The sequence below is a fragment of the Pseudofrankia coriaricola genome (genome assembly GCF_001854805.1).
Classification (GTDB): domain Bacteria; phylum Actinomycetota; class Actinomycetes; order Frankiales; family Frankiaceae; genus Pseudofrankia.
Map to the genome: position 1 here is coordinate 1 of NZ_MBLO01000050.1, position 43,072 is coordinate 43,072.

At 69.9% G+C, this 43,072-nt stretch carries 32 protein-coding genes and 2 pseudogenes; 18 read left to right on the plus strand and 16 right to left on the minus strand.

The window, feature by feature from the left end:
* On the plus strand, positions 1 to 308 hold a 308-nt coding region (locus tag BCD48_RS09875; protein ID WP_131803886.1), incomplete at its 5' end, for a GGDEF domain-containing protein.
* Positions 309 to 768: 460 nt separating this feature from the next.
* On the opposite strand, the gene BCD48_RS09880 is transcribed toward BCD48_RS09875, so the two are convergent.
* Entirely contained in the window at positions 769 to 1,638 is an 870-nt protein-coding gene (locus tag BCD48_RS09880; protein ID WP_312627067.1) for an ABC transporter permease, read from the minus strand.
* On the minus strand, positions 1,635 to 2,414 hold the full coding sequence (locus BCD48_RS09885) for an ABC transporter ATP-binding protein (protein WP_071048073.1): 780 nt from the start codon (positions 2,412 to 2,414) through the stop codon (positions 1,635 to 1,637). Before BCD48_RS09885 ends, BCD48_RS09880 begins: the two co-directional genes overlap by 4 nt.
* Before the next feature lie 1,450 nt (positions 2,415 to 3,864).
* Between BCD48_RS09885 and BCD48_RS09890 the strand changes: the two genes are divergently transcribed.
* On the plus strand, positions 3,865 to 4,911 hold the full coding sequence (locus BCD48_RS09890) for a hypothetical protein (RefSeq protein ID WP_349308007.1): 1,047 nt from the start codon (positions 3,865 to 3,867) through the stop codon (positions 4,909 to 4,911).
* Positions 4,912 to 5,174: 263 nt separating this feature from the next.
* A complete protein-coding gene (locus tag BCD48_RS09895) occupies positions 5,175 to 5,969 on the plus strand; it encodes an SAM-dependent methyltransferase (protein ID WP_071048075.1) in 795 nt (264 codons plus the stop codon).
* A gap of 144 nt (positions 5,970 to 6,113) precedes the next feature.
* Here the strand turns inward: BCD48_RS09895 and BCD48_RS09900 are convergent, their stop codons facing one another.
* Positions 6,114 to 6,974, minus strand: a complete 861-nt coding sequence (locus BCD48_RS09900) for a Sco1979 family transcriptional regulator (RefSeq protein WP_083418418.1) — start codon at positions 6,972 to 6,974, stop codon at positions 6,114 to 6,116.
* Between the two features lie 570 nt (positions 6,975 to 7,544).
* A complete protein-coding gene (locus BCD48_RS09905; protein ID WP_312627060.1) occupies positions 7,545 to 8,771 on the minus strand; it encodes a sensor domain-containing phosphodiesterase in 1,227 nt (408 codons plus the stop codon).
* Between the two features lie 158 nt (positions 8,772 to 8,929).
* On the opposite strand from BCD48_RS09905, the gene BCD48_RS09910 reads away from it, so the two are divergent.
* Together BCD48_RS09910 and BCD48_RS09915 are read left to right on the plus strand one after the other, a co-directional pair.
* The gene (locus BCD48_RS09910) at positions 8,930 to 9,253 is read left to right on the plus strand and encodes a helicase associated domain-containing protein (protein ID WP_071048053.1); all 324 of its coding nucleotides are present in this window, start codon (positions 8,930 to 8,932) and stop codon (positions 9,251 to 9,253) included.
* A gap of 10 nt (positions 9,254 to 9,263) precedes the next feature.
* Positions 9,264 to 9,899, plus strand: coding sequence for a carbonic anhydrase (locus tag BCD48_RS09915; protein WP_071048076.1), 636 nt, complete (start codon positions 9,264 to 9,266; stop codon positions 9,897 to 9,899).
* Between the two features lie 117 nt (positions 9,900 to 10,016).
* Here BCD48_RS09915 and BCD48_RS56470 read toward each other — a convergent pair.
* From BCD48_RS56470 to BCD48_RS09930, 4 genes and pseudogenes are all read right to left on the minus strand, one after another.
* A pseudogene (locus tag BCD48_RS56470) lies at positions 10,017 to 10,112 on the minus strand (IS6 family transposase); the annotation flags it as partial.
* Between the two features lie 75 nt (positions 10,113 to 10,187).
* Positions 10,188 to 10,541 carry a Rieske (2Fe-2S) protein gene (locus BCD48_RS09920; protein WP_071048054.1) on the minus strand — a complete coding sequence of 118 codons (354 nt, stop codon included), beginning with the start codon at positions 10,539 to 10,541 and terminating at the stop codon, positions 10,188 to 10,190.
* A complete protein-coding gene (gene nirB, locus BCD48_RS09925) occupies positions 10,538 to 13,048 on the minus strand; it encodes a nitrite reductase large subunit NirB (protein WP_198543183.1) in 2,511 nt (836 codons plus the stop codon). Before nirB ends, BCD48_RS09920 begins: the two co-directional genes overlap by 4 nt.
* A gap of 5 nt (positions 13,049 to 13,053) precedes the next feature.
* Complete coding sequence (locus BCD48_RS09930) at positions 13,054 to 15,600, minus strand: molybdopterin oxidoreductase family protein (protein WP_071048055.1); 2,547 nt, start codon at positions 15,598 to 15,600, stop codon at positions 13,054 to 13,056.
* 287 nt (positions 15,601 to 15,887) lie between these two features.
* On the opposite strand from BCD48_RS09930, the gene BCD48_RS09935 reads away from it, so the two are divergent.
* Both BCD48_RS09935 and BCD48_RS55510 read left to right on the plus strand, forming a co-directional pair.
* Positions 15,888 to 17,270 carry a nitrate/nitrite transporter gene (locus tag BCD48_RS09935; protein ID WP_071048056.1) on the plus strand — a complete coding sequence of 461 codons (1,383 nt, stop codon included), beginning with the start codon at positions 15,888 to 15,890 and terminating at the stop codon, positions 17,268 to 17,270.
* A 36-nt stretch (positions 17,271 to 17,306) separates the two neighbouring features.
* On the plus strand, positions 17,307 to 17,477 hold the full coding sequence (locus tag BCD48_RS55510; RefSeq protein WP_083418421.1) for a winged helix-turn-helix transcriptional regulator: 171 nt from the start codon (positions 17,307 to 17,309) through the stop codon (positions 17,475 to 17,477).
* Between the two features lie 275 nt (positions 17,478 to 17,752).
* On the opposite strand, the gene BCD48_RS09940 is transcribed toward BCD48_RS55510, so the two are convergent.
* The gene (locus BCD48_RS09940) at positions 17,753 to 18,637 is read right to left on the minus strand and encodes an NAD(P)-dependent oxidoreductase (RefSeq protein ID WP_071048057.1); all 885 of its coding nucleotides are present in this window, start codon (positions 18,635 to 18,637) and stop codon (positions 17,753 to 17,755) included.
* 49 nt (positions 18,638 to 18,686) lie between these two features.
* On the opposite strand from BCD48_RS09940, the gene BCD48_RS09945 reads away from it, so the two are divergent.
* On the plus strand, positions 18,687 to 19,094 hold the full coding sequence (locus BCD48_RS09945) for a MerR family transcriptional regulator (protein ID WP_071048058.1): 408 nt from the start codon (positions 18,687 to 18,689) through the stop codon (positions 19,092 to 19,094).
* Between the two features lie 780 nt (positions 19,095 to 19,874).
* Positions 19,875 to 20,383 (plus strand): annotated as a pseudogene (locus BCD48_RS56475) (DUF5753 domain-containing protein).
* Positions 20,384 to 20,410: 27 nt separating this feature from the next.
* On the opposite strand, the gene BCD48_RS09950 reads toward BCD48_RS56475, so the two are convergent.
* The 3 genes from BCD48_RS09950 to BCD48_RS09960 all read right to left on the minus strand — a co-directional run bounded on the left by BCD48_RS09950 (position 20,411) and on the right by BCD48_RS09960 (position 23,571).
* Positions 20,411 to 21,208 carry an SAM-dependent methyltransferase gene (locus tag BCD48_RS09950; protein ID WP_071048059.1) on the minus strand — a complete coding sequence of 266 codons (798 nt, stop codon included), beginning with the start codon at positions 21,206 to 21,208 and terminating at the stop codon, positions 20,411 to 20,413.
* A 211-nt stretch (positions 21,209 to 21,419) separates the two neighbouring features.
* The gene (locus tag BCD48_RS09955; RefSeq protein WP_241841624.1) at positions 21,420 to 22,571 is read right to left on the minus strand and encodes a substrate-binding domain-containing protein; all 1,152 of its coding nucleotides are present in this window, start codon (positions 22,569 to 22,571) and stop codon (positions 21,420 to 21,422) included.
* A gap of 463 nt (positions 22,572 to 23,034) precedes the next feature.
* Positions 23,035 to 23,571: a MarR family winged helix-turn-helix transcriptional regulator gene (locus tag BCD48_RS09960; protein WP_198543184.1), complete on the minus strand. Its 537-nt coding sequence runs from the start codon at positions 23,569 to 23,571 to the stop codon at positions 23,035 to 23,037.
* A 61-nt stretch (positions 23,572 to 23,632) separates the two neighbouring features.
* Between BCD48_RS09960 and BCD48_RS09965 the strand changes: the two genes are divergently transcribed.
* The 4 genes from BCD48_RS09965 (at position 23,633) to BCD48_RS09980 (ending at position 30,885) form a co-directional block, all read left to right on the plus strand.
* On the plus strand, positions 23,633 to 25,156 hold the full coding sequence (locus BCD48_RS09965) for an MFS transporter (protein WP_071048061.1): 1,524 nt from the start codon (positions 23,633 to 23,635) through the stop codon (positions 25,154 to 25,156).
* Between the two features lie 97 nt (positions 25,157 to 25,253).
* Complete coding sequence (locus BCD48_RS09970; RefSeq protein WP_071048062.1) at positions 25,254 to 28,136, plus strand: ATP-binding protein; 2,883 nt, start codon at positions 25,254 to 25,256, stop codon at positions 28,134 to 28,136.
* A gap of 115 nt (positions 28,137 to 28,251) precedes the next feature.
* A complete protein-coding gene (locus BCD48_RS09975; RefSeq protein WP_071048063.1) occupies positions 28,252 to 28,797 on the plus strand; it encodes a VOC family protein in 546 nt (181 codons plus the stop codon).
* A 435-nt stretch (positions 28,798 to 29,232) separates the two neighbouring features.
* Positions 29,233 to 30,885 carry an MFS transporter gene (locus BCD48_RS09980; protein WP_071048064.1) on the plus strand — a complete coding sequence of 551 codons (1,653 nt, stop codon included), beginning with the start codon at positions 29,233 to 29,235 and terminating at the stop codon, positions 30,883 to 30,885.
* 58 nt (positions 30,886 to 30,943) lie between these two features.
* Here the strand turns inward: BCD48_RS09980 and BCD48_RS09985 are convergent, their stop codons facing one another.
* Entirely contained in the window at positions 30,944 to 32,407 is a 1,464-nt protein-coding gene (locus tag BCD48_RS09985; protein WP_071048065.1) for an alpha/beta hydrolase, read from the minus strand.
* A gap of 1,003 nt (positions 32,408 to 33,410) precedes the next feature.
* Between BCD48_RS09985 and BCD48_RS09990 the strand changes: the two genes are divergently transcribed.
* Positions 33,411 to 34,205, plus strand: a complete 795-nt coding sequence (locus BCD48_RS09990; RefSeq protein ID WP_071048066.1) for an SDR family NAD(P)-dependent oxidoreductase — start codon at positions 33,411 to 33,413, stop codon at positions 34,203 to 34,205.
* Positions 34,202 to 35,272, plus strand: a complete 1,071-nt coding sequence (locus BCD48_RS09995) for a phosphatidylethanolamine N-methyltransferase family domain-containing protein (RefSeq protein WP_071048067.1) — start codon at positions 34,202 to 34,204, stop codon at positions 35,270 to 35,272. Before BCD48_RS09990 ends, BCD48_RS09995 begins: the two co-directional genes overlap by 4 nt.
* Positions 35,273 to 35,649: 377 nt before the next feature.
* On the opposite strand, the gene BCD48_RS10000 is transcribed toward BCD48_RS09995, so the two are convergent.
* Entirely contained in the window at positions 35,650 to 38,391 is a 2,742-nt protein-coding gene (locus tag BCD48_RS10000) for a helix-turn-helix transcriptional regulator (RefSeq protein WP_071048068.1), read from the minus strand.
* A gap of 199 nt (positions 38,392 to 38,590) precedes the next feature.
* On the opposite strand from BCD48_RS10000, the gene BCD48_RS10005 reads away from it, so the two are divergent.
* Positions 38,591 to 39,016 carry a hypothetical protein gene (locus tag BCD48_RS10005; protein ID WP_071048069.1) on the plus strand — a complete coding sequence of 142 codons (426 nt, stop codon included), beginning with the start codon at positions 38,591 to 38,593 and terminating at the stop codon, positions 39,014 to 39,016.
* A gap of 204 nt (positions 39,017 to 39,220) precedes the next feature.
* On the opposite strand, the gene BCD48_RS10010 is transcribed toward BCD48_RS10005, so the two are convergent.
* Entirely contained in the window at positions 39,221 to 39,691 is a 471-nt protein-coding gene (locus BCD48_RS10010; RefSeq protein WP_071048070.1) for a hypothetical protein, read from the minus strand.
* A 292-nt stretch (positions 39,692 to 39,983) separates the two neighbouring features.
* Positions 39,984 to 41,234, minus strand: coding sequence for a cytochrome P450 (locus tag BCD48_RS10015; RefSeq protein ID WP_071048071.1), 1,251 nt, complete (start codon positions 41,232 to 41,234; stop codon positions 39,984 to 39,986).
* Between BCD48_RS10015 and BCD48_RS50565 the strand changes: the two genes are divergently transcribed.
* On the plus strand, positions 41,233 to 41,445 hold the full coding sequence (locus BCD48_RS50565) for a ubiquitin family protein (protein WP_131803888.1): 213 nt from the start codon (positions 41,233 to 41,235) through the stop codon (positions 41,443 to 41,445). The genes BCD48_RS10015 and BCD48_RS50565 overlap by 2 nt on opposite strands.
* A gap of 31 nt (positions 41,446 to 41,476) precedes the next feature.
* On the plus strand, positions 41,477 to 42,886 hold the full coding sequence (locus BCD48_RS10020) for an NAD(P)/FAD-dependent oxidoreductase (protein WP_071048072.1): 1,410 nt from the start codon (positions 41,477 to 41,479) through the stop codon (positions 42,884 to 42,886).
* Positions 42,887 to 43,072: the final 186 nt, after the last annotated feature.

Genomic DNA, 43,072 nt, shown 5'->3' on the forward strand with positions numbered 1-43,072 from the left:
TGCTGCGCGCGGTCGCCGGGCGGCTGCGCGGCGCCGTCCGCCAGGAGGACCTCACCGCCCGCCTCGGTGGCGACGAGTTCGCCGTCCTGATGCATGACCCGTCCGACGATCCGCGCGCGACCGGCGAGAGCACCGCGTGGCGCATCCAGGAGGCGATGCGCCCGGGGTTCCAGGTGCACGGGCGGCGACGCGACGTCCAGGCCAGCATCGGCGTCGCCGTCGCCGAGGCCGGCTCCCCGGCCACCAGCACCGAGGAGCTGCTCCACCGCGCCGACCAGGCCATGTACGCCGCCAAGAACCGCCGCTGACAGGTTCAGCCAGACCCGGCGACAGCCATCGATCTGGCCCCGTTGCGACCCACTGGTCGGGCGGCTCCGGCGCACCGGCGCACCGGCGCACCGGAGCCGCCCAGCCCGAGCCTCGCCGGCGGGATTCGATCGCGCCCCGGGCCACGGGCTCGAACCGCCAGTCCGACCCGCCAACCTGCCGTTCACCGCCGTGTGACCACTCCGATGGGACAGTCCCGCAGGCGACGAAGGCGAAGGCGGTGACCGGGAATGTCTGACCGGGGGCGCTTCGGAAGGCAACGAGCGGTCGAGCCGATACCCTCGGGCCAGTCATGGAGACCAGGTCAGCCGGCGGGTTCGCCGCGCGGCGGGCCTGAACGCGAGGTACAGGCAAGATGCGTGAGTGGGCGGGTCCCGGCGAGCTGCTTCCGTGCCCGATTCGCCTCGTTGACGGATGAGGGAGCCGCCTGACGATCGGTTGTCATGGTGGCGGGCGCTGTCCGGTTTCGTGCCACGGCCCGGTGATCAGTGTCGCGAGTAGGCCGAAAAACCAGAATACGACGAGGCCGAAGAGGGAGGCGATGATGACCGTGGCGAACAGCGGTCCGGAGTCCAGGCTATGTGTGTAGTCGTCGATGAGTCGGCCGATTCCTGGGTCGCCCTGACGGAAGAAGAAGTCCCCGACAATGGCGCCGATCACTGAGAGGCCGGCGGAGATGCGTAGCCCCGCAAAGACGGCAGGAAGGGCGCTGGGGAGTTCCAGCCGGACGAGTCGTCGCCATCTTCTGGCGTGGCGGAGGGTGAAAAGATCATGGTGGCTGGAGTCGACGGACTGGAGACCGAAAAGCGTGTTTGTAGTGATGGGGAAGATGGCGATCAGGATGCACACGACGGTCCTGGACCAGAATCCGTAGCCGAGCCAGAATCCGATCAGTGGGACGATCGCCAGGATGGGGATGGTCTGGAGTACCACGGCCCACGGGTAAAACGAACGTTCGACCCAGCGCGCCCAATTCATTAGGATAGCGAAGGCTACGCCCAGTGCCGCCGCTACACCCAGGCCAACGAGCGCGACCTTTGCGGTCCCACCCAGCGCGGAAAGGATCTCGTCGCGGATGGTTCGGTCCAGGAAGCCATCGGTCACCACTTGATGCGGGGGCGGTAGCAGAAACCGTCGGCGGGGGGCGAGGAAGGCGTAGGTGACCAGGTACCAGACACCGATCACGGCTACGAAGACAGCGAACGGGGGTAGCACCATACTGCCGACCCGGGCCAGCCGGGGGAGCGCCCGCGGGGAGGGCTTCACGGGGGGCGCTATCTCTACTGGGCTTGAACCGTCGACGGCGGTCACGTGAACGACTCTCGCAACGCGTCGGAGACGGACCGCGCGACGCGGCCGAACGCCGTGTCGAACTGCAACCCGCCGCCCCGCGGGTAGTCGAACGGCACCTCGATCTCGGCGAGGACCCGGCCCGGCCGGGCAGAAAGAACGGTGACTCGGCGGGCGAGTCGAACCGCTTCCACGACGGAGTGCGTGACGAACAACCCGGCGAACTGCTCCCGCAGGTACAGCCGTAGCAACTCGTTCCCGAGGCGTTCCCGGGTAATCTCATCGAGTGCGCCGAACGGCTCGTCGAACAGGAACAACGACGGGCGTACAGTAAGCGCGCGAGCAAGCGAAACCCGCATGCGCATGCCACCGGAAAGCGCCCTCGGTCGGTGCCGTTCGAATCCTGTCAACCCGGCCAGCAATATCGCGTCGGCCACCAGTCGGCGCCGTTCCTCCTTCGGCACACCGTCGAGTTCGGCGAGCAGGCCGACGTTCGCCTCGACGGTCCGCCATGGCAGCAGTGTCGGGTCCTGGAAGACGTATCCCGGAAGCTCCGATCCCACCGCCACCGACCCGGCGGACGGTTCGGTCAGACCGGAGGCAATCCGTAACAGCGTCGACTTTCCCGAGCCTGAGGGCCCGACCACCGCCACGAACTCACCATCACCGACGGTCAGAGACACATCATGCAGTGCCTGCGTCCCATCCGGGAAGGTTTTTCCGATGCGGTGGAACGACAGTGCGGTACCTGTCGGGGCGGGTCTCACGGATGAGTCCGGCTTCTTCCAGGTAGTCACGCCGGGTTCCGGTCGGGTCTGTCCGTTGAGGCTCGGCTCCCGGAACCGGCCGCCACCGGACTTCTCATCGTCGCCAAGCGAGCGACCATGGGGCGCGCTGACCCACCCTGTGCCCGGACCGGGGTGGGCGGGCAACCCGCCATCGTTACCACCGCGGTCCTTCCGGCCGAAACCTGGAGCGATCTAGCGCTGTGCCACATCTGATCGGCATGGTAGCCCTGTCCTGCTCGTCTCAAGAAATCTCGCCACTGAGTAGCAGTTCCGCACACCAGCGCGTTGCCAGCCCTAGTGCCGCCTCTCCGCGGTCCGCGCCACGTACGAACGCCGCCTCGCCACGAACAACCAGCCTATCGCGGGCCTCGGCACCGGATCGTCAGAGGTTCACGCCGGCCTCATTACCGCCGGCTGACGTGACCACGGCTGTACTTCTCCGCCTACTGCGTGGCCTACTGCGTGGCGTAGCGCAGCTCCCCGGGAGCTCGCGGTCGGGTTCCTGGAGACACCGCCGCGGGTCAACCAGCGCCCGACGGAACCGCACGACCTTGGCGTGTCCAGCAAGATCGATGTCACGTCCGATCACCTTGGCCGCCACTACGCCCGGACTTCAGCGCCTTTGGCAGCTTCGCTCGGTCGTGGCGGGCTCGGGCCGCGTTCGGCAACGCTTCGTCCGACGCTCTTCGGCTGTGAGCTCGTGCACGGCGGCCCGCTCCTCGTGCGAGCTTGGGGTCGACCAGCAGGTCGGCGATCAGGGACGGGTGCTGGCGCTACCGCCGTTGGCGGAGGTCGAGGTGTGGTGCTGGCCGGCGGCACCACCCGGGGCAGCAGCGTCCGCTGTGCCCTGATGGGAGCCCGCGATGCCCACTGACCGGACTGCTTCGGCGCGTCCTTCGGCTCCCAACTGTCCTCGCTGGCGGAACGGGTCGAGCCTCTCTCATTCCATGTGGGCCTAGCGCCTCCCCTCGTAGCCCGCATCCCGGGCATGGAATCCTGAAGCGGGACGAGATGCTCGGACTGGACAGCAGGCCGTTCCCGCCGAGGGAGACGGGAGGGATCCGGTGTGGTGAAGCGGTACAGAACGCTCGCTGCCGCCGCCTGGATGTGCTGCACGCCGGCCCGGGGGCATCGGCGTCTGTTTTTCGCCGGTGTGGCTGACCCAATCCCCGCGGCTGGGACCTCGGCCCGCCGCGGTCGTCGTCCCGTCGCTCTCGCTCGGCCGTGTTCTGGCTGCCCCGTCATCGCACCTGTTTGTCGCGGCGGCCTGTGAATCGACGCCGCGGCCGCCCACAGGACCTGCTTTGTTGCCCGTGAAGGAGAGCTAGTGCGCGCGTCCCGTGTTCGCCGTCCTAGGCTGGCCGCCGGTGCGTGCGCCGCCGCGTTGGCCTTGGGCGTGGCTGCATGCTCCGATTCCGGAGGCGCGTCGGGTGACGTGCCCTCGACCGGCGCGGGGCATGTGCCTTCCTCCAGGTACACGACGCCGCTGAAGGGGATCTGCCCAGACCAGGTCATCGTCCAGGCGGGCTGGTGGCCCGAGATCGACGACGGGTTCCTCTATCAGCTCCTTGGGCCGAACCCGACGATCGACAAGGGCAAGAACCGGGTTTTCGGGCAACTCGGCGGCACGGGTGTCACGCTCGAGATCCGGGCCGGGGGCCCGGCCGTGGGCTTCCAACCGGTCTCCTCGCTGATGGCCCAGGACGACGACATCCTGGCCGGCGTGGTGGGCATGGACGAGGCGGTCCAGCACTCCGGCAGCCAGCCGACGGTCGCGGTCTTCGCGTCGTACGAGAAGTCCCCGCTGGCGTTCATCTGGGGTGACCCGGCATGGAACTTCACCAGCATCGCCGACATCGGCCGGGCGGACGCCCCTGTGCTGGCCAGCACAGGGGCCGCCTACCTGGACGTCTTTGAACGGGAGGGGCTGCTGAACTCCTCGCGGATCGACACCTCCTACCAGGGCGACCCTGCTCGTTTCGTCGCCGCGGACGGGAAGATCGTGCAGCAGGCGTTCATCACCAACGAGCCCTACCGGCTCCAACATGACGTGAAGGCGTGGGGCAAGCCGGTGAAGTACCTTCTCCTGGGCGACGAGTACCCGGTGTACCTGCCCTCGCTCGCCGTCCCAGCGGACAAGCTGACAGCCAACCGCTCCTGCCTCGGCAAGCTCGTGCCCCTGTTCCAACAGGCACAGCGTGATTACGTCACCGACCCCGGCCCCACCAACCAGCTCCTGCTGCGGGCCGTCGCGACATTGAACACGAGCGGGTTCACCTTGTCCCCAGGTCTGCTCGCGGACGGCAACGCCAAGCAGAAGAGCCTCGGCCTGATCGCCAACGGAAAAGACGGGGTACTGGGCAGCTTCGACACCGCCCGAGTACAGAAGCTGATCGGCCAGCTGACACCGGTCTTCGAGGCCAAGGGCACCGAGCCGAAACCAGGGCTGGCGCCGTCGGACTTGGCGACCAACGAGTTCCTCGACAAGTCGATCTCCCTGGGCTGACAGGACCGTGACGACCCCGGAGGCGGGGAGGTGAGGGCGTGGCCACCGTTTGTCGCGCCCTCCGGTTCCGCTGCAAGGCGGTGCACACATCGGCGGACACACAGCGTACACGCCGAGTTGCTGCGAGCTGCCCGAAGGGAGATCAATGATACCCAGCGCGGCCGGGCACATGTGATCTTGTAGTGTGATGCCTAGGACAGCCACCATGACAACGCTGGCCACCGCCTGCGAGGAGTGACCCGGTGAACGACGGCCCGCCACCCATGCTGGACATCGCCAAGCCACACTCGGCGCGGGTCTGGAACTATTTTCTTGGCGGCAAGGACTACTATCCCGCCGACCGCGAGTTCGCTGAGCAGGTTTACGAGTCCTACCCCGAAATAATTGAGGTGGCCCGCGCGGCCCGAGCCTTTCTCGGCCGCGCTGTCCGGTATCTGGCCGGCGAGGCGGGCATCCGACAGTTCCTGGACATCGGCACCGGTCTGCCGACCGCTGACAACACACACGAGGTCGCGCAGCGGATCGCACCTGGGTCCCGCATTGTCTACATCGACAATGATCCCCTCGTACTGGTACACGCCCGCGCGTTGCTGACCAGCACCCCGGAGGGCGCCACCGCCTATATCGAGGCCGACGTACGCGACCCCGACAAGATTCTTGCGGGTGCAGCCGATGTCCTGGACTTCACCAAGCCGGTTGCGCTCATGCTGCTGGGGGTCATGGGGAACGTCGCTGACCTCGACGAGGCATACCGCATTGTGGGCCGACTCCGGGACGCATTGCCCTCTGGCAGCTACCTCGCCGTTCAGGACGGTACCCGCGTCGTCATGAGCGAACAGGAAGCAAAGACCCAGCAGGCCCTCAGCGAAGACATCGGGTACGGCTACCAGCTCCGCACCCCCGAGCAGATCGCCGGTTTCCTCGCCGGCCTCGAACTCGTCGAGCCCGGCGTGGTCTCGAGCCCACTGTGGCGGCCCGACCCCAACCCCGCTGGTCCGCCCGCGGAGGTGGACGAGTACTGCGGCGTCGGACGCATACTGGGTTCGAGCGTGCCGTAGATCGTCGCGGTCGCAAGCCGGGGGTTAGCCCGCTCACTCGCGCGGGCTCGGACTCCTCGGCGCGCACCGCATCGTCCACCTCCCGAGAGAACACGAGCGCGCCGTTCGGGCAATGCGAGCGTGACTCGGGACCGGCCCCGCGGTCTACAGGGCGGCGGCAATCTTGCGGAGTATGACGGCTGTCTTGTCTGGAGTGCTGCTGTAGATGCACAGCTGGTCCATGGCGATCGTGTACTGATGCACGTCCTCGGGCTTGTCCAGGTAGGCAGCCCCGGTCAGCCGTTCAAGGTAGACAATGTCCGTCAGGCCGGGGTCGGGAAAACGCAGAATGCTGAACGCCCCGCCGTCGGCCGCGTGGCTACCGACGTCGAACGGTACCACCTGCACGACCAGCCGCGGCTGGTCGATCAGCTCGAGGAGATGCCTGATCTGCGCCCGCGCGATCCTTGGCCCGCCGATCCGCCGGCGTAGCGCGGCCTCGTCGATCACCATCCACAGGCGCGGGGCGTCCGGCCGTGCCAGCAGCTTCTGCCGGCGCATCCGGACGTCGACCCGACCGTCGATGACGTCCTGGGACATCCCCGGCCTGCCCGACATGACCGCGCGGGCGTAGTCCTCGGTCTGGAGAAGTCCAGGAATGAACTGGAGCTCGTAGCTCCGGATTTGCGAGGCTGACTCCTCCAGGTCGATATACGGCTGGAACCAGTGGGGAAGGACGTCGGAGTAGGGCTGCCACCAGCCCTGCTGGTTGGCCTCGCGGGCCAGTGTCAGCACCTGCTCCAGTTCGGCCCGGTCGGTCACGCCGTACAGCGTGAGCAGGTCCTCGACGTCGCGATTCTTGAAACTGACCCGACCCAGCTCGAGCCGGCTGATCTTCGACTCGGAGGCGCGGATGTGGTAACCGGCGTCCTCACGGCTGATCCCGCTACGTTCCCGGAGCCGCCGTAGCCGGGAACCGAGCAGGATACGACGCACGGTCGGCCCACTACCAGCCGAAACAGTCACGCCTGGCTCCCTCGATCCCATTCGCTAGCAGTAGGTCAGCCTATTGGAGCGTCATCGTTCCTCTGTCACCACCAGCACCACCGGAAGCGCCGGAAGCGCCGGGCTGGTCACAGGATAGGCGGCTGTGACCACCAATGGCCAACCCGGTCGCGCGAACGCGCATCCGGCCCGCGGCTGAAAGCGGTCGGGCACACCGGCACGGTCAGTGCCGTCTCGCAGGTGCTCGGGTCCTCTCCGATCGAGGACTGAACGATCGAGCGCTGAACCAGAGGACGGCCCCGGCGCGCGTCTGCCTGCCGACTAGTGCTCGTCTTCAGCGCCACATACTCACCGGCATCCGGTGCGGTGGCTGCGCGGCCGAGTAGTCCCGGCATCCGGGAGGCGAACAGATGCCGCGGCACTCGGCCTATCTGGGATCGCCGCCGTGCGGTCAGCGAATGGGCGCCCGGGGCCTGTTCGCCGCGGCCGTGTCACGCTCGCGGACATCAGGCACGAGGTCACCCCGCCCGTATGGCTCGGTCAAGCCGGTCGCCCTGGAATCGGCGCCATGAATCGGACGCCGGGCTACGGTCATGCCTTCAGGGTCTCTGTCCTGTGCAGGGTGGGGGCGAGCAGGGGTGGGTTGGCGGGCGTCTGGCAGGCGGTTGCCAGGTTGGGGGTGGGGCGGCCGAGGAGGTAGCCCTGGCCGTAGCGGATGCCGGCGTTGCGGGCGGCGGTGAGGTCGGCGGTGGTTTCGATGCCTTCGGCGACGACCCAACTTCCGATCTCGCCTGCGATGGTGGTGATCCCGGCGGCGACGGCGCGGTGGGCTAGGTCCCTGCTCATGGTCTGGATGATGAACCTGTCGATTTTGATGACGTCGGGGCGTAGGTAGAGCAGGAGTTCCAGGCCGGAGTAGCAGGTACCGAGATCGTCGACGGCGATGAGGACGCCGTGGCGGCGGAGCATGCCGACGGCTGCGAGCAGGCGCGGGTTGTCGCGGGCCTGCTCGTATTCGGTGATCTCGACCGCGAGCTGTTCGGGGTGGCCGGTGTCAACGAGGAGGTCGACGAGCCCATCGGTGACCGTGGAGGGCGCCGCGTTGACAGCGAGGCGGACATCGGCGGGCAGGTCGGGCAGGGCCGCCAGTGCTCGCTGGATCGTGGCGGTTTCCAGCTCTGGGCCCAGGCCGGCCGCCGCCGCGTCCCTGAACAGGGCAGCCGGTGATCGTGCCGGGTCGGGGAGGCGAGTCAGCGCCTCGAGGGCGGCGGTCCGCCCGGCGACGAGGTCGACGATGGGCTGATAGAAGATCCATAGCCCGTCGGAGTCGATCAGGTCGTGCACGCGGTGCCAGACCCGGCTACGGACTTCCCACATCCTGTGCAGGTCGGAGACGTAGTCGGTGAGGAATCCTGCGAGTAGATGCAGGAATCTCAGGTCACGTCGGCCGAGTGACGGCTGTGGTCTTCGGTGGAGGCAGCCAATCAGACCGTAGATGTCGCCGTCGGTGTCGAGGATGGGTGTCGCCACGTAGGCGCCGATACCGAGGTCGCGCACCGAGGAGGTGCCAGCGGTGCGTGGGTCGCGTCGGGTGTCGGGGATGAGTTCGGGCAGCTCACCGGTCAGGACCCGTCCGAACAGCCCGTTCTCGCGGCGGATGCTGCACCCGGGAGTCAGGCCGAACGGGTGGACGTTCCCGCAGAGTGTCTGAAGGATCAGCAGGTTGCCGTCGAGCCGGCCAAGCCAGGCGACCTCCATCCGCAGTCGCCGTCGTAGCAGGTCAACCAGGTCCAGCAGGGCGTAGCTGGATGCGCACACCTCGCTTCGCGGTCCCAGACAGGCCGGGCATCCGGACATTCCTCTCCCCCCGACTCCGGGCTACCCAAGCGGCCATCGCGCACACCTGGCTGAAGGGCCCCGGCGGCGTGCTCACAGCCCGGTGACCGGACACGTCGGAGCGACCGCATGATCACGCGGTGTCGGCGCCTCCCGACCCCGCTGCCGAGGCTGAGGCCGCCGAGTTCGAGCGCGGCCTGCACGCGATCAGGGTTCATGCGGCTGGCCATGGCACCACCGAGGTGCCCCATGGCTACGTCGACGAGTCCGGGTTCCCGCTCGCCGTCTGGGTCGCGGTCCAACGTGAGGCGCACCTGGAGCAGCGGCTCGGGGACGCTCGACGGGCGGCACTTGTGCGGCTTCCGGGGTGGCGGTGGCTGTGGCGGTTGTCTGCCCGACTCGATCGCTGTGACCTTTTGCGTCCCCACTCCGAACTGGAAAACGACTCATCGCAGGCCAGGTAGGTTGCTGCGCATGCCCGACCTCGCACCCGCCTCGCCCGCCGACGCGTATGCGGCCCTGCTGGAGGGCAACGCGCGGTTTGTGCATGGGGAACGGCTTCATCCCAATCAGGACGCCGACCGCCGATCAGCGGTGGTGCCGCGGCAGCGCCCGTTCGCGGTGCTGTTCGGATGTTCCGACTCCAGGCTCGCCGCCGAGATCATCTTTGACCGGGGGCTGGGCGACCTGTTCGTGGTCCGTACCGCTGGCCATGTCGCGGGCCCCGAGGTGCTGGGCAGTATCGAGTACGGCGTCCATGTGCTGGGGGCGCCACTGGTCGTCGTCCTTGGTCATGACTCGTGCGGCGCCGTCACCGCCGCATCCGAGGCTGACCGCGACGGGGTGGCGCCGGCTGGCTATATCGGAGACGTGGTGGAACGGGTCATGCCCAGCATCCTGTGGGCGCGCGCGGCGGGATGCACCGACATCGACCAGTTCGTCCTGGCCCACATCCGCCGGACGGTCGACGGGCTGGTGGGACGGTCGGCCCTGCTGGCGACCGAGGTCGCGGCAGGCCGGTGCGCGATCGTCGGACTGTCCTACCGTCTGGCGGACGGCACCGTCAGCGCCGTATCCCGTAAGGGGCCTCTCCCCGAGGTGGTCCGATGATCCACGCGAGCGCCCCGATCTGCGCGAACGATCGAGCGCCCGGCCGGCGGGAGCGGTGTCCGCTGGCCGCGCCGGGGGGCAGACCGGACAGCCTTGGATGCTGTGAACAGGGTCTGACCGGGCATGCCGACGATCGCGGTTGTCATCGATGACCTGGCCGAACTGATCGATCGCCCGGTAGAGATGGGTCCACCGGCCGGCGACCCTCAGATGCAGGATGCGTTGCCGGGTGTGCATGTGGTGCAGACTGATCGGTGGATGGTCGGGGATGTAGCGCTCGACGGAGGGTCAGTATTGACCGACGGCGACCTCGATGATTCCGTCGTCGCTGACCCGGATTGGGTAGCAGGTCAGGGGCGGCGCTCCGCTGGGTGATGTGCCGGTGGCCAGGTCGAAGGTGTTGCTGTGCAGGGGGCAGATGACGATCGTTTCGTCGGTTTGGCCGTCGGCGAGTGGGCCGCCGGCGTGTGGGCAGGACGCGTCGGTCGCCTGTAGCCGGCCGGAGCGCAGCCGGAAGACGGCGATCTGCTGGCCGGCCGCCGCGTAGGCTCGGGCCTCACCGATCGGGATCTCGGACAGTGGGCCGAGGCGGTGGAAGACGCCGTCCGGGCTGGTGTGGGTTGTTTCGGTGGTCGGGTTCATCGCATTGGCACTTTCGGCAGTTCGACCAGTGGCAGGGAGGTCTGGAACTGGCCCGGTGTGGCCGGGTCGCGGCCCTCCAGCCACGGGTCGGTGTAGGCGTCGATCGCCTGCTGCATGCGGGCGTCGAGATCGGCGGCGATGCCGTCGCTGTCCCCGACGACGATGGCGCGGATCTTGTCGATTCCGAGGCGGGGGACGAAGCTGTAGGTCCGTTCCAGCCATTTCGCGTTTTCGCGGTAGTACTGCAGGAACCGTCCGGTGAGCGTGATGACTTGCTCGGGGGTGTCGACGGTGGCGAGCAGGTCGCCTTTGCGGACGTGCGCTCCGGCGGCGCCGCCGACGTAGATCTGCCACTGGCCGCCCTCGATCGCGACCGCGCCGAGGTCCTTGACCAGGGCCTCGGCGCAGTTACGGGGGCAGCCGGTGACGGCGAGTTTCAGCTTTGCCGGACTTTCCAATCCCTGGAAGCGTTTTTCGATGGCGATGCCCAGCGCGGTGGAGTCACCTAGCCCGTAGCGGCAGAACTCCAGCCCGACGCAGGTTTTCACGGTGCGGAAGCTCTTGCCGTAGGCGTAGCCCGAGGGCATGTCCAGGTCGGACCACACCTTCGGGAGGTCTTCCTTGCGGACGCCGAGCAGGTCGATACGCTGCCCGCCGGTGATTTTGACCATGGGGATGTTGTACTTGTCGGCTACGTCGGCGATCCGTCGCAGCTGGGCCGGGGTGGTGACGCCGCCGGCGATCTGCGGGACGACGGAGAACGTGCCGTCTTTCTGGATGTTGGCGTGGACCCGGTCGTTGATGAACCGGGCATCGCGTTCGTCGATGTAGTCGCGGCCCCACACGGTACGCAGCAGGGAAGTCAGCGCCATCTTGCTGCCCGCGTCCTCCTGGCCGCCGGGGGCGAGCGCGTCGAATACCGCGGACACCGAACGCAGCTCGCGTTCCCGCAGCGCGGTGATGAGCGTCGGCTTGTCCATGGGGATGGCCGGCACGTACCAGTCCGCCGACTCGTCCCGTTCGACGGCGCCGCCGGCGGCCCATTCCACGATTTGCGCGACCAGGGTCTTGCAGGAGCCGCAGCCTTTGCCGGCTCGGGTGGTGGCCATCACCCCGCTCACGGTCTTCTGACCGGAGGTGACGCAGGCGACGAGGGAGGCTTTGGTCACCCCGTTGCAGTTGCAGACCTGGGTGTCGTCGGCGAGTTCGGCGGCCCCGACCGCCTCTGGCGGGGTACCGAGATCGAACAGCATCTCGAGGCGGGCTTCGGGCAGCGGTAGGCCCCGGTCGAACGCCTGGATGAGGAAGGCGGCCTTGCGGACGTCGCCGAGCAGGGTGGCGCCGACGAGTTTCCCGTCCCGGATGACGATGCTCTTGTACACGCCGTGTTTCGGTTCGACGAACCGGACGATCTCGTCGTCGGCGTGTTCGGGTTCCTTCAGTCCCATGGACGTGACGTCGACGCCCGCGACCTTGAGCTTTGTAGCGATCTTCGACCCGTGGTAGGTGGCGGCCGGATTCGTGCCGGTGACGTGGTCGGCGAGCACGATTGCCTGTTCCCACAGCGGGGCGACCAGCCCGTACACCTCGCCGCGGTGCTGGGCGCACTCGCCGACGACGTAGATGTCGGGGTCGTCGACGGCGCGCATCTGGTCGTCGACGACGATCGCTCGCTCGACGTCCAGGCCGGCGTGGGCGCCGAGTTCGCTGTTGGGCCGGATACCGGCGGCGATCACCACCATGTCCGCGGGGATGTGGGTGCCGTCCGCGAGGGTGACCCCGACAACCGCATCGTCGCCGAGTACGGCGGTCGTCATCGCCAGGGTGTGCACCGTGATGCCGAGGGCCTCGACGCCGCGCCGCAGGATCTGTCCGGCCTCCGCGTCGAGCTGGGCGTTCATCAGGGTTGGTGCGGCGTGCAGCAGGTGGACGTCCAGGCCGTGGTTCTGCAGCCCGCGGGCTGCCTCCAGACCGAGGAGGCCGCCGCCGATCACGACGGCGGCGCGGTGGCCTCGGGCGGCGGCGATCATCTGCCGGCAGTCATCCAGGGTGCGGAACGCGAAGACCCCCGGCGTGAGCCCGCCGTCGGGCTGGTACACGCCGTCGATCGGGGGGATGAACGCCCGGCTACCGGTCGCGATCATCAGCTTGTCATAGCCGACAGCGGTGCCGTCGGCGGCGAACACGGCTTTCGCGTAGCGGTCGATCCGGGTGACACGGACCCCGGCGTGCAGCCGGATGCCGTTCGAGCGGTACCAGTCGAGCGGGTTGAGGAAGATCTCCTTCTCGTCCTCTATCCCGGCGAGGACGTTCGACAGCAGGATCCGGTTGTAGTTGCCGTATGGCTCGTCGCCGAAGACGGTGATGTCGAACAGGCTCGCGCCGCCGCGGGTGAGGATCTCCTCGATCGTCCGGACGCCGGCCATCCCGTTGCCGATCACGACGAGGTGCTGACGGGGTGGTTCGGTGGGCTGCCGCTGGGCCGGCATGGACGTGATGGTGGTCATCGGGCTCAGACCTCGATGAGGCCGAGGTCGACGACCGCCGTGCCGGTGACCCCTTCGGGTGCGGCCAGGTGCACGTCTATGCGGGTGTCACCGAGGAGGTCCTCCACCACCCGGAGAGGGACGTGGGTCTCGCCCTTGGCGCCGATCGGGAAGTAGCGCATCGGCGCCCCGTCCCGCAGTATCACGATGTAGATCAGCTCGTCGGTGGAGTTGCCGCCACGGAAGTACACCGGCTGGGTGGTGGCGCCGGGCGGGACCACGTAGCTCAGCGAGGGGTCGAGAAGAAACGGCTTCTGCAGACCGTGGCCCTCGAAAGCGAAGACGCCGTGGAGGAAACGTGGCGTACTGTGCATGCGGCGGTCCTTCCGGATCGGTGCGGACGTTGGAGCCGGAGCGCTGTCAGCAGGCGGCCGGGTCGCCGTGCCGATATCGGCCAACGGCACGGTTGCGCCGGTCGGCAGGGTGTCGCCACCGTCGGGCAGGCCGTCCAGGCGGCGGATCGCGACCGCGCACGCCTTGAACTCCGGCATCCGGGACGTGGGGTCCAGCACCGGATTGGTCAGCACGTTGGCGGTGGACAGCCCACCCCAATGGAACGGGGCGAACAGTGTGTCGGGGCGGATGGTGTCGGTGACCCGGGCACGGAACACCGCCCGGCCTCGCCGGGAGGTCACCTCGACCAGGTCCCCGCCGGCGATCCCGTGCCGGTGCGCGAGCGTCGGGTGGATCTCGACGAAAGGGTCCGGGTCGGCCGTCAGCAACGCCCGTACCCGGCGAGTCTGCGTGCCGGACTGGTATTGCTGCATGGTTCGCCCGGTGGTCAGGTAGTGCGGGTAGTCCTGGTCAGGCTGTTCCACGGCTCCCCGGTGGCGGACCGGCACGAAACGGGCCCGCCCGTCGGCGGTGGCGAACCGGTCGGCGAACAGCCGAGGGGTGCCCGGGTGATTGACGTCGGGGCACGGCCAGAACACCCCGCGTTCGGCGGCGATGCGTTCGTAGGTGATTCCCGCGTAGTCGGCGAGGCCGCCGGCGCTGGCCCGGCGCAGCTCGTCGAACACCTCCCGCGGCGAGTCGGTGAAGAACTGCCCGCGGCCGAGCCGGCTCGCGAGGTCGGCGAACACCTGCAGGTCGGTCCATACCCCAGGTGGTGGTGGCAGGGCGGCGCGGCGCAGCAGGACCCGGCCCTCCAGGTTGGTCATCGTCCCCTCCTCTTCCGCCCACTGCGCGGTCGGCAGCACCACGTCGGCGAGCTGCGCGGTCTCGGAGAGGAAGAAGTCGGACACGGCGAGGAAATCCAATGCGGCGAGCCGGCGGGCGACCCGGTTGGCGTCCGGGGCGGACACCGCCGGGTTGGATGCGACCACCAGCAGTGCCCTCACCCCGCCGTCGGTACCCAGCGCGTCGAGCATCTCGAACGCCGACAGGCCGGGCTCGGGCAGCTCGTCCGGGTCGACGCCCCAGACCGCGGCGACGTGCGCCCGGTCCGCCGGGTCGGACAGTTTCCGGTAGCCGGGGAGCTGGTCGGCTTTCTGGCCGTGTTCCCGGCCGCCCTGCCCGTTGCCCTGGCCGGTGACCGTGCCGTAGCCCGAGAAGGGCCGCCCGGGCAGCCCCAGCGCGAGCGCCAGGTTGATCCACGCGGTCGCCGTGTCAGTACCGGACGCGGACTGCTCGGCGCCCCGCGCGGTGAGCACCATCGCGCTGTCCGCCTCGGCCAGCACGCGGACGACCTGACGGAGGTCCGCCTCGGGCACGCCGGTGATCCGTTCCACCCGGCCCGGCCAGTAGGCGACGACCGCCTGGCGTACCGCGTCGAACTCGACAGTCCGAGCGGCCACGTACTCGTCGTCGACCAGGCCGTCGCGGATCGCGATGTGTAGCAGCCCGTTGGCCAGCGCCAGGTCGCTGCCCGGGGTGTTCTGCAGGTGCAGGAACGCCCCGCGGGCGGTCGCGGTGGCGCGCGGGTCCACGACGATGTGCTGGGCTCCGGCCGCCCGGCCGGCGTCGAACCACTGCATCGCCGGTGGCATGGTGTCCGCCGGGTTGCTGCCGACGAGCAGCACCGCCTGCGCTTCGGCGATGTCGGCGACCGGGAACGGCAGCCCCCGGTCGATCCCGAATGCCCGGCCGCTGGCGGCGGCGGCGGAGGACATGCAGAATCGGCCGTTGTAGTCGATCGACCGGCTACCCAGGCCCACCCGGACGAACTTGCCCAGCGTGTAGGCCTTCTCGTTGGTCAGTCCACCTCCGCCGAAGCAGCCGACGCTGTCCGGGCCGTACCGGGACTGACAGTCCTGGATCGCCGCGGTGATCCGGCCCATGGCCTCATCCCACGACGCCGGGCGCAGCTCGCCGGGCCGGTCACGGACCAGCGGTGTCGTCAGCCGCTCCCCGTGGTCGAGCAGGTCCGCCGCCGTCCATCCTTTCGAACACAACCCGCCCCGGTTGGTCGGGAAGTCGTCCTGCGGCGTGAGGGTCACCGACACCGGGCCTGGGCGAAGCTCGATCCCGCACTGCAGCGAGCAATAGGGGCAGTGCGTCGCGGTGGCAGTCATCGTCTCCCCACCGCCGCATCCGTGGCCACAGACGACATGGTCGGATCCACCGGTTTCGTCGCCGTGCCCCGCGTGTTACCTACCGCTACAGGGATCCGGCCTCCAGCCGTCGACCGCACCTGCATGCGAGCCCGGCGCAGTTGACCCGCGACCGACCGCGACACCCATGGTCTGACGGTGCGCCAGGCAATCCGATACCCATACGGCTTGTTACACGCGTGCCATGGGCGACGTAACGGAGCGCACCTACCGTGATCGGACCGGCCCGACCTCGGAGGAACGCGCCTATGAGCACCTCGCTGGATGATGTTCCGCCGTCCGGATCCGTCACCATTCCTGCCCAACGTGGCCGGTGGATCGAGGACTGGCGGCCCGAGGACACCACATTCTGGTCCGGTGGCGGCGCGACGGTCGCGCGACGAAACCTGATCTTCTCCATCGTCTCGGAACACATCGGCTTCTCGATCTGGAGCCTGTGGTCCGTCCTCGTGCTGTTCCTCGGCCCAGAATATCATATCGACGCGGCCGGGAAATTTCTGCTGACGACGGTTCCCACCCTCGTCGGGGCGGTGCTTCGGCTGCCCTACACCTTCGCCGTGGCAAGGTTCGGCGGCCGGAACTGGACCATCTTCAGCGCTTCGGTGCTGCTGGTCCCGACCGTTCTGGCCGCGATCGTGCTCAAACCCGGCGTCTCCTACAGCACCCTGATCATCGTGGCGGCGGTCGCCGGTGTCGGCGGCGGCAACTTCGCCTCGTCGATGACGAACATCAACGCCTACTTTCCCGAGCGACTCAAGGGGCGCGCCCTCGGCCTCAACGCCGGCGGCGGCAACATCGGCGTCGCCGCCGTCCAACTCGTCGGCCTGCTCGTGCTCGCCACCGCAGGCAAAGGCCACCCCCGGGTCGTGCTCGCCATCTACATCCCACTCATCGTCCTCGCCGCGCTCGGCTCCTACCTGTTCATGGACAACCTCACCTCCGCCCGGAACGACAAACGAGCCATGCGCGACGTCTGCCGGGACGGCTACACCTGGATCATGTCTGTGCTCTACATCGGCACCTTCGGCTCGTTCATCGGCTTCGGCTTCGCCTTCGGCCAGGTACTGCAGGTCCAGTTCAAATCCGACTTCTCTACCCCGATCAAGGCCGCCTACCTGACCTTCCTGGGACCGCTGCTGGGATCGTTGGTCCGGCCGGTAGGCGGCGCCATGGCCGACCGTGTCGGCGGCGCCAAGGTGACCTTTTGGAACTTCGTCGCGATGGCCGTCAGCGCGGCGCTGGTGCTGATCGCCTCATTGGAGAAATCGCTGGCGCTGTTCCTGGCCGGGTTCATCGCGCTGTTCGTCTTCAGCGGCGTAGGGAACGGCTCGAGCTACAAGATGATCCCGGCTATCTTTCGGGCGAAATCGAAGCTGCTCATCGCCGATGGGGCGGACGCGACCATCTCCGACCGGGAGGCCCGCCGGCTGGCTGGTGCCCTCATCGGCATCGCCGGGGCGATCGGCGCCTTCGGCGGAGTCCTGGTCAACCTCGCCTTCCGCCAGTCCTTCCTCACCTACAAGACCGGAAACGGCGCCTACATCGCCTTCATCGCCTACTACGCAATCTGCTTCGCCCTCACCTGGTACACGTTCCTCCGGCCTTCACCGAAGAAGCTCGCCGGAATCTGACAGCACCCAACGCCTACATCCACGGAGCACGACCGGCTGTGTGAGCTGGAGGCACGGCGGCTGGTCGCGCGGGCCGAGCTGGCGGGGTTCCCGCCGCGCACCCGCTACACCCTCACGCCCGCCGGCGAGGCACTGCGCCCTCTGCTCATCAGCCTGTGCCGGACGGGGACGGCGATCCAGCACGCGGTGGCGACTCACCGGCCGTAGCGCTGCCGCCGGCCAGGGCGACCCCTCGCCTTCCGGTCCGCACCGCGGTCTGCGCTTCCGCGCTCGGGTGGTCGACGAGCCGATCACTCGCCCTGGACCCTCGCGCGTCTCGAACTCCAGGCCCGCGTCAACACCGGCACAGATCATCGCCTGGGCTGGCCAGCCTGCCGGTGCCGTACTCGGCGGACTTGACAATCCAGCGGCCGCGAAGCCGGGCGGCCACGCCGGACATCGGCGGAAAGGCCAGGCCAGCCAGATCTCGATGTCGGGAACGGTCAGTGGTCGCCGGGTCTGCCGAACTCCTCGATCAGCACCGGATACTGCTCCCCACCATGTCCGGCGGCGATCGAGCGGTCGGCCATCGCCTTGATCAACCTGGGCAGTTCGGCGTTGACTCCCACCGCCTCGCTCTCCTCGATCAGGTGCGCCATCGCCCGCGCGTCGGTCTCCAGGGCCGACACCTCGGCGGGGAAGGAGCCGCTGTCGATCTGCTCGGCATACCCGGGCAGCCATTCGGCCACGCCGGCAGCGATCTGCTGGGCGAACGGCGCGTACGTCGCGGCGTCGACACCGGCCGTCCTGAGCAGGGCAGTGCCCTGGAGCCAGGCGTTCAGGACGCTCCACATCATGGCCAGGCCGGCCACGTCGTACAGGGACGCCAGCCCGTGGTCCGAGCCGAGGTAGGTGACGGTGCCGAGCGCGTCGAGTGTTGGCCTGTGTGCCTCGAAGTCCGACCGCGGCCCGCTGTGCAGAATCACCGCCTCGGCGGTCCCGATCGCCGCCGGGATGGCCATGATGGCGCCGTCCAGGTAGTGCGCGCCGCGCTGCTCGGCCAATCGGGCGGCTTCCCGGGCCTGGGCCGAGTCGCCCGAGGTAAGGTTGATCAACATCGTGCCGTCCAGCTCGATGTCGCTCGCGGCGAGCAGCTCGTGCATGGCTTGGTAGTCGGTGACGCAGATGACCGTCAGGGAACCTGTGCTGAGCGCGTCATCGACCGTCGGCGCGAGCCGTGCGCCCTCGGCCACCAGCTGATCGGCCTTGGAGGTCGTGCGGTTCCACACGGTTGTGGGATGCCCGGCTTTCAGGAACGAACCGGCGAGTGCCTGGCCCATCCGTCCGAGTCCGATGACTGTCACGGGTGTGTCGGGGCTGTCGTCCATGGCAGCATCGTCAACGTTGAGACTGGTGTGAAGGTCAAGCGAGGTTTCGATGCGGATCGGGGAGCTGAGTCGTCGGACGGGCGTCAACGCCCATCAGCTGCGCTACTACGAGGCCCAGGGCCTGCTGGAGGCAGACCGCGGCGCGAACGGTTACCGCGAGTACGGCGACAACGCTGTGCTGCGGGTGACTCAGATCCGGCACCTGCTTGGGGCCGGTCTGTCGTCCGAGGACATCGCGTACCTGCTGCCCTGCGCGGTCGGAGAGGCCCCGGAGCTGCCCGGGTGCCCGGAGCTGCTGGCCGCGATGCGCTCCCGGCTGCGGCGACTGAACGACCAGATAGACAGGCTCGCACAATCCCGCGACGCGCTCGCCACCTACATCGACGCGGCCGAGGGAATGGGTAGCGAGAGCTATCCACCCTTTGACAATGCTGGCCTGGAGCCCGCCCCTGCCTAACCGCAGGCGATCTCCGGCCGCAGGATCAGCCACACGGTGCACGCGGCGACGACGGCAGCGGGCAGTCCGACTTGCCGCTCGGGTGAACCCGGGCGGTGTTTGTTGGGGCCGTTGAGGGGTCCGGTCGTTATTGGCGCCTGTCGCCGGCAAGCCGGCGACAGGCGCCGCTCCTACCAGGCGATCGAAGGCGCGCTGGGTGCGTCCGCGGGAGGCGGAACGTGGGTGACCTTGCCGGTGGCGAGGTCGATGCGGGCGAGTGCGCCTTGGAAGTTCGCGGCCATCGGCTCCGTCCCGGCAGGGTCTCGCGCCAAAATTGTGGCGGTCAGCTCTTAGTCAGCTACAGAACTCGTTCGCCCACGACCGCTCATGCCGATGAACGTGTGTTCCGAGTGGCAGTGAGCTCGTGTGCATCGTCGCTGTCTGTATGCGACGTCGTGGCCGAGGCCGAGCCAGATGATCGGGAGGCCATCGCGTCGGATTTCCTCCGTTCTCGCAGCTGCTCCCACCTACTGGAAGAGACTCGCCGCGGGAGAGATCCCCCTTATTCGGGGGTGAGATATTCGCTGCCGGCAGAGCGTCTGGGCGTTAGCGAACGAGCATCGGCGGGAGCGGGTTCCTGGCCGCCACGCACGGCACGTGGATCGCCCGCGCGCTCCTCGCTCTTGGCCTTGCGATTGACTGTGCCTTCTGGCTGTCGATGCCGATGCCCGCGATCTACACGCTCAGCTTCGACGGCCCTCACCTGCGCCACGCGCTCGGCCCGGGTCTCGAGGCCGGAGGGTGACGCAACCGGCCCCACCCGCCAGGCGGAACCTGGTCAGGCGGTGGCGTGGGTGGCGCAGGTGTGGGCGAGGCGGTAGGAGTCGCTGCCCGTCTCGATTGAGTCGGCAGGCCATTCTCGACCGGCCAGATCCGCCCCGGGCATGGGCGGTGATTGACGGGGCGGCACTGCGGCGCCCGGTCGCCGGGCCGGCCGTCATGCAAGGCCAGCTCGAACACCTGATCGCCCTGAACGAGAACCCGAACATCACCATCCAGGTGTTTCCGTACAACGTCGGCCCCCACCCCGCCGAGGGAGGCGCGTTCAGCATTCTGCGGTTCGGCGGCCGGACATCGCCGACGTCGTCTACCTGGAGCACCTCACGGGCGCCATCTACCTCGACAAGCCGGAAGACGTCACCCGCTACATGCTCGCCATGGACAACCTGGCGCTCAAAAGCACGGCGCCCGACGACACGGTAAAGGTCATCGAAAAAATCGCCTCGCACCTCTCACACCACGCCACGTGACGTCCGCCCCCGACCGGACGACGGACGTCAGGGCTTCCGGCCGACGCCACACAGGTCGTCGATCGGCAGGGGCGGTTCGGCCGAGGGGCCGGGCCGCCACAACGGCGTCGAGACCAGACCCGGCTCGACGAGTTCGAAACCGTCGAGGAAACGGGCCACCTGCTCGGGGGTGCGCATGTGGTACGGGTATTTCTCGTGCTCGTTGAGACGGTGGATGGCGTCGGCGCGGTCCTTGCCCATGACGGCGTAGGTGCCGTCCTTGAACATGAGGTAGCTGCCGGAGGGAAGGGAGTCGCACAGTTCGCGCACGATCGCGTACGCCTCGTCGAGGTCGGTCACGTTTCCCATGATCCCGAGCATGATCAACCCGATCGGCTGGGTGAAGTCCAGGGTCTCGCGGGCGGCCTTGAGGATCTTCTTCGGCTCGCGGACGTCGGCGTCGACGTAGTTCGTGGCCCCCTCGGGCGTGCCGACCAGCAGGGCCCGCGCGTGCACCAGGACCAGCGGATCGTGGTCGACGTAGACGATCCGTGAGTCGGGGCCGATCCGCTGCGCTACCTCATGGGTGTTGTCGGCCGTCGGCAGGCCGGTACCGATGTCGAGGAACTGCCGGATACCCACCTCGCCGGCCAGGTAGGTGACTGCGCGGCCGAGAAAGGCCCGAGCCTGCCGGGCGAGCTGCACAATCTCGGGGAGCAACTCGTAGAGCCGGTCGCCGAACTCGCGGTCGACCGGATAGAAGTCCTTCCCGCCCAGCCAGTAGTTCCACACCCGCGCCGAGTGCGGCACGGTGATGTCGACAACGGGTGACGAACCGTCGTTCATGGGTAACGTTCCCTTCGCAGCCTTCGCAAGGGTGGCCACAAGACCCCGATGCTCATCATAGGGACCGTCCAGGGCGGGGCCGCCCCGGACGTCGCCCGTCTTCCGCCGCCGTTCCGGCCGGTCACCCGGCCCGCCACCTCGCCGGGCAGGAGTGCCGGGCGGGTGCCGCCCCGGCCGGCGCGGCCCCGCCCATCCCTTACTGCAAAGCCCTCTACTTCAACGTCACCGTCTTGTCGAGGAACTCGTTGGTCACCAGGTCCGAAGGAGCCAGCCCCGGCTTCGGCTCGCTACCCTTCTCGGTGAAGACCGGGACCAGCCGGCCGATCAGCGTCCCTACCCGGGCCGTGTCGAAGCTGCCCAGCACTCCGTCACTGCCGTCGGCGATCAACCCGAGTTGCTTCTGTGTGGCGTTGCCGTACGCGAGCAGCCCCGGCGAAAGGGTGAACCCGCCCGTGTGCAGCGTACTGACGACCTTCAGCAGGAGCTGGTTCACCGGCGCCGGATTGGCGACGTAGTCCCGCTGCGCCCGCTGCAACAGCGGCACCAGCTTGGCCAGGCAGGCGCGCTGGGTCGACACCTTGTCCGGCCGAACGGCCAGCGCGGAGATGTACGCCGGGTATTCGTCCTGCAAAAGCAGGGACTTCACCGGCTTGCCCCACGCCTTGACGTCGTGCTGGAGCAGATAGGGTTCGTTGGTGACGAACGCCTGCTGCACGATCTTGCCATCGGCGGCGACGAACCGGTCCGGGGATCCCTGATAGGAGGTGTCGACCTGGGACTTGGTCAGCAACCCCTCCCGGATGAAGACGTCGGGATAGGACGTCCCGCTCGCGCTGGCCAGCACCGTCGCGCCCGACTGGCGGATCTCGGCGACGTTGGTGAAGTTCCACGCCGGGTTGCCCCAGATCAGCGCCAGCGGAGACTTCTCGTAGGGCGCGAAGACGGCGACCGTCGGCTGCCCCCCGGAGGCCTGCACGGCCTCGTCCGTTCCCACATAGCCGGCCAGGATGCTGTCGTCCTGAGCCAGTAGCGAGGTCACCGGCTGGAAACCCGTCGCCGGCCCGCCTGCGCGCAGCTGGAGCCTCACGCCGGTAGCGCCCAGCTCTCCCTCGACCCGGTTCTTGCTCACGTCGATCGTCGGGTTCGGGCCGAGAAGCTGGTACAGGTACCCGTCGGGAAGGCCGGGCCACCAGTTCGACTGAATGACGACCGTGGACGGGCAGATCCCCTTCAGCGGCGTCGTGTAACGCGACGCGGCGGCGGACCCCGTGGCGGATGCGCTCACCCCACCGGACCCGCTCGACGAGTCGGAACAGGCGGTCAGGCCGAACGTCAGCGCCGCGGCGCATCCGCCGACCGCCACCCAACGGCGGCGAAACCTCGAAACTCGCACCGGTCCAGATCTCCTCAACACTGTGAAACATGCGAACACCGGCGGTGAGAACACCAGGCTTTCGATGCTCCTGACTTCACGGCGGGCCGTCTCGGCCCACCGTCAGGATTCCACACCGCCGGAGACAGGACGGCACGAGGTATCAGTTCCCCGAAGACTCGCCCACAAGGGGATATAGGACGCCTCCGCCACCCCACCAGGCGACGGCGGCGGCCAGGGGAGTGTCAGGCTGTTATTTCGGGCCCCGCGTCGGAGGCCGGGCGGGCACTTCGAGGTTCTCAGCCTGAGTTGCCCGGGTCTGACCAGAACTCCTGGGCGGTGACGGGCAGCTCCGTTGGCCAGGGTCGGTCGCATAGGCCGGGGAGCGGTGCGGAACGCCCGGTTGAAGGCGGGCCTCGTCTGGCCGCTGGTCGCGCATTCACTGGCTCTGTCGCTACATCTGGCTCTGCTGACGTGGGTCGGTGACCTCTTCGGCGAGGCGGCGCAGGTAGTGGCCGAGCCGGGCGGCGTCCTCGGGCTGCCAGTGGGCGGTGAGGGCGGCGAACTTCTCGTCCTGCCAGGCGTGGGCACGGGTGAGGAGATCCTGTCCGGCTTCAGTGACGACGAGGACCGCGCGGCGGCCGTCGCGCGCCGATGGCACACGCCGCAGGTAGCCGTGCCCGGCCGCGTCGGCGATGAAGCGGCTCGCGCCGGACCGGTCGATGCCCAGCTGGTGGGCGACGTCGCTGACGGACACCTCGGTCGTGGCGCGCGCCGCCGCGTTCATCGCTTCGAGGACCTGCACGTCCTGCACCCGCCGCAGCTCGCCGGTCAGCTCGTCGGGCACGGCCGCGGTCCCGCGTCGGGACCAGAACCGGACGAGCTGGAACATGGCGGCTCCCGCGCCGGCGAACTCCGACTTCGGTCCGTCCGCGGCGCCGATCTCGTCCGACGGGTTGCGTCCGTCCGGACTGTCGGCGTGAAGGATCACTGTCCCTCCTCGCTTGTGTGTGCGCATCGCACACAATAGCCTGTGCGATATGCACGCATCTGTGGCGGTGAACCCGGCCACCACCACAGGGGCCACGCGGGCGTCGTTCGCCGCGCTGTTGCTGGCCATGCTGATGGCTCAACTCGACACCTTCATCGTCGTCGGCGCCTTGCCGACCATCGGAGCCGAACTCGGGGCGGCCGACGCCGTCGCCGGCGTCACCGCCGTCTACCTCCTGACCGTCACGATCTCCACGCCGGTGCACGGCAAGCTCGGCGACCTGCTCGGCCGGCGCACCGTGTTCATGATCTCCGTGGGCCTGTTCGCGGTCGGATCGCTGCTGTGCGCGCTCGCCCCGTCGTTCACGTTCCTGGTCGTCGCCCGCGCCGTGCAAGGACTCGGCGGCGGCGGCCTGGTGGTCACCGCCGTGAGCGTGCTGGGCGAGATGTTCGACCGGGCGGAGTTGGTGCGCCGCCAGATCTGGCTCACCGGCACCTTCACCGTCTCCTCGCTCGCGGGCCCACCACTGGGCGGCCTGCTCGCGGCCGGGCCCGGCTGGGAGTGGATCTTCCTGGTGAACCTGCCGGTCTGCGTCGTCGCGGTGGTTCTCGGCGTCCGGGGTCTTCCGTCGCGCGGCCGCGGTGGTGGGCTCGCCGGATTCGACGTCACCGGCACGCTACTGATCACGGTCGGTGGCAGCGCTGTGGTCGCACTGGGCTCGTCGGACGCCTTGGCCGCCAGCCCGTGGTGGGCACCGTTGCTCCTCGTCGTCGCCGTGACCGCCAGTGCCGCGTTCGTCCTCGTCGAGCGACGCGCCACGGCACCCCTGATCCCGCCGTCGCTCGTCGCGGTGCCGGCGCTGGCCCGCGCGATCGGCGCCAACACGATCACCGGGATCGCGCTGTTCGGCACCTTCGCATTCATCCCGCTGGCCGTAGCCGCCGGCACCGGCGCGGACACATCCGGTACCGCCACGCTGCTCATCGCCCTGACCGGCGGTCAGCTGTCGGTGACCCTCACGTTCTCGATCCTGGCGCGTCGCTGGAGCCGGATGGTTCCGTGGGGCCGCGCCGGACTCGCGATCGGCATTGTCGGGCTCGGGACGCTCGCCGTGGTACCGCACCTGCACTCGGCCGGAACACCGGTCGCCGTCACCACGGCGGTGGTCGGCATGGCGCTGTCAGGTGCGGCGCTCGGTCTTTCCATGCAGGCCTACACCCTGCTCGGGCAGAGCAGCGCGCCCCGTGACGACATCGGCGCGGCCATGGCCACGCTCACCTTCGCCCGGCAGCTCGGCGGATCGCTCGGTGCCGCCGGGCTCGGATGGATCCTGCTCATCGTCGCCGACCCGGCGACAGGGCTGTCCACCGTGCTCGCCGTAGCGGCGGCCGTACTCGCCGTCGGGCTGGTGCTCGCTCCGCGCAGCCGGCACGAGACAGTGCGACCCTCGCACAACACTGATCCAGTGAGACATGCCATTTCAAACGAGACGCCAATCCTCCGCGAAAGCGGCAAGGCGGGTCATGCGACCCCGGACATTGACCATGTCATCCGAGATCTGCCCAGACCTGCCACCGATCAATGAGCCAAGGACTATGTTGATCAATGACGGTCCAGGTCGGGGTGCTGATCAAACGGTTCGAGTCCTCAGCCAGTCTCTCGACTGTGGCTACGGACGGGTGGTGGCCGAGCAGGCGTTCGTTCGGTGTACTGGTGACGTGGTGTCCACCGTGCGCGACGCGCCGACCGTCGGCCGGGCCGCTGAGCTGGCCGGCGCGTACGGCCTGGTGGACGGTGTCGCCCGGCGTGGGGAAGGCGCTTTGCTGGCCGTCGCCGGCGAGGCCGGGGTGGGGAAATCCCGCATCCTCGACGAGGTGGCCGCCCGGGCTCGCGCGGTCGGGACGAGGGTGTTCACCGGGCGCGCGGTGCCAGGCGGCGGCACTTACCGCGCGATCGCCGAGGCGCTGGTCGGCGGCTTGCGCGACGACCGGTACCCGGCCGCCGACGAGCTGCGCCCCTACCGTGCCGCGCTTGGCCGCGTCCTGCCGGGCTGGGCACCGGTCGAGTCCGGTGACCGGCCGGACCTGACGGTCGACCCGACACTGCTGCTCGGCGAAGGGGTGCTCCGACTGCTGCGCCAGCTCGGCGGCGACCGAGGCTGCCTGCTCGTCCTGGAGGACCTGCACTGGGCGGACGCCGACACCTGGGCGGTCGTCGAATACCTGGCGGGCACGCTGGCTGGCTGGCCCTTGCTGGTCGCGGTGTCGGCGCGCGACGACGAGGACGAGGCGATACCCGGCCTCGTCCGCCGTCTCGGCCGGCAACCCGCCGTCACGACCATGCGGTTGGGGCGGCTGGACGCGGCCACCGTCGCGGCGCTGGCGGCCGCCTGCGCCGGGGACGCGTTGTCGGACCGGGCCCTGCGCTACGTCCTTGAGAAGTCCGACGGGCTTCCATTCCTCGTCGAGGAACTCGTCGCGGCGGTCGCCGCCGAGGGCGTCACCGAGGACGCTGCCGAGGGCGTCGCTCGCGAGCCAGCCGAATCGCTGCCGCACACGCTCGCCGACCTGGTCGCGCACCGGCTCGCGGCACTGACGGCGCGGCAGCGCCGGGTGGTCGAGGCTGCCGCCGTGCTGGGGGCCGGACGGGACTGGGCGCTACTCGGTCCCCTGCTCGGCCTGACCGACGCCGAGGTGCTCGACGCGCTGCGGGCCGCGCATCCCAGGCTGCTGGTGTCCGACGGGGCCACGCTGCGCTGGCGGCACGCGCTGACCCGAGATGCCGTCCTGGCCTCGCTGTTGCCGCCGGAGCGCGCGGCGCTCGCCCGCCGGGTGGCCCAAGGGCTGCGTACCAGCGGCCGGTCCGACGACGAGGCACGGGCCGGCGACTTGCTGGTGAGCGCCGACGAACCCGATGAAGCAGCCGCGATCTTCCTTCGACTCGCCCGGCGCGACCTCGCCCGGGCGGCACCACGCAGCGCCGAGGAACTACTGGCGCGGGCGGCGGCGACCGGTGCGCGGCCGGCAGAGGTCGCGATCGAACGAGCCCGGCTGCTCACCCTGTCGGGACGGGCGTTGGAGGCGTTGGATGCCGGCGCCGCGGCCCTTGCCACCGTCACGGGAGACCGGCACGCGGACCTCTGCCTTGTCATGGCGGATGCGGCGGTCGTCGCCGGCCGGTGGGCTGAGGCCGAACGCCTCGTCGAACGTGCCGGACGGGCCCACGAACCGGGCAGTCTGGCGCTCGCCGCGGACGCGGCGTTCGGTGGCGGTGACCCGCGGCGAGCCGCCAGGCTGGCCGACGAGGCCGTCACCCGAGCGGCCAGGGGCGGCGACTGGACGGCGCTCGTCCACGCATCGACGACCCTCGCCCGCTGCACCGCGCGGGAGGACCCGGACGCCGCACTCGCGGCGTTCCGCCGGGCAGCGGCCATCGCGGCGGAGCACGGGCTGACCCGGTTGCGCGTGACAGCGCTGATCGGCGTCAGCACCGTGGAGTTCTTCGACCGCGCATCGTCGCCCGCCCTGCTCGAGGCCCGCGACGTCGCGCTCGACGCGGGTCTGCTCGCGCAGGCCATCTCGGCGGACCTGATGCTCGCGGACGGTAGGTCGACCGCCGAGGGGCCGCGGGCAGCCGAGGACCTGGCGCGGCACGCGGCCGACCAAGCGCACCGCCTCCGGCTGTCGGCGCTGCGAGGACTAGCGGAGATCTTCGTCGCCACTGGCCGGGCCGCCGCAGGGGACACCCGCGGGATGGAGGTGGTGCTCACCGCCGCTGTCGGCCGGTCGGACACCTCACCGGAGGTCGCCGCACTCGCCCCGGCGGTCCGCGGCCTGCGGCGGGTGCTGGCCCATGACCTGCGGGGCGCCACCGCCCTGTTCGACACCAGCATCGAGCTGCTGCGAGAGCACGCGAGCGCGGCTCCGGTCCATATCTGGGGCCTGTGGGCGCTGTTGCGGACCGTGACGGCTGACCGCGACGCGGCCTCCCGCGACCTGCTGCGGCGCTCCGACGCGCTGCCGAGGTCGCTCAACCGTGGCGGCCTGCGCTACGCCGAGGCGGTCGCCGCCGGCCGGGACGGCGAACCAGAGCGGGCCGAGGCGCTGTTCGACTCGGCGGACGCGATTCTCGCCGAGCAGCACTGGTGGCGGCGTCTGCTGCGGCTACTCGCCCTCGAAGCGGCGGTCGCCGACGGTTGGGGTACCCCCGTGCCCGCGCTGCGAGCCGATCTCGACGCCCATGTCGCGGGCGGCGACGACCTGCTCGCGCGCACCTGCCGTGACCTGCTACGCCGAGCTGGCGCGCCCACCCGGCGAGGACGCGGCCGTGGCACCGTCCCCCCGCGGCTTCGCGCGCTCGGTGTCACCAGCCGGGAGATGGACGTCCTCGGACTGCTCGTCGACGGGCTGACCAACCGGGAGATCGCCGAGCGGCTGTTCGTCTCGCCCCGAACGGTCGACACCCACGTGGCTAGCCTGCTCGCCAAGACCGGCGCGCCCGACCGGATCCGGCTGCGCGCCCGGCTGTCGGGCCAACTGGCCGATACCCGGCCGCCGCCTCGGTAGGTGCCGCGCGGACTAACTCGGTAGGTCTCACCGATGCCGGCCGATCGCCCCGCGCCGATGCTCGTCACACGGAAGTGACGGGCACGACGACCACGGCGAGCTAAGGACGGCCACGATGAGCCTCGATACCACGACGAACGCAACCGACGCATCCCACCCGGCGGCCCAGGGAAGCACCCTCCAGCCCGGGGATATCACCGGCGTTCTCGTCGCGATGCTCCCGGTCAGCGACCTCGCGGTCAGCGTCGCCTGGTATCGCGACCTGCTCGGGATGCACTACCGCCGCGAGTTCAGCCGGGACGGCGTCGTGACGGGGTGCGCGCTGGGCAGCGACGCCGGCTTCGCCATCTCCTTCCGGCTGCGCTCGACGACAGCCGGCACCGCGGATCTACGCGGCGAGCACCCGATCATCCTGAACGTGCCGGACCCCGACGCGCTCGCCCGCATCCGCGCGCACGCCGAGCGGCTGGGCTACAACCCGGTGGCCGGCGAGCACGCCGACGGTACATGGGTAGAGGTCATCGACCCGGACGGGATCTCGACCCGGTTCATCCACGGCACGGGCGACTGGAGCCGGTTCACCGGCGTCGCCTTCCATCCCGGTGGGGAAGCCACGTTCTACCCGTCCCCGCGCCTGATCCTCACCGCGCCGCGACGCTGACGATCTCCACCGACGCTTGCGGCAACGAAGCTCACCGACATCAGCGCCGGCTACCCAGCATGGCCCGAGGCCGGCACAGCCGGCTGATGGACACCTTCGCCGGTCGGACCAGCCGGGGCGGCGCGAATCCTCGCCGCGGTCGGCGATGTGGCCCGGTTCGTGCCATTCGCGCAGGAGGAGATCAACACACAGCTCGCTGCGCCTGTGACCGAGCCGGGGTAAGCCGAAACCGACAGCTTGCTGCGCCGTGCCGGAAACCGGTCTCTTCGCCATGAGGAGCTCATTCCGCTGTTTCGGACCACCGGAGATGCGGGGACGCTCCCGCGCCGGGAGGCTGTGGTTCACCGCCTGGTCGGCGGTGGCCGGACGGTCGTCGTCGATGGCTAGGTGCGGTCGAAAGGGAGCCATGCCAAGCAACAGGGCGGGAGCGGGGTGATGGCACGCCGGACTTCCGGGAAACAGAACTCCGGGGCCGAGCCGGGAACGGTCACAGCCGGCAGGGCACTTCTCCCCACACTGGCGGCGGCGCAGTTCCTCATGACCCTGGACAGCTCGGTTATGAACGTGTCGATCGCCACCGTCGCCGCGGACGTCGGTACCACGGTGACCGGAATCCAGACCGCCATCACCTTCTACACCCTGGTGATGGCCGCGCTCATGATCACTGGAGGTAGGCTGGGGCAGCTCCTCGGGCATCGGCGTGTGTTCACCATCGGCTGCGTCATCTATGGCTGCGGGTCACTGACGACCTCCGTCGCCAGAAATCTCGCCGTCCTCACGTTCGGCTGGTCATTCCTCGAGGGAGTCGGCGCCGCGCTGATCATGCCCGCTGTCATCGCCCTCATCGCGTCGAACTTCTCCCCGGCGGACCGGCCGCGCGCCTACGGGCTGGTCGCCGCCGCCGGCGCGATCGCGGTCGCCGCGGGTCCGCTCGTCGGCGGCCTGTTCACCACCTATCTGTCTTGGCGCTGGGTCTTCGCGGGCGAGGTCCTCGTGGTGGCCGTCATCCTGCGACTGACCCGGGGGATGGCAGGCACACCTCCGACAGCGGGCGGACGTCTCGATCTCGTGGGCACCGCGCTGTCCGCGACCGGCCTGGCTCTCGTCGTGTACGGCGTCCTCCGATCGGGGAGCTGGGGCCTGGTCCGGTCTGCACCCGGCGCACCCGTCTGGCTGGGACTCTCCCCCGCGATCTGGCTGATCCTCGCTGGCGGAACCATCCTGTGGCTCTTCGTCTGGTCGCAGGACCACAGGCTCGCCCGAGCCGCCGTCGTGCTGCTCGATCCGACGCTGCTGCGCAACCGGACGCTGCGGGCCGGGCTAACGTCGTTCTTTTTTCAGTACCTGCTCCAGGCGGGTCTCTTTTTCGTGGTACCGCTGTATCTCTCGGTGGCGCTGGGGCTCTCGGCGGTCGCGACCGGCGTCCGCCTACTGCCGCTGTCCATCGCCCTGCTGGTGGCCGCCGCCGGCATTCCGAAAGCCTTCCCACATGCCTCGCCCCGGCGCGTCGTCCGCGGCGGTTTCCTCGCCCTGTTCGCCGGTATCACGATCATGATCGTCGCGCTCGACGCCGGCGCCGGACCGGAGATCGTGACGTGGCCGATGCTGCTCGCGGGCCTCGGGGTGGGCGCCCTCGCGTCGCAGCTCGGCAGTGTCACCGTGTCCGCGGTCGCCGACGAGCACAGCGGCGAGGTCGGTGGGGTGCAGAACACTGTGACGAACCTGGGCGCCTCGATCGGTACCGCGGCGGCCGGAGCGGTACTCATCTCCGTACTGTCCACGTCGTTCTTCACCGGCGTCCGCCAGGACCCCGCCGTGCCGGCAGGCCTGACCACGCACGCTGAGGCGCGGCTGGCCGAAAACATCCCCTTCTTGTCCGACCGGGACCTGAAGATCCGGCTCGACGAGGCCGGAGTGTCGCCGGATACCGCCAAGGCCATCACCACCAACAACGCGGATGCCCGCATCGACGGTCTGCGAGCATCTCTGTCGCTGCTGGCCGCCATCGCCCTGACCGCGCTGATCCTCACCCGTCAGATCCCGTGCCAGCAGCCCGCCCCGGTACCGGCGCCCGGCCAGGCCACCTGATCGCTCCACCGCCGGCGATGCCGGCTTGCGGCCGCCCTTACGTCCCCCGGGAACCTACCTATTGGCGCCGGCTGTCCGGTTGGACGATGTTGAGGTCGCCGTAGCTGGACAGCGTGTCGGCCATGTCGCCGGGCTTGCCTCGGAGCGCGTGGTCCAGGAAGGCGATGCAGGCGCCAGCGGTGACCCGCGGGCCCCCGGTACGGCCCAGTGAGCCGACGATCGAGGGCACGGGCGGGAGGTAGAGGGGAGCGTCCGTGAAGGTGAGATGCGCGGCGCCTGGGACGGTGAGCAGGTAGCTGGTCTTGGTGCTGAGGCTGAGGACTTTGGCGAGGCGGGGGATGTAGTCGGGGCTGGGTTTGCCGATGGTCGAGGTGAGGGCGAGCGCCGGCTGGTGGTAGGGGCGTGGGGTGGGGTCGTGGGAGTAGCCGTCCATGTCGATGACGGCCGCGAACCGGGGGTCCTGGTGGGCTGCCTGTAGTGCGGCGCTGCCACCGAAGGAGTGGCCGGTCACCGCTACCCGCGCGGTGTCGAGACGTCCGGTCAGTGGGCCAGGGATCTGTCCGTGCTCTACCCGGTTCAGCTGGGTGAGGACGAAGCTGAGATCGGTGGCGCGGATCCCGGTTGCCTCGGCCGCTTGCTTTTCGCCCTCTGCCTGGTCGTCGGTGGCGGCGAGCCTGGTATCGATCGTGTGGCCGTTGGTGAGAACCACGGCGGCGGAGTCGTAGGGGTGGTCGAGGGCCGCGACGACATAGCCGTGGCTGGCCAGCTCCTCCGCCCATGCCGTGTTCTGTGTTCGTACTCCTCCCGCCCCGGGAGAGAACAGCACGACGGGGAACAGTTCGCGTCCGGGGGCCGGCGGGGCGTCGGGCACCGCGTGCGTGCGCACCCGCGGAAGGCCGTCGAGCAGGAAACCGGGGACGCCGACGTAGCGCGCCAGCGCGTCGGAGACGGTGCGCGCCTCACCCTGCGTGCGCCCCAGGTACGGGGCGCGCTGCGCGCCTGCGGGGCTCTGCCGCGCGGGGTACCAGAGCTGGACCACGACCGTGCGCCGGTCGCGGGGGTCGGCCGTGGCGGTCTCGGCGCGGGCCGGGTCCGTCCACTGCACCACGCTGGTGCCGACAGCGGAGTTGCCCGACGGCTCGGGGAACACCGGCCTGGGCAGCGCCCAGGCCGCCGCGGGGCCCGAGGCGATCAGACCGAGGCACAGCGCCGATCCCGGCAGCGCGAGCCACCACCGGGCCCTGCGCGGCGAGCGGCCACCGCGCGGGGGGAGCAGCGGAGCGACGGCGAACGGGAGGACCACAGCCGCGCCGACGAGTACGGGCACCAGCTGCCAGCGCAGCCCCACCACGCCCAGCACCATTCCGGAGAGCACGACGGCTGCCACGGCGCCGAACGTCAGTGGGCGACGGGCAGCCGGAGGGAGCCAGCGCGCCAACACCAGGGCGACGGCGCCAAGCACAAGCAGGATTTCCAAGGGGGACATCTGCAGCCCCTCAACGATCTCGGTCACAGGCACCATGCTGGATTCACATGCACGCCGCCGCGTCAGCCGCCAGATCGAAATCATGTGCTACCTGGGGCTGACGAAGGTCTGCTCGACATCCGCCTCAGTGCGTACTCCGGTGAACGGTGTGGCGTGGAGTCCAAATGGGTCGCCGATCCTGACCGCCAGCAACTTCGGCTCGGCGCGGGTCTGGGATGCCGGGTTGTTGCGACGGCGAACTGGCGGTGATCTGCGCGCGCCCGCCCGTGTGGTCCGACGACGAGGCGAGGAACGGTTTGCGCCGCTGTGCCGATCCCGCTTACCGCGGGATCGGCACGCGTCTCGACCACGCCAGGAATGACGGTGTCGTCCACCAGATACGGGCCTATACGGAGTGGAGTGCGCGCGGCGGCCTGGTAGACGTGCCGCACTGTGCCCAGCACCTGCTCGGGTGTCGAGCCGAGGTGGAGCTGATCGTCGTGCCGGACCCGGCACCGCGCCTCACTGTCTTGTATTCGCGCGTCGCGGTCGGCTGGTCGTCTCTGTCAGTAGTCACGCCCGTGTGCCGGTCCGGGCTGGGCCCGGACCGGCACTGGGCGTTGGTCCGTGTGTTGCGAGGGGGACGAGTGGGCTAGACCGTGACGGGTTCCAGGTTCGCCCGGGTGGTCGGCGCGTCCGCTGAGACTGCCCGCAGTGTGGAGTGGCGCTCTGTGGGCGATCAGTCGGGGGCTGGCCGGTCGCCGGCGCCAGGGCTCGCGATCAACGGCCCGTCGCGCTGGGGCCAGCCCTCCATCGAGCGGATGCGCGCCGCCACCCGACCGCGACCCTCGTCCACCTACCCGTCCACGCCAGCTGGCGCAACCAGGTCGAGGTCTACTTCTCGATCCTGCGACGCAGGGCCATCGAGCGCGGTGACTTCGCCGACCTCGACGCGCTCGCCGCCCGGTCGTGGCCTTCCAGACGCTCTACAACCAGACCGCCAGACAGTTCGACTGGAAGTTCTGGGTAGGGCGGGATGCTCTGGATAAAGTGGAGCTATATGGCCGCGTTCCGCACTCACATGCCGCATGGGCCGTGGGCTGTCGTCGCTGGGGCCTCCGAGGGCCTCGGCGCTGCCTGGGCCGAGGCCCTCGCCCGGCGCGGCCTGCACGTCCTGGCGGTCGGGCGCCGCCCCAAGCCGCTCGAACAGACGGCACAGCGCCTGGCCGCCAAGCACGAGGTCGAGGTGCGCACGCTGGCCGCCGACCTCGCCGAGCCGGGCTTCGCGGACCGCCTCGCCGCGGCCGGCAGCGGGCTCGAGATTGGCACCGCCGTTTACAACGCGGCCTTCTCCTTCACGGGCCTTCTGCTGGACCATCCACCGCAGCACGCCCAGCGCCTCGTCGATGTCAACGTTCGCGGCCCGCTGGCCCTCATCCACCAGCTCGTCCCCGCGATGATCGAGCGCCGCCGCGGCACGCTCGTCCTGATGTCCTCGCTCGCCGGCAACCAGGGCGGCCCGGGCCTTGCCGCCTACGCCGCCAGCAAGGCTTTCACCACGTCCCTGGCCGAGAGCCTGCATGCCGAGCTGCGCCCCGTCGGCGTCGATGTCCTCGCATGTGTGGCCGGCGCTGTGCGCACGCCCGGCTACGCCACGACCGTCGGGCGTGACGCGCCAGGCACCCTCGATCCCGACCAGGTCGTCGAGGCCGCCCTCGCGGGCTTGGGCCGGATGGCGCTCGTGACCCCGGGCCGCGCGAACAAGCTCGCCGCGTTCGTCATGCGCCGTCTGCTGCCGCGCGCCACCACCACCGCCATCATGGGTCGCGCGGTGAAGGGCTTCGACGTACCGTGATCCTTGGCTTCTTTCTACCGTGGATCATCTTCGGTGCCATCCTCGCCCTGCACGTCGCCCTCCCCGCCCGCTGGATCGACGGCTACGTGCGCGACGATCACTACCGGCCGCTGCGCTACCGACTCAACGGCCTCGTGGTCCTTCTGGCCGCCGTCGGGATCGCCGTGGTGCTCGTCGCCGTGCACGCGGCGCCGGCCGACGAGCTCTGGCGTCACCGCTGGGCCGAACTCGCCGGCGCATGCGTCTTCGGCCTGCTGTTCACCGCCGCGCTCGTCCTGCCCGCCCCGCCGACCGGCAGGCCGCCCGTCGCCGACCTCTACCTCGGCCGCCGCGAGAACCCGCGCTGGCGCGGCGGCACGGTCGATGCGAAGATGTGGCTCTACTTGGCGGGCGCGGTACTGCTCGAGCTCAACGTTCTGTCCTTCGCCGCCCACCAGCATCTCGCGATCGGCCACCTCAGCGCTGCCGTCGCGCTCTCGGCGGGGCTGCTGACCTACTTCGTCGTGGACTACCTCACCTTCGAATACGTCCACCTCTACACATACGACCTCTTCGCCGAGCGCGTGGGCTTCAAGCTCGGCTGGGGCTGTCTGGTCTTCTACCCGTACTTTTACTGCGTGGGCCTCTGGGCGCGGGCTGACGAGCCCGACCCGCACGCGCCGGCCTGGCTGCTGGTCCTCGCCGGCGTCGTCTTCGCCGCCGGCTGGACGCTCGCGCGCGGGGCGAACATGCAGAAGTTCCTCTTCAAGCGCGATCCCTCTGCCCGCGCCTTCGGCCTGTTCGAGCCGCGCGCGATCGGTGACGGTGAGCGCACGCTGCTCTGCGGCGGCTTCTGGGGCGCCGCCCGCCACATCAACTACCTCGGCGAGATCCTCATGGCCGTCGGCATCACACTCGCCCTCGGCACGCCCGGCGACCCCGTGCCCTGGCTGTACCCCCTCTATTACGTCGGCCTGCTCGTGCCGCGCCAGATCGACGACGACCGCCGCTGCGCCGCCAAGTACGGCGCGCTCTGGGACGAGTACCGCGCTCGCGTGCGCTGGCGGATCGTCCCTGGGATCTACTGAGCGTCATCGCTAGCGGTGCCGTCCCGGGCGTCGCCGCACTCCTACCGCCCTGACCGATAGGTCGAACCTATTTGCCCAGGTCGTGTGCCACGAACGCTGAAGGAGGCGTGGTTGTAGGAGCTCCTGGAAGCGGTTCTGTGCAGGTGATGGAGGTAGGTCCTCCGGGGTCGCCCTGCAGGGGGAGGTCTCAAACCACCGCAAGCTGCGTCGGTTAAGTGCCGGGGTGGTGAGCGTTGCGGGAAAAGGCGCGACGTGATCGCGTCAGGTGCGGGTCAGGAAGGCGAGCGTGAGCGAACCGCTGATATCCTCACGATTCGTGATGGCCGCGTGAGCGTTGTGCGCACTTTGATCGCGCCTGAAACGGCCGCGTGATGCATTTACTGCGCCGGGCCGAGCTGTGCGTGGGCGAGTTGGCGGCGCGAGGTGAGGCCGAGCTTCCGGAAGATCTTCCGGAGGTGGTAGTCGACGGTGTAGGGGCTGAGGTAGAGATGGGCGGCGATCTCCGCGTTGGTCGCGCCCGTGGCAGCCAGTCTGGCTACCTGGTCTTCCTGCGGCGTGAGGTCAGTTTTGGGGCCCGGGGCCGCTCGGGCCGGGCGGGTCTCGCCGGCTGCGGCGAGCTCGCCGCGGGCGCGCGCGGCGAAGCCCTGCGCGCCGACGTCCTCGAACAGTTGGTACGCCTGGCGCAGGGCGGCGCGGGCGTCTCGAGGCCGGCGGGCCCGCCTGAGCCATTCGCCGTAAAGGAGCTGGCTGCGCGCGAGGTGGGCGGGTCCGGCTGAGCGTGTGTGCTCGTCGACGGCTTCGCGGTAGAGGTCGTCGGCGTCCGGACTGTCTGCCGCGGTGAGGGCGCGGACGCGGGCCAGAAACCCGAGCATGACCGGGCTGGGGGTGTCGGCCGCCAGCGTGCCTAGCTGACGGGCGATGCTCTCGGCGGCGCCGCGGTGACCGGAACGCGCGGCCGCCTCGGCGAGATCGGGCAAGGCGAACTTGAGCTGCGAGGTACCAGCGATGCCGGAGGGGTAGCTGGCATAGGCGGCGTCGTAGCGGCCCTGCCCGAGTTCCACGACGCAGCGCGCGTAGCTGGCAAACACGAGCTGGTATCCCTGCCCCTGGCGGGCCGCTTCCGCGGCGACCAGGTCGAGGAGGGCGTAGGCCTGCCGAGGCGGCCCGCTCCAGGCCGTCAGCAGCAAGGATCCGAGGCTCCAGGGTTGGCCCCGGGCATCGGCCAGAGCGGTCATCTCACTGAAGCACCGCCGGGCTTCGGCGAGGTCTCCGGCGAACAGGCCCCAGGCTCCTGCATGGCTGAGGGCCAGCGCCAGGGAGAGCATGGTCCCGTGCTGCCGGGCCGCGGTTTCCATGCGGTGGCTCAGCTCGCGCAGCGTGGGTTCGTCCCCGAGGATCGTGGCGTCTTCGCAGGCGGCGGCGAGCAGGTGGAGCGTCTCCGGGGAATCCGGGTCGCCGCGTCGCACGGTGTCGATCGCACGGCGTAGAGCGGGCCGGGCGACGTCCAAGCCGTGCAACTGCAGGGCGGTGTCGGCGTCGAGCAGCAGGTCGCCGACGGTGGCGGTCATCCCGGCGGGCAGTGGTAGCGCCAGCGCCGCGCGGGCCACGTCGGCCCGGGTGGCTCCCTCGGGCGCGAGCTGGTCGTTGATCTGTGCTTCCACAGCGGCCTCGACCAGGATGTCGCGGGCCAGCCGGATGTCGACCGGACCGAGGCTGGCTGCGGCGGCGAGCAGGTCGCGGGTCGCCTTCGCGGGCTGGCGTTGCGCGTGGTGGATGCGGCCCTGAACCCGCCGGGTGAGGCAGAGGTGGCGCGGGTCGTCATGGTAGGTGGCGGCGGCGTCGAGCTCGGCTTGCGCGCGGTCGAGGGCACCCGAGCCGCAGCTCGCCTCGGCGGCGGCGAGCATCCGGCGGCTGCGGGCCGCCTGGCCGGTGGTGAGGGTCGCCGCGCGGCGGAAAAGCGCGGCAGCCGCGCTCCAACCGCCGCGGCCACGGGCTCGCTCCCCGGCGCGCTCGAGTTCGGCGGCGACCTTCTCGTCCGGGCCGGTGACCGCTTGAGCCAGGTGCCAGGCGCGCTGGTCCGGATCGCCCGGGCCGACTGCCTCGGCCAGGACGGCATGGATCTGCTGGCGCTCCGCGAAGGTGGCCCCGTAGTACACCGCCGATCGGATCAGCGGGTGGCGGAAGCGGACCGCACGGCGGATGGTGATGAGCTGGCGGTCTTCGGCCGCCGCGGCGGCGTCCACGGTGAAGCCCAGCTTCTGGCCGACCTGCGCGAGCAGGCTGGTGTCACCGGTGGGCTCGGCGGCCGCGGCGAGCAGCAGGGACTGGGTCTCCGGCGGAAGTTGCCGGATTTCTCGCAGGTAGCGCTGCTCGAGCCGACGGCCCAGCGGTAGCGGCTCGGCCGGGAACGGGTCGCCCTCCAGCCGGCCGGCGGCGATTTCCTGGCCGATCTCGATGAGTGCCAGGGGGTTGCCGGCCGTCTGTGCGATGACCCGGTCGGCCACAGGGCGGCGTAGCCGTGACCCGGACACGGCCGCGAGTAGGGCGCGGGCGTCCTCCTCCGCCAGCCCGGCTAGGCGGAGCTCGGGCAGCTCGGCGAGCCGGTCCGGGGGCGGGGCGGGCTCGCGGACGGCGAACACGACGGCGACGGAGTCGGCGTGCAGGCGCCGGGCCACGAACGCGAGAACGTTGGCCGATTCTGGATCCAGGCAGTGCGCGTCATCGACCAGGCACAGCAGAGGGCGACGCGCGGCCTGCTCGGCCAGCAGCCCGAGCGTGGCCAGGCCCACGAGGAAGGGATCGGGCGCCCGGCCCTCCGCCATGCCGAAGGCAAGCTTCACCGCCGCGCGCTGCGGAGCCGGCAGCACGTCGAGATCGGACAGGAACGGCCGCAGCAGCTGGTGCACGGCCGCGAAGCTGAGCCCCATCTCGCTTTCGACGCAGTCGATGCGCACGACCCGCAGGTCCGCCGCGGCCGCCTGCGCGGCGTCCAACAGGGCTGTCTTGCCCACGCCCGGCTCGCCCCGAAGCACGACAACGCCGCTCGCTCCGTGGCGGGCGCCGGCCACGATCTGACCGAGGCGGCGCTGTTCTTCGTCCCGCCCGAGCAGGCCCGTCACGGGACAAACCTACTGCCCGGCGCACCCGCGTCGGCCAGACCAGCACGTCCACCACGTGGCGGCCCGGCTGACAGGACTACGAGCACCGCGGGATGCCGGTCAAACCGACGGTGGGGAACCGTACGGAACCACCGGAGCCGGCGGCGGCCACCGAGCAAGGGACTGCCGCCCACCCGAGGAGCCGGACAGGGAGACGGTCATGCCGATGATCGATGTTTATGCCGCCGCGGGAACGTTCGCCAGCAAGCGTGATCTCGCGCAGCAGCTGGCCGCGGCGGTGATGCGCTGGGAGCAGGTGCCTCCCATCGCGCTTTTCGAGAACAACACGGCTGCTTTCATCCACGACCTGGACAGCGACGCGGTGTCCAACGTCGCCGGCGACAGCACCTATGTCCGGGTCCAAGTCCTCACGCCGGCCGGGGTACTGGACCGCGACAAACAACTGGGTGTGGTCCGGGAACTCACCGAGATTGTCGCCGCTCAGGCCCGTGACGTGACGCTCGTCGACCGCACCTGGGTGCTGATCGCCGAATCGCCGGACGGCGGCTGGGGCATCGCCGGGCACGCCTACACCGGCGCTGAAATTGCCGAGGCGGCGCGCCGTGAGCTGGGCCAGAAGCTGTGAATCCGCGTCCGCGGTCATGAAACGGCCGCCCTGACCGTGCCAGGAACGCTGGTCGGCAAACCCCTTCTCGGGTGTGCCGAGCGGTCCCAACCACGGCCTCCGGGGAATATCGTGCCGGGCCGACCTGCCGCCGGACGTCAGTCCCGCGGCAGGTCGCTGACGACCGGACATGCCGTCGGCGACGTAGCCGCAGGGGCGGGCGGGTCATGGGAGCCAGTCCTCGGTGTGCCGATGCCGGCCGAGGTCCACCGAGTCGAACTCGTCGTGGACGCCCTCGCGGGTGACACCTACCCACGCGAGTGCCTGGGAGATCGGCGTGCCATCCACCGGCACCAGCTGGCCTTCGCCAAGCGCCACGGGTCCAAAGACGAGGGCGCCGCCGCTCCAGACGGCGGCGCGCTGGCTGCCGACACCGCCGAAGAACTCCGCTTCGACATAGGCGAGCGGACCAGCGCCGGACCAGCCGCGCAACAGACGATCGAAGCCACCAGGAAACCGCCAGAACCCGAGTGACGCGGCCGATCCGCCGCCGGCCACCTCGTCGACGAGCCGGTCCGTCACCGGGACGAGGCCCATGCCCTGCCGCAACGGCACCACGACGGCGCTCACCACGTCCCGAGCGACCAGCGACAGCGCCGCCGTCGGCCCGACAATCGCCTCAAGCGAATACCCCACGACCGTGATCTTCCCGCAGTTCCCCTCCAACACCCCACGGGCCTGGCCCACGCCGCACAGCGATCACCGAACCTATCGGGACGTCCCCGCCGGACCCACCACCTCGGACATCGTCGAGCTGTTCACCCGTTCGGTGCTCCCTCGGGTTCAGGCCCTGCACTGACGGACACACACCGCGCCAGCCGAAACCTCGCCCTCGCGGGCACTGGGCAGCGCCCCGTTGGTTCTGGGGGCCGGCGTTGGCCGGCCACGTGGGGCGAGGAACTCAGCACGTCCTACAGACGTGCAGTGGTCAAGCTTCCGTGCGGGGGCGGAAGCGGACCGGGAGGTGGGCCAGCCCGCGCAGAAGGATGTTCGGCTTGTACGCCGGCCGCTCGGTCATCAGCTCCATCGTCCCGACCCGCCTGATCAGCGCGGTGAGCAGGATCTGCATCTCCAGCAGCGCCAACGGCGCCCCCAGGCAGTAGTGGTGGCCGAGGCTGAACGACAGGTGCCGGGCGACGTCGCCCCGCGCGTAGCGGCGGAGGTCGAGCCGGTCGGGATCGTCGAAGACGGCGGGATCGCGGTTGGCACAGGCGATGAGGGCGACGACTCCCTCACCGGGGGCGAACACCCGCCCGCCGACCTCCATCTCCCGCTTGGCCGAACGAGTGTTCATATGGATCGGAGAGTCGTAGCGCAGCAGCTCCTGCACCGCGCTGGGGATCAGCTCGGGGTGCGCGCACAGCTCGGCGAACTGGTCGGGATGGCGCAGCAGGGCCAACATCCCGTTGCCGACCAGGTTCACCGTCGTCTCGTGGCCGGCGATCAGCAGGGTGATGCACGTGCCGAGCAGCTCGTCCTCGGTCAGCCGGTCGCCCTGCTCCTCCACCCGCGACAGCACGCCGATGATGTTGTCGCCGGGGCTGCGGCGCTGCGCCCGGACGAGATCGCGGAAGTAGTCAAGGAATGCCGGGATGGCCGCGTTGCGCGCGTCAAGTTCCTCCGGCCGCACGAGTACGTCCGGGTCGAAGGAGCGAGCCAGCGGCTGGGACCACTCCTGTACCTGCGGGTGGTCCGCCCCGGGCACGCCGAGCAGCTCACAGACGACCGTCAGCGGCAGCGGGTAGGCGATCGTGTCGATCAGGTCGAACTCTCCGGCGGCGAGCGAATTGTCGATCAGGCCGTCGACCAGCGCCTCGATCCGAGGTCGCAGCCCGGCGACGTGGCGTGGAGTGAACCCCTTGCTGACCAGGCCGCGCAGCCGGGTGTGGTCCGGCGGCTCCATCCACAGGAACGTCGACGGGAAGTCGCTGGGGGAAACGTTCGGGTGAAGCTGTTCGAGCTCCTGGTCGTGGCCCCAGTCGGCGTTCGACAGGATGGCCACGCAGTCCTCGTACCGGTTCGCCAGCGGTAGGCCGAAGGGTGACGGATGCAGCGGCGCCATTTCACGCATGACGTCGTAGCGGGAATAGGGATCGTCGCGGTAAGCGGGATCGAAGAACTCGGCGACAGCCTGCTCTGCCCGTGCCGCTCCGCTGGTAAGGACGTCGGTCGGTCCCATGCTGTGCCCCTTCCTGCCGCCGGCCGGCGGCGCCTGCCCTCGTACCCTGAACACTTCAACGCGGGCGGCTGAACGCGACGGTAACTACACATTTCCGTTGCGTGAATACTATGCTGCGACATTTATTGCGATCGGGACGCTGAATCGTCCGATCGAACTGGCCGGCGCCGCCTTGACGAATTCCGGCAAGACTTCGAACAATGTCCGTTGAACAGGCCTGTCGACGTCCGTGAAGGAGGGACATGGCAGACGCGCGGGGTCGTCGCGCCGTCGTCCTCGGCGGCGGGTTCGCGGGCCTGCTGGCCGCCCGTGTGCTGTCCGAAGAGTTCGACCGGGTGACCATCGTCGAGCGGGACCCGACGCCGAGCGACGAGTACCGGCGTGGCGCGCCCCAAGGTCGCCACCTGCACGGCCTGCTGGAGCGCGGCCGGCAGATCCTCGACGAGTTCTATCCCGGATTCACCGAGGAGCTCGTGGACCGGGGCGCGCCGACGACGGAGGTTCTTGTCGGCTCCCGCTGGTACTTCGCCGGCCGGCGGGCCTGGCCGCGCCCGACCGGGCTCACCACCGTGCTGGCCAGCCGGCCCCTGCTGGAGACCGTGCTGCGGGAGCGGACGATGGCCCTCCCGGGTGTGCATCTGATGCTTGGCGTATCGGCCGTCGGCCTCGTCGTGGAGCCCGTGGCCGGCGGCGCGGGACGCGGCCAGGCCCGCGTCATCGGTGCCCGGGTGACGGCCGGCGCCGACGCGCCGCCGGATGGCGTGCCCGGGACGATCGAGGCTGACATCGTCGTCGACGCGACGGGCTGGGGCACGCGGGCGCCGCACTGGCTGGCCGCGCTTGGCCTCGCCCACCCGCCCGAGGAACGCTTCGAGGTCGACCTTGGTTACGCCTCCCGGCTCTACCGGCGTGAACCCGGCCACCTCGGCGGCGACCTCAGCGTGATCATGGCGGCCGTGCCGCGCACCCGCGGCGGCGGCGCGATCGCCCTGGACAGCGACCGCTGGCACGTGACGCTCGCCGGGATGCTCGGCGACCACCCACCGATCGACCCCGCCGGCTTCGAGGCGTTCAGCGCCACTCTGCCGGGCCCGGAGATCCACGACCTCATCCGGACGGCGGTGCCGCTGACCGATCCGGTCCCGCACCGGTTCGCCGCCTCCGCACGGCGCCGCTACGAACTTCTGCCCACCGCGCCCGACGGGTTCGTCGCCTTCGGTGACGCGCTGTGCAGCCTCAACCCGCTCTACGCGCTGGGCATGACCGTGACCGCTCAGCAGGCGCTGGCGTTGCGCGCGAGCATGGCCGGCGGCGCCGGACGTGCCGGCAGGGTGGACGGACTGGCCCGCCGCTTCCACCGGCGGGCGGCCGCCGTGATCGACATAGCGTGGACGATGACGACCGGGTCCGATCTGCGCTACCCGGCCGTCGCCGGCCGCCGGGACGCGCGCACTCGGCTGGTCAACGCCTACGTGGCTCGGGCCCAGGTCGCGGCGCACCGGGACCCCGCCGTCGCGCTCGCGCTCGTCCGCACCAGGGTGCCGTCAAAGTCCCTTTTCGCTGATCAGGCCGATGATCTGGAGGACGCGTTCGGGCTGGCGGGCGGTGGCTCGCAGGGCTTTGGCGATGCTTCTGTGTCCGGTGAGGCGTAGCGCGCTGATGGCGGTGTCGCGGGCGATCGCCCAGGCCAGGGGCGCGTTGCCGGTGCGGACGGTGTGGCGGTCCTCGTCGAGGACGCGGTCGCGGACGTGGTGGACCGCTTCGACCGTCCAGTGCCCGCGTGCCCGTGCCGCGAGGTCCCGTGGGTGGGCCTGTTCGGCGGGCAGGCTGGTGACCAG

Bases quoted from the DNA above. Each gene is read 5' to 3' on its own strand.
- BCD48_RS09940 (WP_071048057.1), bottom strand. From the start codon at position 18,637: ATGGACGACAGCCCCGACACACCCGTGACAGTCATCGGACTCGGACGG.
- BCD48_RS09980 (WP_071048064.1), top strand. From the start codon at position 29,233: ATGGCACGCCGGACTTCCGGGAAACAGAACTCCGGGGCCGAGCCGGGA.
- nirB (WP_198543183.1), bottom strand. From the start codon at position 13,048: ATGACCACCATCACGTCCATGCCGGCCCAGCGGCAGCCCACCGAACCA.
- BCD48_RS09895 (WP_071048075.1), top strand. From the start codon at position 5,175: ATGCTGGACATCGCCAAGCCACACTCGGCGCGGGTCTGGAACTATTTT.
- BCD48_RS09935 (WP_071048056.1), top strand. From the start codon at position 15,888: ATGAGCACCTCGCTGGATGATGTTCCGCCGTCCGGATCCGTCACCATT.
- BCD48_RS09950 (WP_071048059.1), bottom strand. From the start codon at position 21,208: ATGAACGACGGTTCGTCACCCGTTGTCGACATCACCGTGCCGCACTCG.
- BCD48_RS09945 (WP_071048058.1), top strand. From the start codon at position 18,687: ATGCGGATCGGGGAGCTGAGTCGTCGGACGGGCGTCAACGCCCATCAG.
- BCD48_RS50565 (WP_131803888.1), top strand. From the start codon at position 41,233: ATGCTGTGCCCCTTCCTGCCGCCGGCCGGCGGCGCCTGCCCTCGTACC.
- BCD48_RS09920 (WP_071048054.1), bottom strand. From the start codon at position 10,541: ATGAACCCGACCACCGAAACAACCCACACCAGCCCGGACGGCGTCTTC.
- BCD48_RS10005 (WP_071048069.1), top strand. From the start codon at position 38,591: ATGCCGATGATCGATGTTTATGCCGCCGCGGGAACGTTCGCCAGCAAG.
- BCD48_RS09975 (WP_071048063.1), top strand. From the start codon at position 28,252: ATGAGCCTCGATACCACGACGAACGCAACCGACGCATCCCACCCGGCG.
- BCD48_RS10020 (WP_071048072.1), top strand. From the start codon at position 41,477: ATGGCAGACGCGCGGGGTCGTCGCGCCGTCGTCCTCGGCGGCGGGTTC.
- BCD48_RS10015 (WP_071048071.1), bottom strand. From the start codon at position 41,234: ATGGGACCGACCGACGTCCTTACCAGCGGAGCGGCACGGGCAGAGCAG.
- BCD48_RS09930 (WP_071048055.1), bottom strand. From the start codon at position 15,600: ATGACTGCCACCGCGACGCACTGCCCCTATTGCTCGCTGCAGTGCGGG.
- BCD48_RS09985 (WP_071048065.1), bottom strand. From the start codon at position 32,407: ATGGTGCCTGTGACCGAGATCGTTGAGGGGCTGCAGATGTCCCCCTTG.
- BCD48_RS09990 (WP_071048066.1), top strand. From the start codon at position 33,411: ATGGCCGCGTTCCGCACTCACATGCCGCATGGGCCGTGGGCTGTCGTC.
- BCD48_RS09915 (WP_071048076.1), top strand. From the start codon at position 9,264: ATGCCCGACCTCGCACCCGCCTCGCCCGCCGACGCGTATGCGGCCCTG.